This is a genomic window from Enterocloster sp. 210928-DFI.2.20 (genome assembly GCF_020554465.1).
Classification (GTDB): Bacteria; Bacillota; Clostridia; order Lachnospirales; family Lachnospiraceae; genus Enterocloster; species Enterocloster bolteae.
In genome coordinates this window covers 1-57671 of the sequence record NZ_JAJCHK010000038.1, presented here as the reverse complement: position 1 = coordinate 57671, position 57671 = coordinate 1, and the positions used below count along the sequence as shown (strand labels likewise).

Here is a 57671-nt window from a genome sequence, read left to right as displayed (position 1 = left end):
CCGGAAGCAAGGTTTAACTGCTGGATGCTTTGCTGGATCAACAGCTTATAGGTCTTCTCCTTTGGAAAGACGGCAACCAATTCCTTTGAGGCATTGAACAGTTTTTCGGGCTTGTCCTGTTGGAAGATGTAGTGGTGCTTCTTGCAGAAAGCCTTGTAGCGCTCCGTAAAGGTTTTTAAGCCAATCTTGCGGACACAGTCCACATGCCAGAAAGAATAAGCATAATCAACCCATTTTTCGCTTCCGTCCTCACGTGTCGGGCTGTCAAAGAGTTTGTTAACACCGGGATAAGTATTATCCAACAGGGCAATCAGGTTTGCTTTTGCGGCAACCTTCTGCTTCATAAAAAAGCTGAATTGAGAGTTTAAAGTTTTTAACTGAGTACGTGTATCGTCCATATCTGAATATTGGCGCAGTTCTGCCCAGTTGTCAAGAGTATAGCGTGCAATCTTGCGGGCATCTGCCGGGTCAGATTTGACCTTGCGCAGGGAGTTGTTGCCGAAGTTTTTGATTAGGTGAGGATTCACAACGGAAACGAATAATCCGGCTTCGTACAGAACCTTAAGCATGGGCTCATGGTATCTGCCCGTACATTCCATAACGATTTTGGATGGGCCCTCTAATGAACCAAGGTAATCTGCAAGTTCATTGAGGTTCTGGGATGTATGGGAAACATCGAAAGGTTTGCGGATTACAGTGCCGCCGGGTTGCAGAACTGCGATGGTGCTCTTGCCTTTTGAGACATCAATCCCTACTGCGTTGTACATTCTACGTACCTCCAAAAGTGAATTTGCATGGATTCCAGCATTCCTCATTGCCGATTCAATCTCCTGGGGTATCAAACGAACGTGGTGTGGTAGTTCAACCTGCATAAATCGAACGGCTGCAATGACAGGCTGGCTGACTGGCTTTCTAACGGACGCTAATGGTCCAAGGAGAACTCTGTCAGACCGATGCCTAATCATTATACAGCTTAAACAATGAGAGGATTAAGTCCCAACTGGCTGTTGGGTACTGAAACCATACACTTATATATTAGGAGGAGAGTATCTATGTTTGGGGTATACAAAAAACTGCTATATTATGTACCAAAGCAGCGACCTTTGGCCTATTTTGCAATCGGCCTGACGGTGGTATCCACATTGCTCAATGTAGGCGCTTATTACTACCTCTATGAGTTTTTGAAACGATTGGTGGTAGACGAAGATATGGGGCATGCTCAATATAATGCGTTCCTGATTGCAGGGCTGTTGATTGGCGGTTCGCTCTTGTATTTTGCGGCCGTGCTTTTGACGCATATGTTGGGCTTCCGGCTGGAGACCAACTTGCGCAAGCGTGGGATTGACGGCCTGACCAATGCCAGCTTCCGCTACTTTGATCTGAACTCATCGGGAAAGACACGTAAACTCATTGATGACAACGCCGCCCAAACGCATTCTATTGTAGCCCATTTGATTCCTGACAATGCCGGAGCAATTCTGACACCGTTTTTGGCGCTTGTGGTGGGCTTTTTGATCAGTCTGCGGGTAGGCATCGTTCTATTGGTTCTGTTCCTACTGAGTGGCGTACTCCTTGTCCTGATGACCGGGGAAAAGAAGTTTATGGAAATCTACCAAAAGGCGCTGGAGACAATGAGCAGCGAGACCGTGGAGTACATACGCGGGATACAGGTACTCAAGATTTTTGGCATAGACGCTACATCTTTCAAGACGCTGCATCGGGCAATCACGGATTATGCACGGCATGCCTTGAACTATTCCATGAGCTGCCGAAGGCCATATGTGTTATTCCAGCTGATTCTATTCGGCTTTATTGCCATACTCGTTTCAGTGGCAGCCTTAACGCTGAATCGAATTCAAGACCCGGCTGTGTTGGCGGTGGAGCTCATTATGACGTTATTCCTGGGCGGAGTCCTGTTTACCGCCTTTATGAAAGTGATGTATGTAGGTATGTATGCATTCATGGGAACTTCGGCGGTTGAGAAACTGGAGCAGGTGTTTTCAGATATGCAAAAGGATCGGCTTATATTTGGAAACAAGAGCACATTCAAAAACTATGACATTGAATTTGAACGGGTATGCTTTGGGTATACAGACCAGATGGTGCTGGAGGATGTTAGCTTCACTCTGAAAGAAGGAAGGAGTTATGCTCTGGTGGGATCTTCTGGAGGAGGAAAGTCCACGATTGCCAAATTGATTTCTGGTTTTTACAAAGTGGATGGAGGAGCGGTCAAGATTGGGGGAGAGTCCATCGAAGCCTATACAGAGGACGCCTTAATCCGCAATATCGCCTTTGTGTTCCAGAATGTCCGTTTGTTTCGCATCAGTATTTACGAGAATGTCCGTCTGGCGAACCCAGACGCTCAAAGAACGGAGGTCATGGAAGCGCTGTATCAGGCAGGTTGTGACAGCATTCTGGATAAGTTCAAAGATCGGGAAAATACGGTGATTGGCTCCAAAGGCGTATACCTGTCGGGCGGTGAGAAGCAGCGGATTGCAATCGCACGGGCAATGCTAAAGAATGCGAAGATCGTGATCCTTGACGAGGCCAGCGCGGCAATCGATCCGGAGAATGAGCATGAGCTGCAAAAGGCGTTTGCTCACTTAATGAAGGGAAAGACTGTCATGATGATTGCACATCGGCTGTCCAGCATTCGAAATGTGGATGAAATTCTGGTTTTGGAGGACGGGAAAATAGTAGAGCGAGGAACGGACGCGGCGTTGATGGCGACCGATACCAAGTACAGAGAATATCAAACGCTCTATGAACAGGCAAATGAATGGAGGGTTGTAAGATGAGAGAACTGTTTAAAAAGCATTTTGCCCTGACCGACAAGGGGGCCAAAGATTTGCAAAAGGCCAGCGCGGCCTCCTTCTTTGCCTATGTGATTAACTTTTTCCCCGCAATGCTGCTGCTTCTCCTGGTGGATGAGTTGCTGTTGAACAATGTCAAGGAAACAGGGCTGTATTTGTGGGGATCTATCCTGGTTCTGGCTGTGATGTGGATTCTGCTCCGAATTGAATATGATGCACTGTATAACACCACTTACCAGGAGAGCGCGAATCTTCGCACGGAGATTGCAGATATTCTGACCAAGTTGCCCTTATCTTACTTTTCCAGGCATGACCTTTCGGATCTGGCGCAAACCATCATGGCGGATGTGGCAGCTATTGAGCATGCTATGAGTCACGCTATGGCAAAGGCAGTGGGATTCCTGTTCTTTTTTCCGTTGCTTTCGGTTCTGCTGCTCCTTGGCAATGTTAAATTGGGGCTTGCTATCATTCTGCCGATTCTGCTTGGATTCGGGCTTCTTTTATTGTCGAAAAACCTTCAGATTCGGGAGTCATTCAAACATTATCAAAAGCTCCGGGACAACTCTGAGAGTTTTCAGGAGGCCATTGAAAATCAGCAGGAAATCAAGAGCTTTGGCTTGACTCAGAAGATCCGGCAGACTCTTTATCAAAAGATGGAAGAAAGTGAGAAAATCCATCTTCGTGCAGAGATTTCAGCGGGTATTCCTATGTTGTGCTCGAATGTCATTCTGCAATTTGCCTTTGTTCTTGTAATCCTCATAGGCGTCCAAATGCTGCATACAGGAGAGATCAATATCCTGTACTTTCTGGGATATGTACTGGCCTCCATTAAGGTGAGGGAGAGCGTAGAAGCGGTCAGCATGAATGTGGCAGAGCTGTATTATCTGGATTCCATGTGCAAACGTATCCGGGAGATTCGGGAGACAAAGATACAGCAGGGCAAGGATCAGACAATCTCAAGTTATGATATTGAATTTGATCAGGTGTCTTTTTCTTACGATAAGGATACAGAAGTGCTCAAGAATATCAGTTTCGCCGCGAAGCAAAACGAAGTGACTGCCTTAGTGGGGGTGTCTGGCTGCGGGAAAACCAGTATCCTGCGTCTGATGTCAAGACTTTATGATTATGACAGCGGAAGCATCCGGATCGGCGGGCTGGATATCAAAGAAATCTCTACAAAATCCTTGTTTGAAAAGATAGCCATCGTCTTCCAGGATGTAACGTTGTTTAATGCATCTGTTCTGGAAAATATCCGCATTGGGAAAAAGACGGCCACAGACGAGGAGGTCATTCAGGCGGCACGATTGGCCAACTGCGAAGAATTTATTCGGAGGCTTCCGGAAGGGTACAAAACGATGATTGGAGAAAACGGAGCAACACTCTCCGGAGGAGAACGCCAACGGCTATCCATCGCCAGAGCCTTTTTGAAAGATTCACCTATTATCATTCTGGATGAAATTGCAGCCTCTTTGGATGTGGAAAACGAAAAAAAGATCCAGGACAGCTTGAACCGCCTCATTCTGGATAAGACCGTTGTCATTATTTCCCACCGTCTCAAATCCGTTGAAAATGCAGATAAAATCGTGGTGATCGACTGCGGCAGAGTGGAGGCGTCCGGTACTCATCTTGAACTGCTCAAAACTTCTCCAACCTATAACAATTTGGTGGAGAAAGCAAAACTGACGGAAGAATTCCAATATTAGCGTAAAGGGGACGGGGTGACTGTTTTTGAACACGATGCTTATTAGTATTTAGTTCGTTGTGGATACCATCTGCATAGTGAATGGTTTTCTAAACAGGGTGCTGTCCGTTAAAATTCTCATGTTCCTCAGTACTCCGGTTTACATGCGGATGGTTAGCAGGGAAAATAAAAGATTTGTCCTTCTGACCTATAATACTATCCTTGGTCCCTGCTTCTTTATGTTTGGCAACTGGTTTATTGCCCCGTATTGTATGTTTATCGGGTTACTCAGTGAAACATTTTATGGAAACAGAGACATTGTCATAATACCAAGAAATTTGATGCAACCTTTGTAGGAGGAGCGAGTAGAGAAGATGCGGTTGCTATTAAAGAATATGGGGCTGTACGAATATCACATTGTACATCTGGCTATTTTGTCTGACGCATTGAAAGTGGCTAGTAGCAGTGAAAAACTGTGCTCATACATGCTCCGAGGGTTATGGAAGAGCGCTGTAAATATTGTTTTTCATTCTGAGAGGGAAGAAAACATATCAAACAAAGAGTTAAAACCAATACAGAAAGAGGTGTTTCCATGGATATTGTGTTATGGCGTATGAGAATCAAAGATGGCAAGGAAGAAAGAGCCCAGGAGTGGATTGCTTTTCTTCAAGAACATCAGGAGGAAGGAAATAAAACACTAAAAAATGAAAAAGAGCATTTGGAGATTTATTTTTTTAATCAAGAAAATGGGGCCGCATATGCCTATATGTTTGTATTGGCCGATGACTTGGACTATGCCGCCAAGATTGCAGAAAACAGCGGCAATCCATTGGATGCAAAACACATGGAATACATGAGCGTTTGTGTCGATTTGGAGGATTGTACACAATTGAGTCCTGTCTTGGCTTTGGGAGATTTTTCTGTGTTTCATTCGAAAAAATGATAAAAACAACGGATCATCCTTTTTTGCGATGGTCCGTTGTTTGATTATGTGCAAAAGCTACTACGGTGATTGATGCGAAAATATCATTTAGAAGAGTTTATACCGTTGCCAGATATCCTCAGAAAAATAAATACACTTTACTCTTTGGAACATTGTAAAAGACCTTTCAATTGCAGTTGAAGTCTGGAGATAGCATACCCATAATAATTCAAAAAACAGTCAACAAGTTTAGCGCTCAACTTGTTTGACTCATTTTGGAGTATAGGTTATGACAACTACTCATAACAAACGTGTTCTTATGCAGGAACAGATAAAACTTATTAATGAATGTCGCACTGACTGGTGTCATAAAAAAGGCATTGCGCTAAGTACTTTTTACAATTGGGTTAGCAAATGCTGTAAAGAATCCACTGATATTCTGGAACCTAATTATGGTCATCATGAGACTCCTCTGCCTAAACAGGATGTAGCCTTGATATAGTTTCGGATGCAGTTCTGGAATCGGCTGCAGCATTTCAGTAGCAGACTCCATTGAACTTTGACAATTCACATATGATCGAGGTTATTGTAAATGGTATTATAATCTGGCTCACGAATAATACAGATCCCATTCTCCTTACACATACAATCAAGTTACTGAGGATGCTGCCGTGTTAGGAGATATCTACGGTCTGGAAAGATCTACATTGTCTGTGTCTGCATCGACATGATGAAGTCCATTGATGGTTTCTGCGTTATTGTGCAAGAGCACAGAAACTTGGATACAAAAAAGAGAATTGTGCTGTTCTTGGCAACCTAATATAATGTTTGGAAAATCGCATTTTTGTGAGGACCTTCTCGTAGTACGGTATTTTCTGCTACCACGTCTTCGTACCTTTGGGCTATGAAACAATCGGTAAATAAAAAAGCAATTGCCAACATGATTGATGGAAATATCCATATATCAGACATAAGAGACTTGAGAGCACAGAGAATGAGCGCTGTGTTTGTCAATGACAGAGCTAACATAGTAAATAAATAAACTTCAAAGAATCATACAATTGTTGCCAACCACATATAAGCAAAACTACTCGCCAGTATAAGTAAGGAGTTTTTATTGCTGCTCTGGTTTGTATATTTTGCGTTGCTGAAATCAATAAAAGTAAGCAATTTTTATATAATCTGACAACATGATAATTTCCCTTATAGAGATGCCACGTTCTTAAATGTTGCTATCCCGAGTTTTTTGGACGGTTCCAGGATTGTTTTGTAGAATTCATTCGTGCGCCGATATATTAGATATTTGGTCAAAAACGAAATTAGGTATTGACATTTTTGGATGGAAGTGGTAAAGTCAAAAAAGTTAGTATAGACTAACTTATGGGGGTTATATTTCGTATTCCAAGTGAGAGACTTTTTTAACAGAATGGTTAGCTTAAACTAACCATTTGATTGACAGAAGGAGGACTATAGATGAAAACAAGAGTATTATCTCTGTTATTGGCGTGTGTACTGGGATTATCTCTGTGTGCCTGCTCCGGTGGAGGACAGATGGAAACTTCGATAGCAGAGGATTTGTTCACTCAGACAATTGATAAAGAGGATAGATCCGTGCAAGAGAGTGATAAAATTGTGATCACTGATCAGCTGGGACGCACCATTGAATTTGATGAACCACCCCAGAGGCTGGCTACAACAATCATGCCATTCCCTTATATCTTCTACGCTGTAATGGGGAATAATGATTACATGGTCGGTTGTAATCCTTCTTCCGTGATTGCCTACGAAGATAGTACGCTGCGGCATATGTATCCTACTATGGCTAAGGTTGACACAAGTTGGGTGGACACAAGCTTCGTAGTCAATATAGAGGAGTTACTGAAGCTGGAACCCGATGTGGTTTTTCAGTGGAACTATATGACCGAAGAGATCGAAAAGATGGAAAACGCAGGTCTGAAGGTCATTGCACTCCAATATGGCACTATGGACGATTTGGAAACTTGGATTCGCATTATTTCCTCTCTGTATCAGCAGGAAGAACGCGGAGAAGAGTTGATCGATTATTTCTATGCTCAGGTGGCGGAGGTAAGTGATAGAGTTGCCACTCTGAACACTTCTGAATTCAGAAGCATCCTACAGCTTTCCGACAATCTGAAGGTTGCTGGTCAGGGATTCGGCTACTACTTATGGGACAACAGCGGTGCCATCAATCCTGCGGCAGACCTGTCTGGCGAAGAGCTGAATGTTGATATGGAGCAGATCTATTTGTGGAACCCTGAGATCATATATATCGGTAACTTCACCGATCTGCAGCCCTCCGACTTGTTGGAAAACAAGCTGGAAGGTCAGGACTGGTCCCTTGTTCGGGCTGTCAAGGAAGGCGAGGTCTATAAAATTCCTATCGGTGGATACCGCTGGGATCCCCCTGGAGTTGAAACCCCTCTGACGATCAAATGGATGGCCAAAATCCAGCATCCTGAGCTTTTTGCCGATATGGATATGGAGACCGAACTGCGTGACTTTTATCAGGAGATGTACGGATTCACGCTGACAGATGAGATGGTGGTTGAGATTTTGGGTGATACTCAGAATTAAATAAAACTTACTTAAACTTTATGCGGGGAAGTGTGAATTTATGAGAAAGATTGCGTTTTACGGAAAAGGCGGTATTGGGAAGTCCACCCTAACCTCATCCATTGCCGCGGCGATTGCAGGAATGGACAAACGGGTCATGCAGATAGGCTGCGATCCCAAAGCGGACTCCACTTTAAATTTGAGAGCAGGTCAGGAACTTACCTCGGTAATGGACGTGCTGCAGGCATACGGCGGACTTTGCCCCAGTCTTGATGCGATTTCTGTCAAGGGGTATCGGGGGATCGTCTGCGTGGAAGCCGGTGGCCCCACGCCTGGAAGTGGTTGTGCTGGTCGCGGCATTATCAAGACCTTTGATACTCTGGACGATTTTAATGCATTTCAGGTTTATGCCCCGGAATATGTGTTCTTCGATGTGCTTGGCGATGTGGTATGCGGTGGGTTTGCAGTTCCCATTCGACAGGGATATGCTGATGAGGTGGTGATTGTGACCTCTGGCGAGAAAATGGCGCTATATGCTGCCGCCAATATCAAGAAGGCCTTGGACAACTTCCAGGAACGCGGTTATGCTAAGCTCCGCGGAATTGTTCTTAACTGTCGAAATGTCCCCGATGAGGTTGCCATCGTTGAGGATTTTGTGCAGCGGATTGGAACAGAGATTATTGGTGTTGTCCCGAGAGATTCAGACATTCAGAGAGCCGAGGAGCAAAACATGACCGTGGTCCAGATGGATTCTGAACTTCCTGTTTCTCAAACCATCATCGACATCGCCAAACGCATTATGGTACCTGTAGAGGAACAGAAGGAAGGTGCTGTATGAAAAAAGAACTATATCACCTGACAATCGCGAATCTTGACCCTGCCGCGCCGGAATTGGGCACTAAAGGCAAAGTGGTCAGTGGACCCTGCCTTCATTACAGCGCACCCAGTGCGGGAGGATGGGGAATTGTCCGAACCGCGATGCTGGTACCGGAAAGTGTATTGTTGTTCGTGGCACCGCATGGTTGTGGCCGACATGGCTCCGTTTCCAGCGTACAGCTGGGATTGCGCAGCCGCATTCGTTACATGGATATTACCGAGGAAGATTTGGTCTTGGGTAGCCATATGGACCGCATTCCTGCTGTTGTAGAAGACATTCTGAGTTGTCTACCGAAGCGTCCTCCTGCATTCTTTATCTGTGCCTCCTGTATCGATGATTTATTGGCCTCTGATTACAAAAATCTGTGTTTCCGTCTAACTGAACGGTATGGGTTGCCCTTTGTGGATTGCCACATGAATCCCATCACAGCCAATAGCAGTATGCCACCAGCTCTGAATATACAGCGCAGTCTTTATGATTTTCTCTGTAAGGAGAAGAATACGCGTGTTCCGAAAGACACGCTCAATGTGGTTGGACACTTTTCACCTATTAATCCGAACAGTGAGTTTTTCTCCCTGATGAATGAGGCGGGGTTCGAAAAGGTGCTTCAGCTCAGCGCTTGCCAGACCTTTGAGCAGTTTATGGAAATGCGACACAGCAGTCACAATTTGCTCATCAAGCCCTTTGGTCGGGTCGCCTGCCAGGAGATGGAGCGTCATCTGGGTATTCCCTGGCATAAAGAGTTCATCCGCTACCATCCGGAAGGGATCCGCCGTGGCTATGAAGGGCTGGAGACCTTCCTGGAACGAAAAGTTTCCTGGCAGTCCTGCTACGAGAGTTGCATGGATAGTATCTCTCAGTGGCGGAGGCGTTTGAAAGGCTTGCGGGTAGGCGTTGGAATTGGAGTTAACGGCTCTCCCTTTGAAATCGCCATGGCACTGGCTCTATGTGGAGTGGAGATCAGCTTCCTGCTCAGTGATGCTATTATGGAATATGAATGGGAATCGATCGCTCAGTTGAAGCAGAGTTTTCCCGATGTGCCAGTATATACCAGCTATCATCCGAGTATGTCTATGGCGGAAGCTGTCCCGGAAGAAGCCGATGTTACAATTGGTTTTTCCGCCTCCTATGTGTGCCCGTCTTCAAAATTGTTTACATTGGACGCTGATGACCAACACTACGGTTTTGAGGCGTTTACTGCCCTCCTCCAGGGCGTGAAGGATGCTTTGAACAGTGATATTTCTGCCCGGGCTTTGCTCTACACCAAGGGACTTGTGGTGTAAAGCCATTTGTTTTCATAAACAATTGTTAGGAGGTTCTCTATGCGAGGTTTTTATTCGATTTTACCCACGCTGTCTCCGGATTTTTCTGGCGTATGTAGCACTCTGTTTGAATTGGGTGGTATTTTAGCTATCCATGATGCGGGTGGATGCACAGGCACTTACACTGGTTATGATGAACCTCGATGGTTTGACCAGCGCAGCCGGGTGTTTACATCTAATTTAGATGACGCCGAGGCAGTATTCGGAGATGATAGCATCTTTTTAAATAAACTTCTTTCTGCAGATGAATGGTTGGACAGCAAGTTTTTTGCACTGCTAGGTAGTCCTTCTCCTGCCGTGCTAGGAACGGATTATCGTGCTCTTGCCAAATTGGTTGAAAACAGAACAGGCAAGAAAGCAATGAGTTTTCCTACCAAAGGGACGGATTTTTACGATCGCGGCGTTTCAATGGCGCTTTTGAGGTTGGCTAAAACCTTTTTGCCTGAACACCGGACAGACGTGCTTCCTCGCTCGGTAAATCTCATTGGAGCCACTCCTTTGGACTTGACCCATCAGCGGAATGTGGATGTCCTTCGCAAGGTTTTGGAAGATGCAGGATTCACTGTTTGCTCTGTATGGGCTATGGGTAGCACTTTGGAGGAGATTAGCGGCAGTGTAAGCGCGGCCTGCAACATTGCTCTTACGGTTTCAGCCTTGCCCGTCTGCCGATACTTGGAGAGCAAGTATGCAATGTCCTGGCTGGCGGGAAGTTTCTCTGGCCGGAAACCCTTGCAACGGTTCCTGATTCAGTTAGAAAATCTCCTATCCGAGGTTCCTGTTCAGGAAGCAGAGGAGAAGACTGTTGAAAAATATGAAGGGCTTTGTGCATTGGTCATCGGTGAACAGCTTATGGCAAACAGTGTGCGGGAATCCCTAGAACTGGATAGAGAATTTACTTCCGTGGACGTTTGCACCCTGTTTGACGCAGACCAGCAGCTGATGCGTTCTGGAGATCAGGCTCATATCAGCGAAGCGCAGCTTGAAGAAAGAATTCGTTCTGGGCGCTATGATTTGGTTATCGGTGATGGCTTTTTCCGAGAATTGGATTGGGTCGACAGCCCCACCGGTTATGTGGAACTTCCTCATGTCGCAGTCTCCAGTCGCCTTGGATGGACCAGTCAGGTCTGCCCCTTTGGTGATAAGTTCCTGGAACTGCTGGATGCCGCTTTACAGGAGGGCGTGTGATGAGAAGTGCGCAACTGAGTCGAGCGAAACAATGTGCTATGGTATTGCTGTTGGCGATGGCATTGACCGGCGTGTTTCTGATTTTGTTATGTGTGGGGCGCTATTCGGTGCCTCCTTTGGAAGCCTTCCGAATTATGGGAGTAGCCCTCTTTCGGGATGGACAGGCATTGGAGGCGTTGAAGGCGGAGAATCCTTTTGGGGTTAGTGTTATTCTGGGCTCACGCCTTCCACGTCTGTTGATGGGGATGATTGTTGGCGCGGGGCTTTCTGTGGCGGGAGCTACATATCAGGCTATTTTCGGGAATCCGCTGGTTAGCCCGGACATTCTGGGGGTCTCCTCCGGCGCGGGTTTTGGAGCTTCTTTAGGTATTCTCCTGTCTACCAGCACCCTCATTATTCAGGGCTCCGCTTTAACGTTTGGACTGCTGGCTGTACTTATGGTTTTTCTGGTTTCAAAAGTAAATGGTCGGACGGAGTTGTTTACTCTGGTACTCTCGGGTGTTATTATTCAGGCATTGTTTGACGCACTGGTTTCCCTTATTAAATATGTTTCGGATCCCCAGGAAAAATTGCCAGCCATTACAGTTTGGTTGATGGGAAGTCTGGCCAGTTCTTCTTATAAAGATATCATCGTTTCGTGCGTGATCATCCTGCCCTGCATTGCAGTCCTTCTGACGCTGCGCTGGAAAATGAATCTTCTGTCTTTGGATGAAGAAGAGGCTCGTTCGTTGGGGGTCAACGTTCATCGTCTGCGCTCTGTTGTTATCGTGCTTTCCACACTGATGACCGGTGTGACGGTTTCTCTGTGCGGTGTGATCGGATGGATCGGTTTGGTTATTCCTCATGTTGGACGGATGCTTGTTGGCAATGACCATCGTGCATTATTGCCAGCCAGCGCGCTTCTTGGTGCACTCTACCTGCTATTGATTGACACTATTGCCCGTACTGCCACCGCGGCGGAGATCCCGCTTTCCATTCTAACCGCGATCATTGGAGCGCCTTTTTTTGCGTGGATGCTACGAAAGACTTCAGGAGGTTCCACATGATTTTAGAGGTAAAAAACGGTTGCTTTTCTTACAACAGCCGGTCTATATTGTCCGATATCTCCTTCGAGCTGGAAGAGCATAAGGTCATGACGGTTCTGGGCCCAAACGGAGTTGGAAAAACCACGTTGCTCAAATGCATTATGGACTTTCTCCATTGGAAGCAAGGGGAAACCTTTATTGCGGGCCAACCCCTGCGGACTTATAAAGAAAAGGAACTTTGGCAAGTGCTCAGCTATGTACCGCAGGCGAAGCGGAGCGTGTTTTCTTACCGTGTGCTCGACATGGTGGTAATGGGCCTGAACGCGAGCCAAAACTTTTTTAAGGTTCCTGATCAATCGCAGTACGATCAGGCAGAGGAGCTTCTGAACTTGCTAGGGTGTCAGAAACTTATTGACCGATACTGCAATCAGCTCTCGGGAGGAGAGCTTCAGATGGTGATGATCGCCAGAGCGCTAATTTCCAGACCTCAGCTTTTGGTGTTAGATGAGCCGGAATCGAATCTGGACATGAAAAACCAACTTCGCATTCTGGATGCCATTGAGCGTGCTTCGCGTGAAATGAACACCGCTTGCCTGATCAACACGCATTTTCCAAATCATGCCCTTAATATATCGGATCAGACTCTAATGCTGGGACTGGGACAGAAAAAACTGTTTGGTGCGACAAAGGATTTGCTTAACGAGGAAAATATTGAGCGATTCTTTTCTGTACGTTCCAAAATTGTTTCTTTTCAAGCAGATGGCCAGGAACACCAGACCATTTTTCCTTACCGTATTGCTTCTCACAGCAGAGGAGGTGGAATAACATGATTCCGTTTAGCTATGATTTTATGCAACCAATGTATCCGCTCCTGATACAGCAATTTCTGGACGATTACAATCTGTCTGCCGGTGTGGCTTTAGATATTGGAACAGGACCTGGAAATCTGGCGGTTGAGCTGGCAAAAGTAACAGCAATGGACCTGATTTTGGTGGACATTGACGGCGAAGCGCTTCGGACCGCACAGAGCCGCCTGTTTGAATTGGGGGTGGATAACCGAATTTCTACCCTGTGCGCTGATGTGGAAAAACTGCCTTTACGGGATAATCTGGCGGATTTTATCATGTGTCGTGGTTCTATCGGCTTTTGGCCGGTTCCCGTTCAGGGAATAACTGAAATTTATCGGGTACTGAAGCCTGGTGGATGTGCCATTGTGGGCGTGGGTGCCGGACGGTATATGCCGGAAACCATGCGCCGCAGGATCTATGAGTCCATGTCTGCTTCAGATAGAACAACTTCCCCCCGCCAATATACTCTTGAAGATTACGATGCCTTTGCCCGTCAGGCCATGCTGTCGGATTACCGCGTCATTATCGAGGATGATATATCCAAAGGATGTTGGTTGGAAGTAAAAAAATAGAAAACTCCATCGTTTCAGGAGCACTGCCCGACACCGATGGAGTTTTTTGTTTTTTTTACGAGATAGGAGAGGTTGTATCAAATATCCGCGCTTATGTTCGTCAGGATAAGTGGGAACGCGCGATGGATAAATTTGTGATGACCAGTGCTGAAGATTGGCAACAAGATAAGAATACTACAGGATGCATATCTGTACCGTTAGTGTCTGCTATCAAGGTATCCAAAATTATAGAAAGCTCCGTTAGCTATGCTCACACTAAACAGTAATGTTTTGACTCCTCGTAAAATTGCTTGGAACGGTTGTTTTGTGATTCATTCCCGTAGCGCCGAAGCCACAATTAGCAAGTTCAGAAAAGAGGGAAGACAATGACCAAAGTGGTGCAGATGACTCCAGCTAATCCTGTTAATGACCACTTATATATCTGGCAATATTGATCATAATGGGGACGGGAGAGTTTGGCTGAGCACGATCAAATCTATTAACACAGCCTCACTGAACTATCCGTTTCCCATGATCACGTCAGTATGCTCCTTTAAAGGCAAACACTCCGATTTTTAAAATTGCACGAATAGTTTCCAATAAATCATATTCTGGGGAAGCTCTGATGTTCATTTTACTTCAAAACGTTATGGCATGAAAATTGATGGAGCTGCATATGTAACGGTGGCTTCGCAGATCGCGTATGCAATGGCTTCTCTTTGGTATTTTAAGCGAAAAAATAAGAATTAATGCAATTCGCATTGAAAAAACGCTTTTCTCGGGAATCATTTGGAGTAGGTTTTTCTACGATGCTGATGCAGGTGACGATACTGGTACAGCAAACTGTACTTTATAATCTTGCGGCGCAGCATGGCGGAGATACATGGCAGATTATACTCGGCGTGGCATACCGGGTAGTGCCTTTTGCATTTATTCCTTTATAGGACTTTCTCAGGTATATCAGCCAGCGTTCGGAACCAATTACAATACAAAACAGTGCGACAGGGTAAAGGATATTACGAAAGTATTTGCAATCACAGCAATTTTATTAGTGTTTATTTGCTAACTGACGATTATGTTAGTACCGAAGACAATTCTCTCTCTGTTTATTACAACGCCGTCCGTAGTGGAACTGGGAGTAAGAGATTTCCGTCTGTTTCTACTGTAATATATTTTGTTGGGAGTCTGAACTGTGATTCTGCCTCTGATGCAGTCTCTTGGCAGAGCTACGCGAGTGTTCTGGTTATTTTTCGCCAGATAGCCATCTACAACCTGCGGCCTATCATCATGCCTTATATTGCCGGATTTGGTGTATATAGCGTATTTGCCATTTCGCTTATTATTGATATGACAGTTTTTATTGTTGTGGATGGTATGATGCTAACTGAATTTAGAAGAATGGATGTTTTAAAATCTATTGGAAGATAAAAAAATTTATGGAATCATTTATACAACGTTACGAATTTTTATGGTCGAAACAAGTACATAAAAAGGAGGATTATTTTATGTGTGGAATAAAAGGTTTTAGATGATTTGGAGAGCAAGTGTAGTGCTGGTTTGGTCAATAGACAAGGAGTATTATCCCATAATAGTAGGGAAGGTTATACTGCTTTTCTTGATAATTACCAGGTTGCTCTACAAAAATTATTTTTATTTGTGAAGACATTGGTATGAGTAAAAAGGTTGATATATACATAATTTTGAGATTTTATACATTTATATATTGCGCAACAAAGATTATTATTAAATATAATGATTTATAAGTGCCTTGCTTAACAAAATACTATTTTAGAACTCCATAGCCAGAGAAAGTTTCTGGGCTGGAATGATTCTAAAATAAAAAATTATAATTACGTATTTGCATTTAGCTTTGGGAATGCAGGATAAAATAATCCGTATAATAACTACAGACTTTATCAAATTTTTAAAAGAGCAATTGTTAAATAAAAGACTATCCTCTACAGGGATAATGAAAGGTACACTACCCTCCAATAACCCATTAGATGGTGAGTAGGCATTAAGAAAAGACTTAAAAAGCTCCGTGATAAAACTAAATTTTTGTTATATGAGGTTGTGGGCCCCTTCACTTTTTCCTTTATAGGAGTGAAGGGGCTTGTTTAGTTCCTGTTGTTCCTTGAAAACTTTATATTCAACGATTTCACTACGTTAGCTGTCTAGCGCAAATACGGCAATTGGTATAGAAAAAAGACTTCTCTGTCAGCTTACAGGAGCTATGGTGTCCTGTTACTCTATTTATATGTGTAGATTGAGACAGAATAATTTAACTACGAAAAGTTATTCTGTTTGTTAAAAAGTAATATGAAAATATAGAATTCGTCATCTTATTATGAAGATTATATAGTAGTTTGCAGAGATGCATTATTTGTTAATATTTAGTCTGAGCGATCGTTATACCGTTATTCAAGTTTTATAAATAATAGATTAGAGTAAAAAACAGGTTTTTAAAATGTTAATGAATGTGATTTTGACATATAAAAGAATCGATAATAAATAGGAAATATAATTAGGTAGGTGGCTTATTTATATAGTAGTTAAAAAAGTTTAATTTGAGCACCTTACCTTATTTGTAATGGTTGGTCATTTTTCATACATTGGATTTAGTAGATAAAAAACATGAACAGGTTTTACTGACATGGTCATAAAGAACAGATCTCCTTGAGTACAGCTGATGTACGGGAAGTTTGATATGTTGGTTTTTCGCTGCTTCTGTTAGATGTAGAGATGTCTAATGTTTGAAAATTGAATGTATTTAAAACAGACAAAAGATAAGAAAAAAAGGCAGGAATCCAGGGCTGATAATTTACTCAATCAGCATTTTCTTTGCATTTTTGTTCAAAATACCAGGTGTCGTTCACCTCCGGATTTGTTCTTCATTTCATATTTTAAGAATTGGAGGACAAGCCCTATGGCGGAAGAAAGGATTTATACCATTATTGTACAGAGAGAACGTGTGGAAGTGAGCCGAGAAGTTTATTATGCCTATCATAAAGCACGTGAGGCGGAACGATATCAGAATCGTGTCATCCGGCAGATCGAGATGTCGCTGGAACGGTTTCAGGAGGAAGGCGTGAGTGCGGAATATCATGTGGTCCGTTCGGCTCCGGGAATTGAGGAGGAAATAATCCGAGCTGAGGATAACCGCAGGCTGTACCAGGCGCTGGATGAACTGAACGTGGAGGAACGGCTGTTAATTGATGCGTTGTTCTTTTCTGGGATTACGGAAGGCGAGCTGGCAGCCCGTCTCGGAGTTACCCAGCAGGCAGTGAGTAAGCGGAAGAAACGGCTTCTGAGAAAGCTCCGTGAAAAAATAGAATAAATTTTTTGTTTTCTGAGGTTGTGAGCCCCTTCACTTTTTCCTTTATAGGAGTGAAGGGGCTTATTCAGTCCCCGTTGTTCCTTGAAAATTTCATATCCAGCGATTACGATACGTTAGCTGTTCAGCGCGAAAGCGAAAGCGGCATAGAAAGATACGCCACGACCACCTGCAGGCTCTCTAGTGTCCTGCCAATCCAATCATATCTAAGGTGCAGAGCGGTTTTTTCTGTTCTGAAAATGGCCCGTGGCCGGGCCATCCCGCCATGACCTGGGCAGCCTATGATGATACTTCCGTCCAGTCACAGCCCCTCTTGACCGAGGGATCACGCAATGAGGACGGCAGCCGGAGATCCCGGCTGGGGCAGCAAAAGAAGCTGTGCCCATGACGGCCTTGCCAGGGCCGGTTGTAATCGACTGCCAGGCTCCGGGGAGGTGTGCCGAATAGGAGCATGATGTATCAAATAAAAATGAAATGAAGAACAAGTACGCTTTTATACTGTGTGGCGGCGGCTGTTTTTTTAACCGCCGCCATCAGATACAGTTTATCGAAACAGTGAGCTTTTGTCAGATTGGCTAAGAATACCATCCATTTTTATTGGATATTGTGATAGCTGTTTTAGGATAATTCAGATATGTTGTGGTATAGAAAGAATAAACCATCAGAGGAGGAAGCAAATCATGAGGGATGGTAACAAAAGGACCATGGCAATGTATATTCGATTTGGGAGAGCAGAATCGTCCAATCACAGCTCTTGCAAACGCGACAGCATCGACTGGAAACAGATGTGGGAGGATTATCGAAAGGAGCAGAAAAAATATCCCTTGAGTAAAGTCCGGCTTTAAAAGAGAACTGGAAAAACTACATAGAGTTTCATCCCCTTGCTAAATACGAGTGAGGGGATTTTTTTGTTTCCAGAAAATTAGGCAGGAGAGGGGAGAATCAAAGTGAATATTTTAAGAGGCGATTTATACTATGCAGACCTGACACCGGTAACCGGCAGCGAACAGGGCGGCGTAAGGCCGGTGCTGATGATCCAGAATGATATGGGGAACCGGTTCAGTCCAACTGTAATTGTAGCGGCCGTAACCAGCAGGCAGGACAAGCATCCGCTGCCGACCCATGTCCCAATCAGTCCCAACCATTGCGGCCTGAAAGAGCACTCCGTTGTACTTCTGGAGCAGATCCGGACCATCGACCATATCCGTCTGCGGGAGTACATAGGACGATTGACGGAAAAGGATATGAAGCAGGTGGATCATGCGCTGCGAATCAGTATCGGCCTTAGCATGACGGAGAATTACGAAGCGGCAAAAGGAGCCAAAACGAAAATATAGATTTAAAGTTCGATTGAACGTTGTAGTCCAGAATAGGAGGGAGAGGAACTTATGAACGAAAAGAAAAAAGCATGGATATATACCCGGATTGATGCGCCGGAGGACCAGTATGGGAGCTTGAAGCGGCAGGACCAGAAGCTAACCGAATATGCCTCACGCATGGGATGGGAGGTAATCGGACATTCCCAGGACACCGGTTCCTGCCGGGATATGAATCGGCCCGGACTCCAGGCATTGACCGATGCGGCATCACAGGGATGTGTGAATATTCTGGTGGTGAGCGGTCCCGACCGCTTGAGCCGCAATGCAAAGGATATCATTGCTTATGCAGAGTTTTTACAGAACTTTGATGTGGAGACTTATTCGCCGGAACAGGGGAAGATTGAAGTGCTTTGCACTTCTGTGTTAAAGGACTCGGCATTAGCGGTACCGGAAGACAGTCCGAATTTATCCATTCATTAGGAGGCAGGCTCATGGGACAGAAAAAAGAAACAAACGAAGTCCGGTATAGTGTAGCCCGGAAACTGTTGAATCTGATGCTGGAAAATGGCTTTATCACAGAGGAGGAATACAAAAAAATCGATGCTTTAAACCGGGAAACATTTTCTCCGGAATTGTCGAAAGTATATGGGTAAAAACACTAGATATATCTGAAAACTTATGGTATTATGTGGTGCTAACAGGAGAACAAAGAAAGGAAGGAGAGAAGCCTATGGCAAAGAAGGTTGTAAAGAAAATTACAAAAATTGAGCCTGTTAGCAACGGTTTCACCGCCAATGCGGTGGAAGTCAAACGTGTCTGCGCCTACTGCCGCGTCAGTACGAACTTGGCGGACCAGAAGAATTCCTTTGAAGCCCAGGTAGACTACTACACCCGGCTGATTGGGGAAAAGGAGGGATGGGTGCTGGCCGGTATCTATGCAGACGAAGGCCGGACCGGTACAAAGCTGTACCGGAGAGATGACTTCCAACAGATGATGGAGGACTGCCGGCAGGGAAAAATTGATTTGATCCTGACAAAGTCTGTGACCCGGTTTGCCAGAAACACGTTGGACAGCATCAAAGCCATCCGGGAACTGAAGGCCCTTGGAATAGGCGTTTATTTTGAGAAGGAGAGGCTCAACACCCTAATGGAAAAGAGCGAGCAGATGATAACCATCTTAAGTTCTATCGCCCAGGGAGAATCCGAGAGCATTTCCACCAATAATAAGTGGTCGGTAGTACGGAGGTTCCGAAAAGGTACATTCATTATAAGCAGCCCACCGTATGGTTATGAGAATAATGAGTACGGAGAGTTGGTTATAAAAAAAGAGGAGGCGGAGATCGTGCGTTGGATTTTTGATGAATACCTGGGAGGGAAAGGATCCTACACCATTGCCGCAGAACTGGAAACAGCAGGGATTCCCACGATCCGTGGAGCAAAGGAATGGCAGGACAGTGTGGTAAAGGGGATTCTTCGGAACTGTGCATATGAAGGGGATCTGCTGCTTCAGAAAACCTATACGACCGATGGAGTCCCATTCATTCGCAAAAACAACCGAGGAGAACTGCCCCAGTATCTGATAGCAGATGACCATGAGGCCATTATTACCAGAGAGGAGGCTGTGGCTATCCGCCAGATTTATGAGTATCGGAGGGAACGGCAGTGTGTGGAGGATACCAGTGTATATCAGAACCGGTATGCATTCAGCAGTCGGATTCTCTGTGGGGAGTGTGGAACAAAATTTCGCAGGCAGAAAATCTACATCGGAAAGCCATATGAAAAAATCCAGTGGTGTTGTTACCAGCATATTAAAGACAGTAAGAAATGCAGCCAGAAGGCAGTCCGTGAGGACGTCATCCAGGCTGCATTTCTTACGCTCTGGAACCGGCTTGCCAGCAACTATGAGGAAATCCTGATCCCCATGCTTGCGGCGCTGAAGGCAATCCAAGGTAACCCAGAGCAGGACCGGGAGATGCAGGAGATAGAACAGAATATCCAGGAACTAAAGCGGCAGGGCTACAGGCTGGGCAGGGTATTAACCGAAGGCAGCATAAGCTCTGCCATTTTTATCGAGAGACAAAACCAGATTGAGGCACAGCTGGAAGCGCACCGGAGGCGGCTGCGGCAGCTGCAGGGGCAGAAAGCCTTTGAATGGGAGATATCCCAGACCGAATATCTGATAAGCGTCTTCCGCAATCGTCCTGCCATTCTGGAGGCATATGACGAGGAGTTGTTCCTGCTGTTGGTAGACCATATCACGGTGCTGCCCGGACGCCGGCTGGTATTCTGGCTGAAGAACGGTCTGGAACTGGAAGAAAATGGACAGGAGGTGAGCGGAGTATGAGACAGCGCCATATGCCGCTGGGGTACCGGATGGCGGGAGGAAAAATAGTAATTGCTCCAGAACAGGCAGAGATTATAAAAGAAATCTTCCAGGAGTATTCAGAAGGAGCTTCCCTGTACCAACTTGCAAGGAAACTCACTGATCTGGGAGCGCTCAATGCAAACCATAAGCCGGTCTGGAACCATGGGACAGTTGGAAAAATCCTGGAGAACCGAAAGTATCTGGGAGACGAATTCTATCCCAAAATAATAGAATCGGAACTGTTCACCCAGGTACAGGAGCGCAGGAAAGAAAAGAGCAGAGAGTTGGGACGCGTCATGCAGCCTAACAGCTTCGGGAATCGCTCTATGTTCGCAGACAGTCTGGTCTGTGGAGTCTGCGGGCAGCCTTACCGCCGATACGTGGAGCACTGCGGACAGCCGGGAGAAAAAATCGTCTGGAAATGTAAGCACTACATAAATGAAAACAAGGTGTGTTGCCGGAATATATTCCTGGTAAACAGCCAGATCATCCAAGCATTTATGGATTTGATGAGAGGGGTGAAGGATGGGAGCTTTCAAACAGAGCCGGAAACCATCGTGCAAGGCCTGCCCTATAGCCGTGAGGCTGCAGAACTGACCAGAAAGCTGCAGGAATTGGAGGAAAAGCCGGAGTATCCATCCGAGGAGATGGTACGGCTGATTTATGAGCGGGCCAGATTACAATACCGAGTGTCCAGAATCCAGGACCAGAATTACCAGACTGAAAAACTGAAAATAGCCCTGGAAGAAAACCCACTCCAAAAAGAATTTAATGGTGAACTTTTTAAGGCAGCAATACATCGGATTACGGTTCACAAGGACAGTCGGTTCGAATTTGAATTAATGAATGGTGTAAAAATCGAGCTTCCTATCAGGGAAGCAGCGGAAGGGAGGAAACCGGATGAGACGAACCAGAACAGCAACCGTTGTAAAGAAAAACATCTCTGTAATTCCAGCAAATCCGGAATACAGCCGGGATACAAGGGCCCAATATAAGCGGCTGCGGGTAGCCGCCTACTGCCGGGTTAGTACCTTGCAGGAACAGCAGGAGACCAGCTATGAAGCACAGGTGAATTATTATACAGAAAAGATCAATAGCAACCCGGAATGGGTGTTTGCAGGAATCTATGCAGATGACGGGAAGAGCGCCACCATGACCCGTAAGCGGAATGACTTTCAAGCAATGATTGATAACTGCATGACGGGGAAAATTGATATGGTGATCACAAAATCCATCAGCCGCTTTGCCAGGAATACGGTAGATTCCCTTACCCATATCCGAAAATTAAAGGCAAAGAATATCGCCGTGTATTTTGAGAAGGAGAATATCAATACCCTGGGTGATGGCGGGGAAATGCTGATTACCATCCTAAGCAGCCAGGCCCAGGAAGAAAGTCGGAATTTGAGTGAAAATGTACACTGGGGATATGTGCGGCAGTTTGAAAACGGAGTGGTGTATGTAAATCACAATAAATTTCTGGGATACACCAAGGATGAAGAAGGAAATCTGATCATTGTGCCGGATGAGGCGAAGCTGGTCCGCAGGATCTTCCGACTATACCTGGAAGGAAACAGCATTAACAAAATTGCAGAGACGCTTACCAAGGAAGGAATCCGGACTGTGACGGGAAACACCGTGTGGCATGCCACAGTGATTTCCAAGATGCTGATGAATGAGAAATACATGGGAGATGCGCTGCTGCAAAAAACCTATACCGTGGATTTCCTGGAGAAAAAAAGAGCGGTCAATAAAGGAATTGTGCCACAGTATTACATCGAAGGAAATCATGAAGCGATTATCCCACGGGAACTGTTCTATCAGGTACAGGAGGAGAGGGCCCGCAGGGCCAATGTCTACCGTCCGGCCAACAAGAAGGGAGCTACCATCCGGGGAAGATATAGCTCCAAGTATGTGTTAGCCGACATCATGTACTGTAAAGAATGTGGACAGCCTTACCGCAGGCAGGTCTGGGTGAACGGAGGGACAAAAAAGCCGGTGTGGCGCTGTTACAGCCGCTTGAAGAGTGGAACCAAAAAGTGCAAACATTCCCCAAGCCTGGAAGAAAAAGCGCTCCATGAGGCGATTATGGAGGCCGTCAACTCCGTAGTAAAGGATGAAGGGGAGTTCATCGATGCCTTCCGAGATAATGTCATCCGGATCCTGGGCAGTTACTCTGACAACGTGGAGCCAACCGAATATGATGAGAAAATCGATTCGCTGCAGAAACAGATGCTGGCCCTAATCGAGGACAGTGCTAAAACGGAAAGCGCCGATGAGGAGTTTGATCGGGCGTACCGTGAGATTGCAGACCAGATCCGGGTCTTCAAGAAAAAGAGGACGGAGTTACTCCGGGAAAAGCAGCTGGCCGAAGCCTACGACCAGAGAGTGGAAGGCATGGGCCAATACATCCGGAAGACCAACTACCTAAAGCGTCAGTTTGACGATGAACTGGTCAGACGGCTGATTAAGGGTATCAAGGTAATCAGCGAAGATAAGATTGAAATTCAGTTCCACTCAGGGATTGTAATGACACAAAGAATTGACGATTATGACTAAGGCCGGCGGCAGAATCAACGGGTTCCTGCCTGCCGGGCTCCTGACAGTGGTAAGAATAAAGTCCCCAGACATCGTGTGATATTTCTATCACAGCTGGGGGTTTTATTGTTGGCATTATAGAGCGGTATAGGAACGATAGAATCGGAGGAACAGCAGAATGGTATCAGAAGAGTTGAAAAAGATGTTTGAAGGGCGGATCGCAATGCAGGATATGCACTATGTGGGGAAAGCCTGCTATGGTAGACTGGATGAGAATCTTAGAGGGAAGATTGAGCTGGGACAGGGATTCCTGGACAGTGGATATACCCGTCTTACCGTCTCTGTGCTGGAGCGGACCAATGGACTGGTGGATCAGATGAAGTTTTTAATCAGTGATGTGACCGGTCTGAAACAAGAAAACGATGGAGAGCGGATGGCAGGACCGGAACTGAGCTCGTATAAGGACTCTGCCTGGTGGAATTGTGAGATGGAAGAGGCAGACTATCAGAAGATAGCGGAGGCGGTCAATGGATATCTGTCCCTGTTTCAGTCGGAAGAACTGGCGCAGGGACAGCAGGAAGGAGAATCCCAGGGAATGGGAGTACAGACGGGAAAGCTGCCGGGGAATATCCTAACTTAAATCATCGGAACCATATCTAACATAGAAGGAATGAGGAAGGGAGTGGGGCTTAAATGGAAGTGTTTGTGAAGCGTGAAAACTGGGATGGCGGAATCTGGATGAAGCTGCCGGCCTTGGAGGAACAGGCAGAGCAGATCCAGAAGGAACTGGCTGGGTACCATCCTTCCAGGATGATTCCATTCATAGGAGATGTGCAAGTGCCAGTGGTTGGTCTGGCTCCTCTGTTAATTGGAGAATTTGTGTTTCAGGATTCAAACCTGGGGCAGTTAAATTACCTTGCCACAAAGATTGGTTCCTGGTCCGAGCAGGAGCGGGCTGTCTTCGAGGCCGTGCTGCAGAATGAAAAGCCGGATTCCTTGTTGCGGATCGTGGAGACAATGGATCATTTAGACCAGTACGAATGTCATCCAGAGATAAAATCTCTTGAACATTATGGGCATTATCTGTTTGAACAGGAGGGAAGAACGCTGCCGGTTGAACTAACTGGTTATTTTGATTATGAGGCGTATGGCCGTATTCATATGAAAGCCAGTGAACGGCTGACAGATGAGGGGCTCATCACAAGAATCAAAGAGCCAAAACCGGGAGTGGGAAAGAAGCAGAATCCGGAAGTGGTGCAGCCTGGGACAGCGGTATTTCGGGTGTATTTGGCATTTGATAAGAGGTGTCCGGAAAAGATTTGTTTTTATTTCCCGATGACGGAGAAACAGCTGGAAGCCCTGGAAGATAAGTGCAGAACATATGACGTTGATGAGGTGGGAGACTATCTCAGCAATATCTGGGAGTTGGATCAGTTTCTGCCACCGAGGCTCACATTTAGGGAGTTGAACCAGGTTGCAATGGAGATACAGAACCTGGCGGATAAAACCACTGTGTCGAGAAAAAAACTTCTGGCTTCCCTGGAGGCAGAGGTTCCCAGGGAGGTAGATACAGCGTGTCAGATTATCCGTAATTATAAGGATTACGAATTTCTCCCGGTTCAGGAGTTGTCAGCGGAGGGCTATGCAAAGTATCTGCTGAATTTGCATCAGATTTACATCGAGAAGGAGCTGGAACCCTATGTCCGTCTCCAAGAATTTGGTTTGCAGAAAATGAAGGAGAATGGGCCGGTGGAGACAACATTTGGCACGCTCATCTGTAAGGGACATCCGATACAGGAACTGAGTCCGTCTGTTCATGAATTCCGCCTGTACAATTCATTGGCTGTAACCGCCTATTGGAGTGGAAGTGAATCCTTTGTACCGGAGCTTTTAAGCGGGGAGGAACTTCTCTCGTATGAAAATATGATCCGGGGAAAAATCCAGGCCAGCTTAAAAAGCTGCCCTGAGAAGGGACTGGCGGAATATCTGTTTTCTGAACTGCTTAAAAAACGGGTTGCATCCATGACGCCAGATGTAGAAGCATATGCCGGCAGCCTTTGGGGTGTGCTTACAGTACGAACTTACGGAGAATTAAATGACCGGGAGTTGGCGGCTGTAATGGAAGAGTGGAAGGTGATGGCGGATAGTGGCTGGGGTGAAGAACTGTTTTACCGGCCTATTCGAACGGAGAAGGGTGAGATTTATATTGGATTCTGGGATACAGACAATAATGACAACCTGTTCATAAAAACGGAGGAGGAGTTTCGAAGGGACTGCCTGGGTGGAAGTCAGATTGGGCAGGAGCTGCAGCTTTAAACGTAAGTCTTTGAATCAAGTTTTCAATGCAAGCCCAGAACAGCGGCTAAACACGAAAAGAACAAACGTTCTAAAAACATATTGCGATCTCATGTCTGCTCCTGTATAATAGCAGTAGAAAGAGGAGGCGTCAGATCAGATGATTCGGTTATTTGAGTTTCGGGATTTGGATAGGATTATGGAGATTTGGCTGGAGGGAAACTTAAAGGCTCATCCATTTATAAAAGAGGAATATTGGAGGCAGAATTATGAGATAGTCCGCTCTGTTTTGCCAAATGCAGAGGTGTATGTGTTTGAGGAAGACGGGGAGGTTCAGGGCTTCATTGGCATGGACGCAGAATATATTGCTGGATTATTTGTAGCGGAGGGACACCGAGGACAGGGGATTGGCCATCAGCTGATTTCAGAGGTAAAGCGGAAAAAGCGCCTGTCATTGCATGTATATGAGAAAAATACAGGCGCTGTGGCATTCTACTGGACGGAAGGGTTCCGTGTTGAAAACAGCATGATAGAGAAAGAAAATGGGGAGCAGGAGTATCTGATGGTGTTTCATGAGGACAGCGAATAAAATGGAGGAACATATTATGGAAAATGGGCCCCTTGGTATGGATATAAGGAAGTTAGTCCTGAGTGTCTAAGTTGCAATATTTTGTAGAGATACTAAATTAATGAAGGAAAAATATATTGAGAAAGTGAATTCAACAAATCGGAATTTTGTAAAAATTATTGACAGTATGTCATCTTGCGATTTAACTTACTATACGGGCATAAGGAAACGTATGATTTGATGATAGGGGAAGAATTAAAAAGTTGATTCACTTAGTGTTGATGTGGGGAGGTCATTAAATGCAGAGCGCAATCCATGAAGGATATGAATATCAGGATTATTTTACTGTTTCAATAATCCTACAACTGATGCTTCGCCAGACAGATGCTGAAATAATTATTGATCGTAAGGATTTCAGTGGAGATAAATTTGACGATCTAAAGGTGAAGACGCCTAATGGTACCACTGAATTTCAGATTAAGTATTCTGATGATGAAAGCTCCCACAAACTTACTAAAGATGACTTTGCAAATGGTAATGGACATGATATTGCGTTATGCGATCTTTTCGCTTCTTGGAAAACAAGAAAAGAATCTGAAAATGATACTCAGATAAAGTTATGCCTTGCGTGGAGCAGGCCTACTGATGAAGATCCGATTACAGAGTTTCTGAAGCCTATTCAAGAACAGCCCCTGCCTTTTTTGATTGCTGCATATTCGTTTGATGGAGAAGTGTTTTGGCCAGTAGAAAATTTACCTCCAAAAACGTGGAGAAAGTTTAATTTGGCAATTAAGGCAGGACTTATTGCTAGAGAAGACTTTTTGTCTTTTTGTGATGAACTTACGATTATTCTAGAAATGCCTAAGGCAAGTCTTGATTTAAAGAATCCTGGTGGCATAGAAAATGTAATTATTCGGCAAGTTGAGAAATTGGGCGTAGGAATATATCCAAATGATGGTCTCAACGCTGAAGATGTTATTTATAAGCTTGCTACGGAAGTGAAGCACTCCAGAGCGATGGGGAATAGACTTTATACCAATACATTAATGGGACGCCTTGGATTTATAATGGATTATGGGAAATTTGATCAAAGATTTCCAGTGGATTCAGCACATAAGGTTATACTTGACGATGAAATTGAAAGGCTACACGGAACAATTCGTGATTCAAAACGTGTTATTATTACCGGCAATCCTGGATCAGGAAAGTCTTGGCTTGTCGATGAATATATAGATAAACTTGAGAATGATGACAGTAAAGTTATTCATTATAATTGCTTCCAGTCATTGCAGGACACAAATAGTCTTGAGAGAATACGTGTAACTTCCTTATATGGCAATCTGGTTTCACAGATTGTGGAACAATGCCCAGAATTAGTTGAGCATAAGAATACAACGTTTGGTGCTAATAAAGCAGAGCTTGAAAATCTGCTTCGACTCATTGGAGAAGAATTCTATTTAGTAGTGGATGGCCTTGATCACATCTCCAGAGAATATGCTCTACATAAAGATCTTATTTCATGTTCAGAAACTGAAATCATTTCGGAAGTGTTGGAAATTCATTTTCCTGATAACTGCTATGTCATAATAGCATCGCAGCCAATAGACGCACTGGATAAATTCAAAGCCAATAGCTACTGTGTATTTGAAATTGAGCCATGGGGGATTAAGCAAGCAAAATCCTTAATGGCGACTTTTCAGATTACTGATGATACTATCAAAGATGACGATGGTTTATTAATAAGTGAATATCTACTTAAGAAATCTGAGGGAAATGCGTTGTACCTCAGTTATATCTTGCGTCAGTTACGAAACTCAAATATAAATAAAGAATTAATTGACGGAATACCCGATTACGATATTAGTCTATCTGAGTATTATTCCTATTTATATAAAAAGGTTTATAACAATCGCACAGTTAATGCACTTTGTGGGGCAGACTTCTATCTTAGTCTAGATGATTTAATGGAAATTACTGGAGATGGAGAATTTGTAGAACGCGATATATCGGTGCTTCACCCACTATTGATTGAAAATATTCTAAGCGGCGGCTTTTCAATTTATCATGAAAGTTTTCGCCGATTTGTGTTGTCCTCATTAAAGGAGAAAAAGGTTGATTTAGAGAGAAATGTTTATGGTATCCTTGCTGATTGGTTACAGGAGAAACCATTCTTTGAATTTGATAAGTCGTTTTATTATCTTACGGAATTACTGTATAAGATCAAGAGGGATGTTGAAAATACTGCTTTGATTGAGAAAGAATTTGTTCTTAAATCAGTCTCAGAGGGGTATTCTCGAAAACGTATAAGAATGAATCTGAATTGCATTATTCGAAGCGCAGGTAGAAGCAAAAATTTAGTTGCGTTGGTAACAGCTGGTGAATTGTTGGCAATGCTCGATGATATGAACGAATTCGAAAGTACTGGTGAAGAATACTTCCAAGCAATATGTGATATAAAAGGTGCTTCTAAACTAAATCAATTAATGCAGATTAATGGAGAACCAACCTTTGATAAGAATACAGGTCGACTGGCATGTTATATTTCTTCGAAAGCTGGCATTATACCTTGGTGGGAACTGTATTTAGATACAGATGCTAAACAGTACAAGATTGAGGATTTTAAATACTATTTTAGATATCATCTTGATGAACAGGGAGTTAGCATCATTCCTAAGCTCATGAAGATGATAGAAAAAGAAAATGTTTCAATAAGAAATCAATGTATTGAGATTGCGTATGATGAGCTACAGGATTATATAGAATTTGATGAAATTGCTTCAATTGCGGAAGAGCAACAACTGATTCATTGGAAAAGTTATCTTTCATATATTGAAACTGGATATTATCCGAAAAATGATGTTTCTTTTGAGGCTGCAATTGGGAATTGGGAAAAAATCAAAAAACTGAAGATGCCAGGAGAAGAAGATATCAGGATTTTCAAGGAATTATTCTCACAAGTATACCATCTCGCTGAGCAAGGGGACAGAAAAGCTATAGAGGCAGTCTTAGCTGATTGTAAAAATATTAACTGGTTCTATAATTGGATAATTTATTCTATCAAGATGGCAGAATTGTGCATACACACAGCACAAATGGATTCTAAATCCATCTGTGAATCAGCGATTACTAATTTAGAATTATTGCTACAGGATACGGAAGTTTTCAAGGGAGAACCACGTACTTGTGATTTATATTTTCTCCAGAATGAGTTAACAAGGTCATATGAACGGGCGGTAGAACTGATTAACAAAAATGGGACAGTAGAGGATCTGGAGAAAGCTTTAGGTATTCTCGAGCGACTTGATGATGAAACTGGAACAAGTTTTGATCATAGCATGGGAGGGCCATTAACTGATGCTGAATTTTTGAGATTAATATCTCGTTTTCTGACTATTGATAATTATGAAATTGTAAAACCTTATTTATTAAGGACTCAGGAGAAAATAGAAAAAAATGAGGTATATGACTGCATAGCTGCGGCAAAGCTTCGCTTTGTTAGTCTTATTTCAAAGTATAATCAGGCTGAGGCTTTAGAGTATTTTGATTTGTGTACACGTTATCTTGTTGCATATGGATATCACAAGGATATTATTCTGGAGCAGATTATGGATTCTTATAAAATATTTTTTAAATCTGTTGCAGAAAATCCAGAAGAGGAACGTGACACAATAACGAAAATGACAATAGCTCTTTGGAATCATACAGATGGAAGAGAAACAAAGCACTTTCTAAACCACTGGTTTGATGAATTGCTTGAGACAGATTCGAGGTATGCTCTTGCATTTCTGGCCGGGTTACAGATCAAGTATGGAAAAAGCTGGGTTGTGGAGTGTATGTTACGTTCTGCTATAGAGAAGTATTGCAATGACTCTAGTTATTTGGATATTGTAATTGGACTGATAGAGTCGCTTCCGAATGATACAAGCCCAAGAATAATTGATGCGGCCACATCTGTATTCAGAATACTAGAGCAGATGTGCACAGGAACAGACGATGATGAAAGATTACGGATCAAGCGCCGTATGAATGAACTTGTTATCAATGTTGTTTCAAGATTCAATATACTTGATATGCCTTGGCCAGACAGTGATTCTTGGAAAGATGGAAGTATAAAAGAATTCTTGTTAACAGTCAAGTCAGCGGGATTTGATGTTTCACAGTATATAGAATATTTCCGCATAAAGAAAGCTGACGATATAGACAACAAAGACGGTAAGAAAACAGTTGATGTTTTTGAAGACAATCAAATACATTTTGAAGCCTCAACCCCAGAGGACGCAAAGAAATGGTTTGAAACACATGATTTAACTGAGCGAGATATACAAGATATCTGCGAATTTCTTAAGAATTATCAGAATGATAAAGATACTTTACTTGAGATACTGAGATTCATAATTACTAGAGCTGGTGGATGGAGGTACAGTCAGAAACATAAGGATACTATTCTACAAATCATTGGGCAGTTGGAATTGGATGATAAAGAAATGTCAGAAGTTCATATGTTGATATACCTTAACTCATATGAATGGGGAAGCTCTTTAATTGATAAGGATGAATTTCTTAATAGTATACGAATGAAATCTGATGTGGCCTGTGACACGTTTTATCGTGAATTACCTGAAGTTATTATTTTACATTCGGGCAGAATTACAAAAGGCATTTTGAATGCACTTTTTGCGGTTGGATTTGACAAGGATAGTATTATCACGATTTGGAGAAGTGCATTTGATATTATGAAGCTTCGTTTTCCGAACCTTGATCAGTATCCTATAGACAATGTTTTGGAAGAAATGGATGAACTGTTAGAACTGCGTAACTGCTTATTAATGCGGTTCATTGATGAAGGGAAGGAATCGTTTTTGGCAACGTATGCTTATTTGGCGAATGCTGCTGAAGAAGAGAATTATTCAGAATTCACGGAATCGATAGTTTTTTGTCTGGAGCATTATGAACAGTATAATCTCGTGACACAAATAGCAATCGCAGATTTAGTAAGATGTTATGGTTATCGTCTGAAGGATTTGAATATAGATCGAATGCTCAATGCAATTAATGCTGTTTATCCAACCGGAAATTTACTTTTGGATGTCATATTTTCGGAATTTACAATATATAAGAGCTTTCTTTTAAAGTGCTCTGATAAACATGCACCCGATTATATGGAACAGGAAGATATTGAGTTTTATTTAGCGGAACAACTATATAATCTTGGGAAAGAAAAGACTCGAGAAAGAGCTGATGAATACGCTAAGAATTCAATATATCGAGATCCAATTATGCAGGTGGTAAATACCTGTGGTATTAACTATGTAGAACTTTATGATAAACTACATGCATCAAGGAGGCTGAATGATAAAATACAAGATTTTGTTGGGGGCTCAAGTAAGATTCCTGAAACAAATACCGTGTACAAATCATATGTAATTCAATATGCGCTCCATTCAATCATTGAAAAAGCCTTTGGGGACAGAAACCCCGAGTTGATTCCACAGAACTTGCTCCGGTTGATGCCTGACTATCAGGGAATGTATAGATTATTTAAATGTCGTGAAGTGCAACCTAAAAATCATCTGTATGATAAGAATAATTCGTGTGAGCCTTTTTTCAAAAATAATGAGGACCAATACATTCTAATAGGCTGCTCTGAAACAAGGAAACGCATCGATTATCAACAGGTATCTTTGGTATTTGCATATCAAGGAATAGTAGGAGAGAATGACGAAGAAGGTCAGATTCCATTCCAACAATATTTAGCCACAGCGGTTGAAAAGGGAGAAAGCTTTATGATTTCAAATAATTCGGAATCACTGATTGATTTTATTAGAACGCTAGATCGAGAATTAGAAGATGAAGACTATCTGTGGCCCGGAATGACAGTTTCTAAACTACTTAACGTTCATATTGAATTTGATTTTTTACATGGGAGATATATTGCAGTCAATCAGGAAAATGATATTGTCTTTATTATGAAAAAATGGTCATCGAGTTATAAAGGTGACAGCGAGTATTCTGGAAACGCGATTCCATTATATAGTGGTACTGAGTTGTATATAAAGAAAGAGTATATTGGAACGTTGGAGCAACGATTTGGAACACTGATGATGAAAACCTGTGTGCAATCATACACGCATACTTATTGATTTACTTAAATAATGGACAACTTATGGTAGGCGGATTTATGGACATAAAAATTGCAAATGGTACATAATAAAAATGACCAGCAGGATTGAACCTAACTGGTCATTTTTGTTAATTACAAGCTAGAAGGCTGTTATGATAGGGCGTTGGTTAGTAAACGTTATTTATCGTAATAGCCTTTATTTTATTTGTTCGAAAAAATCGATTAAGAAAAAATGGCTAAGGTGGTTGATAAATATGCAGTCTTGATTCAAGAGCTAGAAACCTTACAGGGACTGCGGATTAAATTGTAAAAAGGGACAGAGGAGGTTAAATGGTGAATTTTTTGCGAATGGAGTTAAAAAAGGTGCTAGGTATGACCCGATACAGCGAAGATGCAACATATATCGGAAGTTGCGGTTATGTGAGAGTAAATGAGGAAGTTCGTATGCGTCTGGAGTTTTCCAGATCTTCTACTACAACATATGACGGAATCGTTATGACAATGCTTAACCGAAAGGAGGGAACGATTGATACCAATGCGTTGAAATTCCGGGATATTTGGGGCAGGAAGGCGGTCAGCAATCCCAATTTCAAGGAAGGGATTATCCCGCACATTTGGGAAAACAAGGAGAAGGAGTGGTATGTCTATAAGCCGAACCAGAAGGATTACCAGATATTGGCGGATGAGATTAGTCAATATGTTGGACTGTTTCAGGAGGCAGAAATAACTCAGGGACAGCAAATGAATATGTAAATCCGGGAATATGGTAAGGCTTTGCTGTGAAGGAGGTGATGGTGTTCATTGTGTGAATAGAAAAGAGCAGATTGTTATGACAGAGAGAGACTGATGAAAATCAGTGTCTTTTTTCTCTTGCAAGAGAGCAAAAAAGAAGGAGGCAGAGTTCCGGCCGGGAAAAGATATCTGACTCTTTTTTGAATGGATTTAGAACAGAAAGCGATTGAAAGAGTGAGGATGGCGTCAGAGATGTCCCTGCGACTATACGGACGCCCTTTAGTTGTAACGGACAGTGGAGGGAAAGACAGCGCGGTCTGTAGGGAAATTGTAAGACGTGCCGGGATACCATTTGAGATTCATCACAACCTGACGACAGCAGATGCACCTCAGACCATTTACTATGTGAGAGATATTTTTCACAGGTTGGAACTGGAGGGGATTACCTGCTGTGTGAATTATCCGATATACAAAGGCCAGAGAGTTACCATGTGGTCTCTGATCCCTATGAAAAAATTCCCACCGACAAGGCTGCAAAGATATTGCTGCCAAATTTGTAAAGAGAACTCCTGCCGGGAGCGGTTCATTACCACCGGTGTACGTTGGGCGGAGAGTGTGAAGCGGAAAAATAAACGAGGCGTTTTTGAAAATTTTGTCTCAGATCCCAGTAAGAAGATTATCCTGAATAATGACAATGATGAGCAGCGCATGCTGTTTGAGAGTTGCACATTAAAAGGGAAAAGAATCTGCAATCCGATTGTAGACTGGCGGGACTCAGATGTGTGGGAATATATACGCAGCGAGCGCCTGGAGCTTAATCCGCTTTATGATATGGGATTCTACCGAGTCGGCTGTTTGGGATGCCCCATGGCAGGGAAGAACCGTTGGACAGAGTTTCGTCTATTCCCGACCTACCAACGGGCATATATACGATCATTTGGAAAGATGCTGGATGTAATCCATGCTGGCGGCGGCAAAACGAAGTGGAAGACAGCGGAGGATGTTTTTTCGTGGTGGATGGAGGAAGAGACTATAGAGGGGCAGATAAGTTTGTTTGATCGAATTGAATGGTTGGGAGAAAAGGATATTTTGTAGAATCTAAGCGATATCAAGGGGGATCTAAGCATTGGGGTAGAGATTGGCGGAAAGGAATTCTCTACTTCAATGTTTACATAGATTAGAAAACCTAGTCAGAATTCTTGGATATAGGTTACTCCGGAAACATAAAAGAACAAATGTTCTCTAAATCTATTGCGATATACACAATACTAAGGTATAATAGAAATATGATGTAAATGTATAGATTTATAGAATAATAGATGGTAAAATGAAAATTACAATAGAGAGAGATGGGTGAGAGAAATGCCTATAGCGATGGATATATGCCCTCGACAAAAGACATGGGAAGAGTATAAATATGAAATCGAAGCGCTGAAAAAGTCAAATAACTGCAATTCGGAGAAAGAAGAAATTGCATTTGCCCGCTCATTTAGCTTTTCTGTCATGAAATTTCTGTGGCGAAATGTAAATTATAAAAAAAGGTGGGAGTGTAGGCAAATAAAGATTGTTTCTAAAAGGTTGGATATTTATGCAATAAGACTGGCGAAAGATATTGCAGATTACTTTATTACATTAAATATAATGGAATATGCGTATTTAATGGGCGCTATGTATACAATGCTTTTACCTGACAGCTATCGTTCAGATAATGGAGTTTACTATACACCACCGTCTATATCAGAACGTCTTCTTGATTTATTAGCAGCAGAGGGGGCAGATTGGGCAGAAGATAAAGTCTTAGATCCGGCTTGCGGAGGAGGAGCATTCTTAGTTACAGTTGCCAATCGTATGTTAGGGGATTATAGGATAAAGGAATTATCTGCAATCGAAAAAATCGAACATATAGAAAAGCATCTATCAGGTATAGAAATAGATATATTTGCAGCATGGATTACTCAGACTTTGGTTGACATACTGTTGTATTCGGAAACGATAGTGGCGGGAAGAAGGCTAAAGTCCATCGTTAAAGTTCAGGATACAATTCAATGTATTGAAACAGAGACAAGGCGTTTTGATGTAATAGTTGGAAACCCGCCATATGGTAAAATAAAGCTGGATGAGGAAACTAGAAAACTATATTCAAGATCATTATACGGACATGCAAATTTATATGGGCTATTTATTGATGCATCATTAAGGATATTGCAGTCAGGAGGTTTGGTCGGATTTGTAACGCCAACTTCGTTTTTAGGAGGGAAATATTTTTCAAATCTGAGAAAGTTATTAGTTGAGGAGAATCCTCCTTTAGCAATTGATTTTATTTCAATGCGGTCCGGTGTATTTGATCAGGTCCTTCAAGAAACGTGCCTGGTTGTTTTTGGACCTAATAGAACGCGGTGTGTAACTGCGAATAAAATTAATGTGGAAAACAATGTATATAGTGTTGAGCGAATTGGAAGTTTTCAAATTGAGGAAGGAATAAAACCATGGGTAATTGCCCGTGAACCGGCAGAGGCTAATATCGTTAAAAAAGTTAGAGGAACGAATACCACATTACAAGACTATGGATATAAAGTTTCAACAGGGCAACTGGTATGGAATCGGTTAAAAACACAGATTTATGAAGAACCAGAGTGTGGGGTAAGACCTATTATTTGGGCAGAGGCAATTTCGGTAGATGGACAGTTTAAGTTTAATTATCAATATAGACGTAAAATGAAATATATAAAAATCTCAGAAAGGCAAGAATTCTTAGTATGTAGACAAGCAGCAGTACTGGTTCAGAGGACTACTGCAAAGGAACAGAACCGAAGATTGCAGACGTGTATATTGCCACAGGAATTTATTGATAAATGGGACGGAGTTGTGGTTGAAAATCATGTAAATATTGTACATTCGATATCGGACGTCCCCAAAGTATCCCAAAAGGCATTAACGCTGATTTTAAATTCACAGACAGTAGATCGAATATTCAGATGTCTGTCTGGAAGTGTAGCAGTATCGGCTACAGAACTGCAGGCAATACCTCTACCACCAGTTGATAATTTGAAGGAATTGGAAGAAATAGCGGCAGCTGTACATAAGGCGAATACTGATAAAGAAATGCAGGAGAAGATAGAGAATATCATTTTAAAAGCATACGGGCTGGAGGATTAAAAGACATGGTTTCTGAGTGGTTATCTGGAGAATTGCCGGAGATTGAAGAGATACAGGAAAGATTAAAAGCTATTTTTCCAAGAGAAATAGACGTAAATGGTTATATAATCCGTGAAATGGGTGCAAAAACAGTATTCACAATGCTATATAGTTTTTGTGTTGATGAAGAGGAGTGGATCAGGCCAGCAACTATTACTTGTATGACGGATGAACAAGCCGTTATGCAAACGCCGGAAAAAAGAAAAGAATGGCTCGCTTTAAGCCAAAGCAAAGATGCTCCTAGAGATATACCAGGAAGGTGGTATAAACCTAATACAAGAGAACCTATAAGGGATGAGACAATAAGAGAAATGGTACGGTTGAACGCAGTTATAGAAAGAGCAGGATTAGCAACAACCTCCCCATTACCCAGGTATTCTTTGCAAGCTCAGTTTGCAGATCTTTTTAATCCTAAATTACAGGGTGAGGAATTAGATTTAGCCATTCAAAAATGGCAGGAAGACTTTTTGTCAGCAACTTCGCTGGCAAGAGTCGCGTTGTCTAAACGATTAGTTTCGGCATCATCAGATGGAGTATTAGTGAACCTTCCGAATGGTGAAACTAGAAAAATGGCTTCAGGCCCAAGTAGTGAACTTGCAAAGGCAGTTGTTGAGCAGTTTGCTAAAAAATTCATGAAAGATCCGGCAGTTATCTTAATGAGTGAGTCGGCTAAAAAGTTATTACTAAAAGATGATGATTTGTGTCAAGCAATTGGTTTTGATGTAGATGTATCTACTGTGCTCCCAGATTTGATTTTAGCGGAATTAGGAGAAAAGCAGCCGATTATAGTGTTTATCGAATGTGTTGCAAGTGATGGCCCTATTAATGATCGTAGGAAGTTGGAATTGTTAGAGTTGGCGGCGAAAGCGGGATATAAAGAAAAGGACTGTGTTTGTGTGACTGTATTTAGAGACCGCTCTAACTCCGTAAGCCGTAAGTTGGTTCCATCTATTTCTTGGGGAACCTTTATTTGGTATGCTAGTGAGCCGGATAATATTATTTACTTGCGAGAGGGAAATGAAGAAAGAGCAGTTTCTATTGGTGGATTTTTAGAACTGTAAGAAAAAAAGATGCTGGTTGAGATCAATTACTAATAGTGAGTTATAAAGGGCGGTTTGTGTAAGTGTTAAGCATACCGCTCTTGCTGTACGAAAATTAATAATATAAGGTTATATTGTTAAATGGTTTTCAAGGGGGAGTGTAAAAATGGCTAAATATACAGATGATGATATACGCAAAGCATCAAAAATTACATGTAAGATGGCTGGAGAATATTTAGGCATATCTTCGATGGCGGTTAGTATTGGTATGAGAAACAATCTTTTACCAATAGGGTTTGCGATTCATAATGAAGAGAGGGATCGATCATATTCAGAAAGCTGGAGCTACCATATTATTGGGGAACGTTTGATAGCATATAAATACGGAAAAATTACAGAGGTTCAGGTTCAAGGTATAGAGAAGAATCTACAAACTATTATTGAACAATTTCAGGAAATGAAGAATGATCTGGTTTTTATATTAAGCGAAGACGCAAAATAGGAGACATTGATTTGTTTGAATATGCGTTTTCGCTTTTTGCCTATAGTACAAAAGAAGGGGAGGTAGATAGTGATGGAGAATACGATAAAGATTAATAGACAGAAATTGTATGATGAAATATGGGAAATATCTGCCTCCGGTGTAGCAAAGCAATATGGATTAAATTATGCTAAACTGCTACAAAGCTGTAAAGATTATGAAATCCCGATCCCACCATCGGGGTATTGGACAAAAATAGCTTGTGGAAAAGAGGTAAGTAAGGCACCCTTGCCACAATCTGATATAGATGAGATAGAAGTGCTAAAGCAAGGGGTATCACGGAAAGAAAAACGTCAACCGGAACCTACAGAGAAAATTGTTAAAGAATCAGATGAAAAATCAGAAAACAATAAAAATGATAAGGTTAAGGCTATTGAAGAAATAAAAGAATATGAATTGGAAGTATTGCCAGATGTATTGAATTTTTTAGATGATGAGGAACGGACAAAGGTTATAGAAATAGCTAAAGCATTAACAGTACAAAGCAATTCGCGTCCACATCCTAAATTGGTTGCTTATCGTAAGAAAATATCTGATTGGAAAAAACAGGAGGCAGACAGAAGAGGGAGATATCATTCTAGTCGAGATGATATACCCTTATTTGTAAATGATGTTTCGGAAAGTTCGATGGGAAGAATTTATGATTTTATGAATGCCCTTTTTCAAGCAGTCGAACAGCTTGGGGGAGTTATCTATGAAGATTTAACTGTTAAAATTCGAGAGGATAAGGTGCGGTTTAAAATAGTGGAATCCATGGATAAAGTTCCTCATCAAATGACGAAACAAGAGGCTAGAGATTTGCTAATCTATAAAGATGCGCAAAAGCAGCACCGCTGGGCGTCTGAGCCTAGAATACCAAAAACTGATAATGTATATAATGGGAAAATTCGGATTGTTTTTTCAGATGGTAAATATTTTAAAGACAGTACAAAGACGAGACTAGAGAGCCAAATAGGGGAAGTTTTGATTTATATGTATCAATTGTCGGAAGAGTTACGTTTGGAGCGTGTAAAGCGGGAAGAAGAACATAAATTATGGGTAGAGAAACAAAGGCTAGCTGAGGAACGTAAGCAGAGACTTGAAGATGAAAAAAGAAATACTAGGGTTCTTCTAAATCGGGCAAACGATTATGAGATGGCCTGCAAGATTAGAACATACATAAGTGCTGTCACACAGTCTCAGCCGCTTACAGAAGAAATGATTAAATGGATTAAATGGGCTTCGGATAAAGCTGATTGGTTTGATCCTATCGTTAGTCGTGAGGACGAATTCTTTGGGAAAAGAGAACATGATAAAGCGGATGATGATAAGAATATATTTACTAGAAATCGTTATGGGTATTAGTGAGACTGATATTTATAGTAGTAAGTATAAAAATTAATAAAATGGGGGTATGATAATGTATTTATCTTTACTGAAAATCAGCAATTTTAGATGTTTTGATGACAGTGAACATATTATCAGTTTTAATCCGGGTTTAACCATACTGGTTGGTGAAAATGATTCAGGTAAATCAGCGATAATGGATGCAATCAGAATTGTTTTAGGCACAACTGATCTGGGGTGGATTCGCATAGAGACAGATGATTTTTATAAGGAAGATATTTCTTTGGAAATAAGTATTATGTGTAAATTTTCAAATTTGTCATCTGAAGAACAGGCTTCATTCTTGGAGTGCTTGACATATGAAGATCAAGAAAAATCAAAGGTGCCTTGTCTTTATTTACATTGGAGGTGTAAATATTTGACATCATTTAAACCGCCACGTCCTATTTCATCAATATCTACGGGAAAAGACGGAAATGGCCCTGTACCGTCAGCAGAGGCACGGGAACTGCTTCGCGTTACTTATCTACGGGCGTTGAGAGATGCGTATAGTGATATGCAGTCGGGAAAACATTCACGATTATCTCAAATTGTTCATAATATTTCAGGATTAAATAATGGTGAAAACGAATTTCAAGAAGGCATGGATTTGCACAAATTATCGTTAATTGGTATCACCAATTTATCGAATAGTTTATTGGAAGCCCATTCAGCCATTAAAGCCGTAAATGAAAATTTGACAGAAATTCTAAGTAGTCAAATGTTACTTAAAAAGGATACTATTAAAACTAGATTTGAAGTGGCTGGGACTAATAGCAATGATCTACAAAAAATGATAACTCTTCTCGAAAAACTCGACTTAGCCGTAGATAAAAATGCAAGTGCTATGCAGGGGAAGGTTGGATTAGGCACAAGTAATATCATGAGTATGGCATGTGAATTGCTTTTACATAGAGAAGCCGAAGCCGCAAAAAAATCCTCTTTTTTGCTTGTTGAAGAACCGGAGGCACATGTACACGCGCAAAGACAATTGAAACTGATTCAATCACTAGAAAATGAGGCGGAAAGCAAAAATCAACAGATTATTATGACAACACATTCTCCATTATTAGCTTCGGTTGTTAAACTGGGGAATATAATATTAGTAAAAAATGGACAAGTGTTTCCGATGGCAGAAGGGCATACCAAGCTAAAAAAAGATGATTATAAATTCTTGGAGAAATATTTGGATGCAACTAAAGCAAATTTGTTTTTTGCAAGAAGTGTAATTATTGTTGAAGGTCCAGGAGAAGCATTATTACTTCCTACAATCGCAAAATTACTGGGGCGCAATTTTACAGATTTTGGAACATCATTGGTTGATGTAAGAAGTACAGGACTGCGTCGCTATGCAGGTATTTTCCAACGTGTTGATGGTGATACTCTACTGGATATTAAAGTTGCTTGTGTTACTGATAGAGACATAATGCCAGACTGTGCTCCGCATATTTGTATAAATGACGAATATACATTAGATCCAACGTCATGGCCCAAGAAGAAATATAGAAATTGGAGAGCGGAAGCTGATTTTACGCCAGAAGAAGCAGCTTCTCATATCAAAGATATCAAACAAAAAGCTGATGGACAACAGGTTTTAACATTCGTTGCTGATCATTGGACGTTAGAATATGATTTGGCTTTTGCAGGTTTGCAGTATACTAACATGAAAGGGGCATTGATAAAAGCAATTGTAAAAGTAAGTTATGTTGAAAAAAATTGGGTTGACAAGATAAAATCTATAACAGCAGATATTGATAAGTTACCTACTCTTGAAGAGAAGTCATCTTATTTTTATAATTTCTTTGCTGGAAAAATCGCATCCAAAGCGGACTTTGCTCAACAGTTTGCGTTTGAATTGGAAGAAACATTTACTGGAAAATTGGAAGAGTTGAATGAGGCATTGCCATCATATTTGGTAGAGGCCATAAAATATGTCACAGAGGAATAGAGATGGGGATTGATAGACTAAAACAAATAGAAATTACAGACGAGGATGTTACATGGGTTGAATCTATAATGGGCTTCCGTTTTGATGGTAACAGATCTGATATTATCAAAAATTTGGAATCAATAGATATTCAAGCATTCCCGGGAAGTGGAAAAACAACTATACTGATTGCTAAATTGGCGATATTGGCAAAGAAGTGGTCATATACTAATGCGGGAATATGTGTTTTGTCCCATACAAATGTTGCCCGTGAAGAAATTGAGGAGCGATTAGGTAATACGGATATAGGGAAAAAGCTTTTGATGTATCCACACTTTATTGGTACCCTTCATTCCTTTTTTGATACCTTTGTTGCTTTACCTTGGCTCCGTTCTAATGGCATTTCCATGAATTTAATAGATTCAAATATTGTTAAAGAACAGCGATGGAGCAAAGTTCCCTATAAAGCAAAATTGTATTTAGAACATTTGCATGTTAATGAACAAATTTGTAGTCATAGCGGTGAAATAGGTCAGATTAATTTACCTTCAACAAACAAATATTATCAAACTATATTAGACATAATACAAGAGTCTCAACAAAATGGGAATTTTACATTTGATGAGATGTTGCTATATTCCAAACAGGCGTTGGAAGAGTGCGATTCTTTATCTATTGGCCTACAACAGCGGTTCCCAATTGTTTTTATTGATGAAGCACAAGATACCAATTCATTTCAATGGGAATTGCTTCATAAAGCGTTTCCAGAGTTGGATGGTATAACAATTCAACAAGGATTTGGCGACCGTAATCAAGCAATTTATAATTATGTTAATGAAGTTGTCGATAAGCCGGAATTTCCAAGGATAGCACCGTTAATACTTAACGAAAGCCAAAGATTTGATAATAGGATAGCTCGTTTAGCCAATACGGTAGCTGTTTCGTCTGAGCAAATGATAGGTACACAAAATGAATTTACTGAAAGAGAAAGTTGCCATACTATTTATTTGTTTTCTAAAGATAAGGCTCCACAAGTAATTGAGGAATTTGGACAGCTTGTTTTAAATACATTCTCTGACGCGGAATTATTAAAAAATAGAAAGGCTGGCTGTCACGTTGTAGGTATGGTTCATGTTAAGAAAGATGATACCTCTGAAAAACAGTTTCCCAAAGGTATATATGATTATTGGCCATGTTATGAGGCAAATAAAATGAGCAAGAATACAAACCCGAATCGACTAATAGAGTATATTAGAATGGGACGTTACGAGTTTGAAAAGAATGGAGAATTATGTGGTTTTATAGACTGGAGTGCAAGAGGTATTCGGAGACTGATTAATATAACAAAGGGTCAAAATTTTATAATAGCAAACAATAATCCCTTTTCTGCAATCGCTAAACAACTTCCGGAGGAAAAACAATTGGCAATAAGAAAAGACTTTTTTCGGTTGTTTGCTGCGGATATCTCAACTGAGGAAAATTGGGGAAATATACAGTGTATTATAGAAGATATTTTGGACCAGTTTGATTTGAAGATAAATAGTAAAGCAAAAAGCTTTGTTTTATGGACAGCAGCCACTGATTTAAAATATGATGATCAGGAGAAAACGTTAAAAGTATTACCTAACCATTACATTTACAGGGAAAAGAATAGTGAGCGGTGTGTTGATTTGGAATTTGGCAGTATTCATTCAGTAAAAGGAAGGACACATTTGGCAACTTTAGTTTTGGAAACTTTTTCAAAAGCGCACAATATGAAAAAGATATTAAAATATCTGTGTGATAAGCCACCAAAATCAATAGGGGCCAACCAAAGTCGGTTGAAATGTCAGTATGTAGCCATGACACGTGCAAAAGCACTATTATGCCTTGCTATTCCGATAGAGTTCGTAGATGATAAAGCGCAGGAATTACTGGAGGCTGTAGGCTGGACAATTAAAATAATTAGCTAACACACTGTTAATAATAAAGCTCTTGAGGTAACGTTTCTTAAGGGCATTATTATTGGCAGTGCTCATCACCAATAAAATTTTTCTCTTTCTGGAGATGCGTGAATATATCTAAGTCCTAAAATATGGTACAATCGGATAAGTAAGTCGTGAAGCAGATTTAAAAATTTAACAATATAGTTTATGAATTGTTTGGGCAGGAAGTATTATGCTTCCGCCAAGGCTAAACTATACTTTTCGAGTATCCGAATCACAGCTTCTAAGAATTGTGAGACCTTCTGCCTTTTAGAGAAAAGAGACCCGTAATTATATTAGAAACTCTACTATTATATTTATGAGAGTTGCCACAAGAAGTATGAAACTCTTTTCACTATAAAAAAGGGAAATATATGTACTGCTTGGCTGACTGGGTTATGGTGATTTGGGGCATATATCCAAATGATGCGATAGAAGCAACTGGTTTTAAGGACGATTTGGGAACGAATAAAAAACAAAGCAAAATATTTGAGCTCTTAGAATTGATTGATGGGAAGAGCGTTTGATTTTATAAATAAATTAGAATGATATGCAGAGGATAAGGGAGTATGAAAGCAATAAATATATATACATATTCAAGAATACAAGAAGATATGGCTACTGAATTCGAAAATATTCTGTCACAAAGGACAAAAAAACTAAATGTAAAATCACAAGAATTTGAGGCAATAAAAACCCTTGTTAATTTGTTACTAGATATAGGTGCTGAAGTAAGGGATTTTGAAAATTTTTTTGCTTCATTTATAATAGAGCAGATTGGAAAAGAATTTGATTTGATAAAACTTGATAAGGATAATCTTGTTTTAAATATTGAATTAAAAAGTGAAGATGTAGGTGTAGAGGCTATTCAAAATCAATTAGAAAAGAATAAATATTACCTGAAACATTTAGCACCAAATGTGCAATTGTATACTTTTGTTGAATCCACAAAAGAATTATATAAATATACCCAAAGTGGAATTCGTCTCGTTGAGATGGATGACTTAAAAGATACTATGCAGTTATTTCAAACGAGTCTTGGGGAGAATATCGAATCTTTGTTTCAAGCGAATAATTACCTGATTTCTCCGTTGAATACACCTCAAAAATTTATGTCTGGTGATTATTTTTTGACGAATCAACAACATGATATAAAGAAAAAAATAGTAAATTTGATTTTGCTTAATGATAGAGAACACATTTTAGGGATAACAGGAAAAGCGGGAACAGGCAAGACACTTTTGTTATATGATACGATTAAAGAAATAGCAGAAAGAGGCTCAACCTGTTGCCTGATTCATAGCGGTATTTTATGTAATGGACACAAAGTCCTAAATATGCAATGGAAGAATGTGGATGTTTTTTCGGCAAAAGAACTGAATGGTGATGGAGCGAAAATCTTAAAAAAATATCAATATATATTTGTAGATGAATCTCAAAGGATCTATACATCAACATTTGAAAAAATAATAGAGGAAGTGAGTTCTGAATCTAAAACTGTAATTTTTGCTTATGATTATGTACAGTCGTTATCAAAAACGGAGGAAAATAGAAACATTCCATCTATGCTGCAAAAAGTTGATGGATTTATGGAATATATGTTATCAGATAAAATTAGAACAAGTAAAGAAATAGCTTCTTTTACAGGAACACTGATAAATTTGAATAACCGGGCAAGAGGATATATGGATTATTCAGATATTGATGTACTGTTTGCGAATAGTACAGAAGAGGCAATGAAGCTGATTTACTTGTATGATGAGAAGGGATATGTATTTATTTCATATACGCAATCACTGTACTATAAGAATTCGATTGACTTATATCCTAGCACTTATGATACACATCATGTTATAGGACAAGAATATGATAAAGTCATGATTATGATGGATGAAAACTTTAGATATGACAAAGAGAGAAGGATACAAGGAAAAGAGCATCCAAATCCAGATTTGCTATTTTATAAGTTATTGTATCAGGCGATTTCTCGTGCAAGAGAAAAACTGTGTATATTGGTGGTAGGAAACTACAAACTATTTTCCGATATTTTGAATATAAAGTATGATATGTTATCTAGGTATCAATATAAAGAAAATCGTACAAATATAACCTTATCAGTTAAAAAATTGAATCGACTTACTAAAAAGATTAAAGATGAACTTCCAGAGGTACAGGCATACGATGCTCTTACGATTTCTGAAGCAGTGGATATGATAAATGATGAATTAATGGGAGCTGAATTAAAGAAAAAGGTTGTACGAAATGGTATAAAATTATTGAAAATAATACAGAAAAAATTGGAATTTGAAGAGATTTATGAATTCATATCTAATTATTGTGAGTATCTAGAAGAAATTACAATTCCATAGGATTGAATTTCTGGTTTGTAGAAATAAGCAAAGTTACGATTTAGATAATGTGATTTTGTATTTAAATTATAGGTTGAAAGAAATTCTGAAACATTATAACTTACAGGCAATCATTGCGGATGGTTTTAAAAAGAATAATGACCGCGCCGTAAGGATTTCGCAAATGGGCAGGGCAGATTGTTAATGCGTATACGATTCAGGACTGGACGATGGACAAAGAGCGCTCCAAAAGGGTATATGTTCACCGACGAATATTTTGAATGTTAATTGGAGAATGTTCGTGAGATATATCTGTCTGAGCACAAGTTATATCAGAAGGTTACGGATATCTATGCCACAGCGTTTGATTACAACAGGATACTAAGACTACCTGGCAGTTTTTTTGAATGGTATAGAATACATATTCCGATATCGGAATATGTATAAAATGCAATGGGCGATACATCGTCATACAGCAGCAGAATTGATTGTAGAGCGTGCAAAAACAGAAAAAGAACATATGGGCCTGACAACATGGGAATCAACGCCAGATGGGAAAATCGTCAAAGCAGATGTTATTGTTGCTAAAAACTATCTGAGCGAAAAAGAAATGAACTATTTAGAGAGGATCGTTTCATTGTATCATGACTATGCAGAGTTACAGGCGAAACGAAGAATACCGATGAGTATGGAGGACTGGGCCAAGCGTCTTGACGGTTTTCTAGAGTTTAATGAGAACGAATTGCTTATGGGACCGGGAAAAGTCAGTTCGGAATAAGCAAAGCTTCATGGAGAGACGGAGTTTGAAAAATATCGCATTGTTCAGGATCGCTTATTTATGTCGGACTATGATAAGTATTTGTTAGAATTAGAATATCAAGCAGAGCAAAGTGATGACTAAAGTTGATTATAGCATTTCCGCTTGGGGAGAATTACGCCCTCCCGCCATCATTATTATCCACTCAACAAATGTCGAGGTGGTAATAATGATGCGGAATTGTGGATTGGATAGAAAATAAAGGTTTAAACCACAAAATATAGTGGATTTGATGAAAAATGAGGCGAAAGGTGAGCAAAAAACGTTCGATTTTAGCGCCACTTATTGGTTTTTCCACAGATGGGAAGGGGAAATTCAGGGGATAGACGGTATTATAAACGTTTATCCTTTTCTGCATATAGATAGTTACGTTACATATTGGGAGGAGGCGGTAGTCTTTGACAGAGAGCGGAGGAGAAATTTTGGATGTGATTAACATAGATTGAGACGATAACTGGTTGATGGAGATAATCTGGAAGCCCTTTTTAGTGTCTTTTTTATATTTAAAGTCGTTGATTGTTTGTTGGTTTTCAGAAATAGCCTTACTTGAACAGGCGGTATCTTAACAGGAAGGTTTGTCGTTACACGGCGATGTGTTGAAAAGGGAATCAATAGGCCATCAGCATATTATGAGAGTGATTATTATGGGAACTAGACTTGGGGGGGGGGGGGCGGGCCTGGGCGATAAACGGCAACATGCGAAATAATAAAACAACAGCTTATGCTGACTTTTGGTGAAATATGTAACTTCAACAATAGTTAGCTCCATTAGACAGTTGAAGGATTATAATTTCAAAGGAAGTTATTTTTGCAGGATATGGCATAAGATTTAATGGTAAGGAAGTTTTAACTATGTATGCTGAAAAAATTTATAATAGATTAACGGTTGCAAGGTAGACAGGAGAAAGCGTAAAGATCTATAATAAAATATCCAGGGTGGCCAGTACGGCAGTTTTTATGATAATATTAAGTAGAAGGTTCAATTTTTACTGAGAGGGAAAACTATGAGAAGAAGAGCGCGTGATGTTGAATTTAGTGTAGATGCATATACGGCAAGATTAATAGGGCGTGAAAACGTTTCAAAACTGGAAGGAGCAGTTTTGGAAATTGTAAAAAATGCCTATGATGCAGATGCAAAGAATTTTTGTCTGTATTATTCAAAAGATCAAAACTGTATTTATATTATGGACAATGGATGTGGCATGACTGAAGATGTGATTAGAAGTCATTGGATGACGATTGGTAATTCTTCTAAAAAAAATGAATACATTACGCCTGGAAAAAGAATACAGACAGGAGCTAAAGGGATTGGTCGGTTTGCGTTGGATCGTCTTTCAGATAAGTGCAAAATGCTGACTATTTCTAACCAAGGGGGATTGGAGTGGATTGTCAATTGGAATGACTTTGAGTGGAATAAAAAAATTTCACAGGTTAAGGCGAAGATTTATGACATAGATATGGATTTATTGGAATATTCGAATGTTGATTATTGGAAAAATGATGAACTGGCTGCATATGTAAAATCGCTAAATTATAAAGGGAGAGGTACTGTATTCTGCCTGGAGGAACTTCACGATAAATGGGATGGCAGAACGATGATGCGTTTACGCAACCATTTGGAAAATTTACTTCCTCCTAATGTTGTGGACGATTTCGAAATATTGTTTTTTGATGATGAGACGTCTCTAATTGATGCAAGAGTAATCAGTGCAAATATTGATTCATTTGATTATAAAATTGATTTTGAAATCAAAGAAGACGATTTGAAAATACAAATTTTGCGCAATGAGTTTGACTTTCGGGGAGAGGAAGAAACAGTTTTTAAAGAAGCCGAATTTGATGAAACGGAACAGCACTATTTTTCGGGAAAAATCAAAGAAGAACTTTTTTCTATAAGAAAAATTTGTGGGAAGGAAAATTGCATTGGTGATTTTTCGGGTACGCTCTATTTCTATAAGATAACACAAACATCAAAGGATCAGGAACGCTTTTATACGAAAAGTATCATTGGGAGGGCAAACCTTGTAAAAAAATTTGGCGGAATAAAATTATATAGAGACAAGTTCCGTATACGTCCCTATGGAGAATATGGAGATAGCGATTTTGACTGGCTGGAATTATCCGCACGTAAAAACCGTTCTCCAGCAGGCTTGGGACATGCGACAGGGACTTGGCGGGTAAATGCAGAACAGATATTTGGCGATGTTGCGATATCTCGAAGAAATACAAACTTAGAAGATGATGCAAATCGAAATGGAATTCAGGAAGGGAATGGTCTTTTTCAATTAAAGCAAATTTTGTTACATGTAATAGGAGAATTTGAGCGGGACCGTCAGTCTATAGGGAGAAAGCTGGCAGATTATGCGAAAGAAAAAGATGAGCTGGCGAAGCAGATAGAAGCCATGCGAAAACTGGCAGAAGAACGAAAAAAATGGGAGGAGGAAAAAGCAGCAGAAGAAAAGACAGGACAGAACCGGGAGTGTGAGCAGAAAGAGACGCTGGCCATCAGTCCTACCGAGGTAACAGCAGTACTTGATGCAATGGAACAGAAGCAAGAGCAGGAGCTTCAAGAATTGAGGGATGAGATTAAGATGCTGCAGACACTTGCGACTACGGGAATAGTAACAAATATGTTTATGCATGAAATTCGTACATTGACAAATAATATAGGTCAGGAACTGGATTCTGCTTTTGAGGCAATCAAGTTCGATCATGATGTTGAGTATGCCCTGGGTAACATCATGCGCGCAATCATTTTGAAGAAAAATTTTAAGGCATGGTTCAGAATTACCATCGAATCAATAAAAAAAGATAAGCGCTTAAGGAAGAAACAGAATCTTGGAATCATGTTAACCGATTTTATGGATACATGGAACGATATTCTAGAAAAAAATGGAGTGAGTTTAAACTACTATTGTGATCCGGATATCGAATTATGGTGTTTTGAATTTGATATGGAAAATATCATCAGTAATTTGATATCTAACAGTATGGCATCTTTTGATCGAGAGACGGGAAAGATTCTTGAAAAAAAGGAGATTTCACTAGAAGTAATATCGTTAGAAAGAGGTTTCTTAATAGATTACAAGGATACTGGCTGGGGGCTAATTCCGAAATACAAAGATAGGCCCGAGACTATTTTGGAAGCCTTTGAGAGCAGTAGAAATTTGATTGGGGATGAAGAAGATGGAACTGGAATGGGAATGTGGATTGTAAATAAAACGGTTTTAGAGTATAATGGCACTATTGATTTGAGTGAAAATCGAAAGAGCGAAACAGGATTTTATATTAAAATTCAGATTGGGGGTAGAAGTATATAGCATGTATAGAATAGGGTATATTGATGACGAACCAACACAGTTCGAAAATTATGCTAGAAAAATAAAGCGCAGATGCAAAGATTTAGAACTTGTGCTGCTAAGTGGCTGTAAAACAAAATCTGAATTTTTAGAAAAAATATATGAGGAACAGATAGATGTACTTTTGATTGATTATCGAATGACAACAACGTTTGGATTTAATGGGACAACGCTGGTTAATTATATTAATGATCATGTTCGGGACTTAGAATGTTTTATTTTCACAGCAGTAGATAAAGAACATATAACAGATGGACTTGTAGCGGAGAGAAATAGATTTCCTAAAACAGTATTTGATACAGAGGCAGGAGATAGCAAGAAGGTTGAAGAATTTAATAATTTTATTAAGGCTTTAATAGAAAGTGCAGATGTATATCGGAATCGAAAAAAGCAGAAATTAGAACGGTATAAAGAATTATTAGAAAAAAAGAAAAATAAGTGTTTGGGCAGCGAGGAGGAAGAATTTTTGGACCTGTATAAGGTGTTATCTTCCTATGGTTTGGTAGAAGAACTGCCTGGAAAAATATTGAATTCTGAGTTTGATGAAACAATTGATGAATTATTAAAAATTGGAAATGAGATTGTAAAAAAACATCAGGATGAATAGGAGCAGATAATCTTGAGAGTACACGGTGAGAAAATACTGCGTCGAAGGAGCGGTATTAACATGTTAGAACATTATCAAGAGGCAAGAGGCATACTGGAAGAAGATTTCTACTTTTTATGCGGATACTGTGGAAAAAATGGGCAGGTAATGCACGAAAAATTTCATATTGATCACTTTGTTCCTAGAAGTATTGATAAGGAGCGGGAAAATGATTATTATAATTTAGTACTTGCCTGTCCCAAGTGTAATCTTTCGAAATCAAAAAAATGGCCAACTGAAGATAAAGATTATTCACACAACGGAAAAGAGGGGTTTGTCGATCCGGCATCGGAAGAATATGACCAACATATGGAGCGAAACGAAGAGGGCTTTATTGTAGGAATTACGCCTGTTGGGAAAAGTATGTGCCAAATGCTTCATTTAGACATAAGAAGAACAGATTTATTTTGGCAGATAAATAAAGTGAGAGAGATGTTAACGAAACTGGAAATATTATTTATAAATGATAAATTATCAGAATTGGAAAAGGATTTTTATATTAAAATGAATATGTTGCTGAATCAATACATAGATGAGTCTTTTATTAAGGGGGAATAGATGAAAGAAGAAAAGAAAACAGGTTCTTATTATACTCCACTTGAACTGATTCAATTTATGGTGGATTATCTGGAAAAAGAGAAGCAGGACTTCTCAAATGTCTTGGAACCTTCTGCTGGGGATGGAAGGTTCCTTTCTTTGTTACTACCAAAGGCAACACATATTAAGGCAATCGAACTTTTTAAAGAAAAAGTGGAGCAGATACAGCAAAGATATTCTGATAGTAAAGTCGAAGTAAAAGAACAGAATTTTTTGGATTATATTTTACAAACAAATGAAAAATATTCACTAATAATTGGAAATCCGCCATATATTAATTTGAAGATGATGGATAAGGAGGATATAAAAAAAGCAAAGGCGCTTTGTGTTCAAGAGGACTTGTCGAAAACTGCTATGCAGAATATGTGGTTAGCTTTTGTAGTGGGAGCTGTACGACTTTTAGAGGCTGATGGAAGTATATTTTTTGTTTTACCGATGGAGTTTTTACAAGTTCAGTATGCGGAAAAACTCAGAGGATATCTGGAGCAAAAATTTAATACGATCCATATAATTTCTTTTGAGCAGTCAATTTTTCCTGAAATAGAACAAGATGTATGCTTGGTTTACTTAACTAATAAGCAAAGGTGTCCGGCACATATTCTTTATGAAATTTATAGAGAAGCAAAAAGCAGCGAGCTAATTAGCACAAATATTATTAAAAAGAATAAACCTTTACGAAAATGGTCAAATGCTATTTTAGCAGATCACGAGATTTCTCTTCTAAAAGAGGCTCAAAAGAAATACAAAAAAATTGGTCAAATGGGTGACATTGCGCCAGGGATTGTTACGGGAGGAAACAAGTTTTTTATATTGAATCAGGAGCAGGTAAATAAATATGAGTGTATCCTATATACGTTGCCTATTGTTCAAAAATCTTCCTTTATTCTAGAGAGGATAATCGAAATTAATGAGGAAGCTGTGAATTACATCAGAGACAATGGAAAACCGTTTTATTTGTTAAATCTTGCGGAGCAAAAAGATATAGGAGCTCTTCCAGAACCTCTTCAAAAATATTTAGAACGGATTGGAGAAGAAAAAGTTCGGGATGTTGAATTGAAAAAAAGATTTAAATGTGCGAATCGTTCACCATGGTATGGCGTGCCAATTGTGAATAAGGGTGATATTGTGTTTTTTAAGAGATATCATATTTTACCTAAAATTTATGTTAATGTAGCGGATGTACATACTACAGATGCAGGATATCACATAAGATTAAAAGAACCTTTTAATGCAGAAAGCTTGGTTTTTTGCTTTTTTAATTCTATGACTTTAGCGCAGTGTGAATATAATGGCAGGTATTATGGTGGAGGTGTTAGTGAACTTGTGCCGAGCGAATTTAAGGAGCTAGCAATACCATATCGTGATATCCTTCCAGAGGATATTGCAATTTTAAAGGCATTATTTAAAAAGAAAGCCTCTGTAAACGAAATTATAAATTATGTAAATAGCAGAACAATCAATTTAGACTTTGCAGAAGAAACAGTTAATCAATACGAAAGCATTCGAGTGAAATTAATAAAGAGGAGGAAAGTGATTTAGATTAGGGATCGGATTATACATTGGATGAATATATTGCCGCGCATAATGCCACATTGATTATTATGCAACGAAAAGGAATTGTTCTACAAAATATTACGCGCAATTGATAATCTTCATTCAAAAGGACATCTTCATCGGGATATTAGTCCTAAAAATATTTTAATAAAGAAATATGACGATTCCATTATAGTTAAACTTTCATATTTTGGGCTTGTAAAAATTCCTGATAGTACGCTAGTAAGTATTGCAAAGAATTATTTGATGAAAGAGGAGCTTGAAGATTTAGCAAGAATCGTTAACGCATTTTTAAATCTGGCCGTGGGAAGAGCGAAACGACACATTCCAATGGCGATGCAGGATTGGGGAGAGCGTATCAGTATATTTTTGTTAGCAGATGATAAAGACATTTGAGAAAATGCCGGAAAAATTTCTATGGGGATTGTAAAAGAACACGCTAAACGGAATACGAAAAATATTGTATCGTACAGGAGCGTTTGTTTAATTCGGATTTTGGTATTTTAAACGTAAATAGTTAAAAAATAGCAGAAGGGACTTACCGCTAAGCGAGAAGTATGTCTTTTCGATATTATTTTTGAACACTCAACAAATGTAGAAACAATTGTCGAATTATCATTTCTGAGTTAAGAAGATGAAACTTGGCATCCTTTCGGACAGAGACGATAATGGATTCGAAAAGGCTTAATAATGCCTTTTGTGAATCTTTTACAGCGTCAGCGCATGTCTGGCAGAGTTTCTCTTTCAAAGAAAACTTGATTTTATGCTAAATGGAAGTATTTATCCTGTCAAAGTGATTCTGAGTTTCTTAAATTTAATAAAAAAATGTTTTTCAAATATGGAAACAGTTACTTTACTTCTTTATGAGAACTAGAGTATTATTATTAGCTAATGTACGAGGAGGAGTATGGAAAAAAGGTATCAAATTTTTATAAGTTCAACTTATGCAGATTTAGTAGAAGAACGAAAAGCCATTATGTAAGCAATAGTTGAATTAGATTGTTTTCCGGCAGGTATGGAAATGTTTCCTGCAGCTGATTCGGAGCAATTTGAATATATTAAAACTATTATAAATGAAAGTGATTACTATGTCTTGGTGGTGGCTGGTAGATATGGTTCTATAGCAGAAGATGGAGATAGCTATACAGAAAAAGAGTTTAATTACGCAGTCGAGCAAGGAATACCCATATTAGCTTTTGTGAAAAAGGATATTAGTACCATTCCACTGGGAAAAGTTGATACGGATAGTCTAAAAAGGAAAAAGTTAGAATTATTTAGAAGCAAGGTACTTGACGGACGTTTGGCTAAATTTTGGAACAATACAAGTGAGTTAAAGTATGAATTACATAGTAGTTTGTCACGAGCTTTCAAAATGAATCCAAGAATAGGTTGGGTGAGAGGGGATACGTTGATGACCAATGATTCCTATGAGAAATTGCATACATTGGAAACATAAAATATAAAATTGAAGAAAAAGATAGAGTTATTAGAGGCAAACACAAATGGTGAGGAGTCCTTGTTAATAAAATAAGATAGCAATATTAAACTTAAATGAAAAGTTAATAATCAATGATACAGTTGAACCGCGAACAGGAATGGGAGCAGCATGGATACAGTAATAACAAATTGGAAAAAGAATTTCTTCACAATCTGGACCGGACAGGCAATATCCCAGTTTTCAAGTTCTGTTCTTCAATTTGCGATTGTGTGGTATCTGACAGACCATACCGGTTCTGCCATGGTACTGACAGCGGCTATGATGATGGGGTTTCTCCCACAGGGGGTTTTAGGACCGTTTATCGGCGTCTTTATCGACCGGTATAACCGAAAAAGAATCATGATTATCTCAGACCTTCTTATCTCGGCAGCAAGTTTTGTAATGGTGATTGCAGGCTGGATGGGCAGGTTATCGACAGAACTGATTCTTGTGGTTTTGCTGGCACGCTCGGTCGGTTCCGCGTTCCACAATCCCTGCCTGCAGGCAGTTACCCCGCAGATTGTTCCGGAAGGCCAGTTGACTAGATGTGCGGGATATTCGCAGGCGTTGGAATCGGTATCACAAATCTTAAGCCCGGTTGTGGCGGCAGTGCTGTACAGTTCCTGGAGCCTGAGCGGAATTATCTCCCTGGACGTCATAGGGGCGCTGATTGCGGTAATTACGCTTGGAATCACGCAAATCCCGGAATTGCCGCAGGAGGGACGTGACAGAAAAGTACAGGTTTTACGGGAGGCGAAGGAAGGCTTTCAGATTCTCAGGGCAAAGAAAGGGATGCTGGGGCTGGTGCTGATTGGAAGTCTTTATACTTTGGCGTTGATGCCTACCAGCGCGCTGTTTCCATTGATGACAATGTCATATTTTAATGGAAACAGTACAAGTGCCAGTATTGTTGAGGTGGTGTTCTCTGTCGGGCTTTTGTTTGGATCGTTGATATTGTCAAAATGGGGAGGAACAAGAAACAGGATTTATACCATTGTTGGTTCCTTCCTGTTAATGAGTTTTAGTTTATTTGTATCAGGAATTTTGTCGCCGGATGGCTTTTATGTCTTTACCTTATGTTCCTGGCTCATGGGAGTCTCCGGACCATTTTACTGGGGGATGTATACGCCGCTGCTGCAAAGCAACTTTGAAGCAAAGTATCTGGGAAGGGTTCTGTCATTGTCCAGCAGTATCCGGCTGCTCAGCGGACCGCTGGGACTGGTTGTGTCCGGGATATATGCGGAACGGTATGGGGTTGAGAAATGGTTCCTGATTGCGGGAGTGCTGGTACTGGTTGCTTCTTTGTTATGTGTGGCAGTGCCTTCAGTGCGGATTTGTGATGAGGCCAGGATTTGGAAGAAGTTATGAGTCTGCCCAAATTGCTTCTTGTAAATGGTTGGGGGGTGGGGCTTTATGGATATACGGGTTTTGGAATATTATCTGATTGTTGCACGGGAAGAAAGTATTACAAAGGCAGCGGCAATTCTGCATGTTACGCAGCCGACGCTTTCCCGCCAGCTAATGCAGCTGGAGGAAGAACTGCAGGTGAAACTGTTTAACCGCACAAGCCACAGTGTTGTTTTGACGGAGGACGGTCTGCTCTTTAAGCGCAGAGCGCAGGAGATCGTTGCGCTTTCTGAAAAAACAAAGCGCGATTTTATCAGGGGGAACAGGGAACTGTCAGGAGAAATTGGGATTGGCTGCGGAGAGTTCAGAAGCATCCAGATAATTGCACAGATTATGAAGGAGTTCAAGAAAGAACATCCATTCGTAACGTTTCAGATATACAGCGGAAATTCGTCCAATATAAAAGAACGTATCGAATCAGGCATTTTGGATATTGGTGTCATTCTCGACTATGTGGATATACGCAAATATGAGTATGTCCGGATTCCGCTGAGTGAAGAGTGGGGTGTTTTGGTGAGAGAGGATTCACCTCTTGCAGCCATGGAATATGTTACGCCGGAAGATATCCGGGAGCTGCCGCTTATCATATCCGAGCGTTCCATGAGGGATAATGAGCTGGCCGATTGGATTGGAAAGAAATACGAGGATTTGAATATTGTATCTACCTATAACCTGATGTATAATGCCGCGATTATGGTTGCAAACGGGATGGGAGTGGCCGGCTGCATCAAACTCGACTGCAGGTATGAGGGAACGCGTTTTGTTCCCGCTCGGCCATCCGTTAAAAATAATTCTGTTTTCGCATGGAAGAAGGCGCTCTCACAATCTCAGGCGGTTTCCTCCTTTATAGAATTTTCCAGGATATACATAAAACGTATATCATCAAATACAACATAGGTATTTTACATATCAATAATGATGATTTACAATACAGGTGTACTGAATAAACAGTATATCTGTATCTTGCAATGGAGATGGCAGCCTGGCTTGGCGCGGATTTATTCGAGAACAGGCCACAGCAGCCGTATCTGCTGGGAAAAAATTTACAGGAGGAACCTGTCATGGAAAAACAGACAGCGGGCAGAGACGCCCTGGGAGGGTTTGCACCCAAATTTGCGGAGCTTAACGATGATGTACTATTTGGCCAGGTGTGGGCGGGAGAGGATAAACTGTCCTCCCGTGACCGCTGCATTGTCACTGTGTCGGCACTCATGGCGAAAGGGATTTTGGATTCTTCGCTGATGTATCATATTGCCAACGCCAAAAAGCATGGTGTAACGGCGGAGGAAATAGCGGAAATTTTAACCCATGGAGCATTTTATGCAGGCTGGCCCAATGCCTGGGCGGCGTTCAAAATGGCAAAGGAAGTATATGGAAAATAAAGGGAGAGAACAAAAGTGGAGTATGCGAAACTGGGCAAGTCCGGGATTGAAGTATCCAGGCTGTGCGTTGGCTGTATGAGTTTTGGCAGGCCGTCGGAGGATTTTCATGAATGGACGCTGAATCCCAATGAGACAGAGGAAATTGTCAAAAAAGCATTGGACCTGGGGATCAACTTCTTTGATACTGCCAACACCTATTCCCATGGAACGAGCGAGGAATATTTGGGCAGGGCTTGGTACCGACTATGTGGATTTATATATCATTCACCGCTTTGATTATACCACACCAATTGAAGAAACCATGGAAGCGTTGCACGGACTTGTAAAAGCAGGAAAGGTCCGCGCGCTGGGGGCTTCGGCTATGTACGGCTATCAGTTTATGAAAATGCAGTATGCCGCAGAACGGAACGGGTGGACAAAATTTGTCTCCATGCAGAACCATTATAATCTGCTTTACCGGGAGGACGAGCGGGAGCTGATTCCCATTTGCAATGAGATGGGGATTGCCAGAACACCCTACAGCCCTCTGGCGGCCGGCCATTTGTCCCGGCCTGTCTGGAATTCAGAAAGCAGACGGAGTGCGACCGATAAAATGGCGGCGCAGAAATACAATGCAACTGAAGAGGTGGATATGAAAATCGTGGACTGTGTTGCGGCGCTGGCGGCTGAAAAGAACTGTACCATGACCCAGATTGCCCTCGCATGGCAGTTTGCCAAGGGCGTGACCGCGCCGATTATCGGCGGAACAAAGGCAAAGTATTTTGAGGATGCCACGGGAGCGTTTGAGGTGAGATTGACGAAAGAAGATATTACCCGCTTAGAAGCGCATTATATTCCACACAAGGTGGTGGGCGCATTATAGGGGATAGATATTACATTAGAAAACAGGAATTGCCATGTGATTATGTTCACAGACAATTCCTGTTTTTATGGGCTCTTTGTCAATAGTTGGGGTGGGATTTGTTAAAATCCCGCCCCAATTCTA

Annotated in this window: 43 protein-coding genes and 2 pseudogenes (1 of these 45 running past the window's edge); 44 read left to right on the top strand and 1 reads right to left on the bottom strand. The window is 40.9% G+C overall.

All coding sequences use genetic code 11. From position 1 onward, the window contains the following. A pseudogene (locus LI015_RS24010) lies at positions 1-767 on the bottom strand (IS110 family transposase); its annotated part reaches 55 nt to the left of the window's first position; the annotation flags it as partial. A gap of 285 nt (positions 768-1052) precedes the next feature. On the opposite strand from LI015_RS24010, the gene LI015_RS24005 reads away from it, so the two are divergent. The 44 genes and pseudogenes from LI015_RS24005 to LI015_RS23795 all read left to right on the top strand — a co-directional run bounded on the left by LI015_RS24005 (position 1053) and on the right by LI015_RS23795 (position 57548). After that, entirely contained in the window at positions 1053-2798 is a 1746-nt protein-coding gene (locus tag LI015_RS24005; RefSeq protein ID WP_002565665.1) for an ABC transporter ATP-binding protein, read from the top strand. Further along, complete coding sequence (locus LI015_RS24000) at positions 2795-4516, top strand: ABC transporter ATP-binding protein (protein WP_002565664.1); 1722 nt, start codon at positions 2795-2797, stop codon at positions 4514-4516. The genes LI015_RS24005 and LI015_RS24000 overlap by 4 nt, the downstream gene beginning before the upstream one ends. Before the next feature lie 58 nt (positions 4517-4574). Continuing rightward, positions 4575-4850, top strand: coding sequence for an MptD family putative ECF transporter S component (locus LI015_RS28890; RefSeq protein ID WP_319638742.1), 276 nt, complete (start codon positions 4575-4577; stop codon positions 4848-4850). 236 nt (positions 4851-5086) lie between these two features. Then, on the top strand, positions 5087-5437 hold the full coding sequence (locus tag LI015_RS23990) for a DUF6176 family protein (protein ID WP_002565662.1): 351 nt from the start codon (positions 5087-5089) through the stop codon (positions 5435-5437). 1452 nt (positions 5438-6889) lie between these two features. Further along, entirely contained in the window at positions 6890-8011 is a 1122-nt protein-coding gene (locus LI015_RS23985) for an ABC transporter substrate-binding protein (protein ID WP_002565661.1), read from the top strand. A 40-nt stretch (positions 8012-8051) separates the two neighbouring features. Continuing rightward, complete coding sequence (locus LI015_RS23980) at positions 8052-8828, top strand: nucleotide-binding protein (RefSeq protein ID WP_002565660.1); 777 nt, start codon at positions 8052-8054, stop codon at positions 8826-8828. Then, complete coding sequence (locus tag LI015_RS23975; RefSeq protein WP_227126508.1) at positions 8825-10150, top strand: nitrogenase component 1; 1326 nt, start codon at positions 8825-8827, stop codon at positions 10148-10150. Before LI015_RS23980 ends, LI015_RS23975 begins: the two co-directional genes overlap by 4 nt. A gap of 39 nt (positions 10151-10189) precedes the next feature. Continuing rightward, the gene (locus LI015_RS23970; protein WP_002565658.1) at positions 10190-11374 is read left to right on the top strand and encodes a nitrogenase component 1; all 1185 of its coding nucleotides are present in this window, start codon (positions 10190-10192) and stop codon (positions 11372-11374) included. Beyond that, the gene (locus LI015_RS23965) at positions 11374-12420 is read left to right on the top strand and encodes a FecCD family ABC transporter permease (protein ID WP_002565657.1); all 1047 of its coding nucleotides are present in this window, start codon (positions 11374-11376) and stop codon (positions 12418-12420) included. The genes LI015_RS23970 and LI015_RS23965 overlap by 1 nt, the downstream gene beginning before the upstream one ends. Continuing rightward, positions 12417-13229: an ABC transporter ATP-binding protein gene (locus LI015_RS23960; protein ID WP_002571339.1), complete on the top strand. Its 813-nt coding sequence runs from the start codon at positions 12417-12419 to the stop codon at positions 13227-13229. The genes LI015_RS23965 and LI015_RS23960 overlap by 4 nt, the downstream gene beginning before the upstream one ends. Next, positions 13226-13819: a class I SAM-dependent methyltransferase gene (locus LI015_RS23955; RefSeq protein WP_002571338.1), complete on the top strand. Its 594-nt coding sequence runs from the start codon at positions 13226-13228 to the stop codon at positions 13817-13819. Before LI015_RS23960 ends, LI015_RS23955 begins: the two co-directional genes overlap by 4 nt. After that, positions 13795-14085, top strand: a complete 291-nt coding sequence (locus LI015_RS23950; protein ID WP_002571337.1) for a hypothetical protein — start codon at positions 13795-13797, stop codon at positions 14083-14085. The genes LI015_RS23955 and LI015_RS23950 overlap by 25 nt, the downstream gene beginning before the upstream one ends. Before the next feature lie 2639 nt (positions 14086-16724). Further along, entirely contained in the window at positions 16725-17135 is a 411-nt protein-coding gene (locus LI015_RS23945) for a sigma-70 family RNA polymerase sigma factor (protein WP_002571334.1), read from the top strand. 944 nt (positions 17136-18079) lie between these two features. Next, the gene (locus LI015_RS23940; RefSeq protein ID WP_002571332.1) at positions 18080-18469 is read left to right on the top strand and encodes a type II toxin-antitoxin system PemK/MazF family toxin; all 390 of its coding nucleotides are present in this window, start codon (positions 18080-18082) and stop codon (positions 18467-18469) included. A 51-nt stretch (positions 18470-18520) separates the two neighbouring features. Beyond that, complete coding sequence (locus LI015_RS23935; RefSeq protein ID WP_002571331.1) at positions 18521-18931, top strand: recombinase family protein; 411 nt, start codon at positions 18521-18523, stop codon at positions 18929-18931. 11 nt (positions 18932-18942) lie between these two features. Next, complete coding sequence (locus LI015_RS23930; protein ID WP_002571330.1) at positions 18943-19104, top strand: SHOCT domain-containing protein; 162 nt, start codon at positions 18943-18945, stop codon at positions 19102-19104. Between the two features lie 77 nt (positions 19105-19181). Beyond that, positions 19182-20795: a recombinase family protein gene (locus tag LI015_RS23925; RefSeq protein WP_045091643.1), complete on the top strand. Its 1614-nt coding sequence runs from the start codon at positions 19182-19184 to the stop codon at positions 20793-20795. Continuing rightward, on the top strand, positions 20792-21811 hold the full coding sequence (locus LI015_RS23920; RefSeq protein WP_227126507.1) for a recombinase family protein: 1020 nt from the start codon (positions 20792-20794) through the stop codon (positions 21809-21811). The genes LI015_RS23925 and LI015_RS23920 overlap by 4 nt, the downstream gene beginning before the upstream one ends. Further along, positions 21717-23372: a recombinase family protein gene (locus LI015_RS23915; RefSeq protein ID WP_227126506.1), complete on the top strand. Its 1656-nt coding sequence runs from the start codon at positions 21717-21719 to the stop codon at positions 23370-23372. Before LI015_RS23920 ends, LI015_RS23915 begins: the two co-directional genes overlap by 95 nt. 157 nt (positions 23373-23529) lie before the next feature. After that, entirely contained in the window at positions 23530-23991 is a 462-nt protein-coding gene (locus LI015_RS23910; protein ID WP_227126505.1) for a hypothetical protein, read from the top strand. A 53-nt stretch (positions 23992-24044) separates the two neighbouring features. Then, entirely contained in the window at positions 24045-25667 is a 1623-nt protein-coding gene (locus LI015_RS23905; protein WP_227126504.1) for an antirestriction protein ArdA, read from the top strand. Between the two features lie 139 nt (positions 25668-25806). Continuing rightward, on the top strand, positions 25807-26235 hold the full coding sequence (locus tag LI015_RS23900; RefSeq protein ID WP_054354036.1) for an N-acetyltransferase: 429 nt from the start codon (positions 25807-25809) through the stop codon (positions 26233-26235). A 278-nt stretch (positions 26236-26513) separates the two neighbouring features. Then, positions 26514-32354: an ATP-binding protein gene (locus LI015_RS23895; RefSeq protein WP_227126503.1), complete on the top strand. Its 5841-nt coding sequence runs from the start codon at positions 26514-26516 to the stop codon at positions 32352-32354. A 311-nt stretch (positions 32355-32665) separates the two neighbouring features. Next, a complete protein-coding gene (locus tag LI015_RS23890) occupies positions 32666-33088 on the top strand; it encodes a hypothetical protein (RefSeq protein ID WP_054354037.1) in 423 nt (140 codons plus the stop codon). 219 nt (positions 33089-33307) lie between these two features. Beyond that, a complete protein-coding gene (locus LI015_RS23885; protein ID WP_227126511.1) occupies positions 33308-34162 on the top strand; it encodes a phosphoadenosine phosphosulfate reductase family protein in 855 nt (284 codons plus the stop codon). Positions 34163-34429: 267 nt separating this feature from the next. After that, positions 34430-36223, top strand: coding sequence for an HsdM family class I SAM-dependent methyltransferase (locus LI015_RS23880; RefSeq protein ID WP_195638936.1), 1794 nt, complete (start codon positions 34430-34432; stop codon positions 36221-36223). Positions 36224-36228: 5 nt separating this feature from the next. After that, positions 36229-37323: a BsuBI/PstI family type II restriction endonuclease gene (locus LI015_RS23875; protein ID WP_054354040.1), complete on the top strand. Its 1095-nt coding sequence runs from the start codon at positions 36229-36231 to the stop codon at positions 37321-37323. A 145-nt stretch (positions 37324-37468) separates the two neighbouring features. Next, positions 37469-37804, top strand: a complete 336-nt coding sequence (locus tag LI015_RS23870; RefSeq protein WP_195633425.1) for a hypothetical protein — start codon at positions 37469-37471, stop codon at positions 37802-37804. Positions 37805-37876: 72 nt separating this feature from the next. Beyond that, complete coding sequence (locus tag LI015_RS23865) at positions 37877-39187, top strand: hypothetical protein (RefSeq protein WP_195638935.1); 1311 nt, start codon at positions 37877-37879, stop codon at positions 39185-39187. A 55-nt stretch (positions 39188-39242) separates the two neighbouring features. Continuing rightward, entirely contained in the window at positions 39243-41156 is a 1914-nt protein-coding gene (locus LI015_RS23860; RefSeq protein ID WP_195638934.1) for an ATP-dependent nuclease, read from the top strand. A gap of 2 nt (positions 41157-41158) precedes the next feature. Next, entirely contained in the window at positions 41159-43087 is a 1929-nt protein-coding gene (locus LI015_RS23855; RefSeq protein ID WP_195638933.1) for a UvrD-helicase domain-containing protein, read from the top strand. A gap of 581 nt (positions 43088-43668) precedes the next feature. Then, positions 43669-45468: a DNA/RNA helicase domain-containing protein gene (locus LI015_RS23850; protein WP_227126502.1), complete on the top strand. Its 1800-nt coding sequence runs from the start codon at positions 43669-43671 to the stop codon at positions 45466-45468. Between the two features lie 267 nt (positions 45469-45735). Further along, positions 45736-45894, top strand: coding sequence for a RhuM family protein (rhuM, locus tag LI015_RS29080; protein ID WP_349147001.1), 159 nt, complete (start codon positions 45736-45738; stop codon positions 45892-45894). Between the two features lies 1 nt (position 45895). After that, positions 45896-46225 (top strand): RhuM family protein, encoded by a 330-nt coding sequence (gene rhuM / locus LI015_RS29075; protein WP_330628683.1) that lies wholly within the window; start codon positions 45896-45898, stop codon positions 46223-46225. A gap of 1043 nt (positions 46226-47268) precedes the next feature. Then, the gene (locus LI015_RS23840; protein ID WP_227126501.1) at positions 47269-49584 is read left to right on the top strand and encodes a sensor histidine kinase; all 2316 of its coding nucleotides are present in this window, start codon (positions 47269-47271) and stop codon (positions 49582-49584) included. A gap of 1 nt (position 49585) precedes the next feature. Further along, positions 49586-50230: a response regulator gene (locus tag LI015_RS23835; protein WP_117626282.1), complete on the top strand. Its 645-nt coding sequence runs from the start codon at positions 49586-49588 to the stop codon at positions 50228-50230. A gap of 60 nt (positions 50231-50290) precedes the next feature. Next, a complete protein-coding gene (locus LI015_RS23830; protein WP_227126500.1) occupies positions 50291-50827 on the top strand; it encodes an HNH endonuclease in 537 nt (178 codons plus the stop codon). Further along, entirely contained in the window at positions 50828-52405 is a 1578-nt protein-coding gene (locus LI015_RS23825; RefSeq protein ID WP_117626284.1) for an Eco57I restriction-modification methylase domain-containing protein, read from the top strand. It begins immediately after the preceding gene. Positions 52406-52483: 78 nt separating this feature from the next. Then, positions 52484-52816: a RhuM family protein gene (gene rhuM, locus LI015_RS23820; RefSeq protein ID WP_227126499.1), complete on the top strand. Its 333-nt coding sequence runs from the start codon at positions 52484-52486 to the stop codon at positions 52814-52816. 589 nt (positions 52817-53405) lie between these two features. After that, positions 53406-53876, top strand: a complete 471-nt coding sequence (locus LI015_RS23815; protein WP_227126510.1) for a DUF4062 domain-containing protein — start codon at positions 53406-53408, stop codon at positions 53874-53876. 150 nt (positions 53877-54026) lie between these two features. Beyond that, on the top strand, positions 54027-55265 hold the full coding sequence (locus LI015_RS23810) for an MFS transporter (RefSeq protein WP_227126498.1): 1239 nt from the start codon (positions 54027-54029) through the stop codon (positions 55263-55265). Between the two features lie 45 nt (positions 55266-55310). Next, the gene (locus tag LI015_RS23805) at positions 55311-56201 is read left to right on the top strand and encodes a LysR family transcriptional regulator (protein ID WP_002566015.1); all 891 of its coding nucleotides are present in this window, start codon (positions 55311-55313) and stop codon (positions 56199-56201) included. 164 nt (positions 56202-56365) lie between these two features. Next, positions 56366-56686 (top strand): carboxymuconolactone decarboxylase family protein, encoded by a 321-nt coding sequence (locus LI015_RS23800; protein ID WP_227126497.1) that lies wholly within the window; start codon positions 56366-56368, stop codon positions 56684-56686. Between the two features lie 15 nt (positions 56687-56701). Continuing rightward, positions 56702-57548 (top strand): annotated as a pseudogene (locus tag LI015_RS23795) (aldo/keto reductase). The last annotated feature ends 123 nt before the right edge of the window (positions 57549-57671 follow it).

What these genes read in the sequence shown, in the direction of transcription:
- LI015_RS23880 (WP_195638936.1), top strand. Translation starts at nt 34,430, where the DNA reads ATGCCTATAGCGATGGATATATGCCCTCGACAAAAGACATGGGAAGAG.
- LI015_RS23965 (WP_002565657.1), top strand. Translation starts at nt 11,374, where the DNA reads ATGAGAAGTGCGCAACTGAGTCGAGCGAAACAATGTGCTATGGTATTG.
- LI015_RS23810 (WP_227126498.1), top strand. Translation starts at nt 54,027, where the DNA reads ATGGATACAGTAATAACAAATTGGAAAAAGAATTTCTTCACAATCTGG.
- LI015_RS23890 (WP_054354037.1), top strand. Translation starts at nt 32,666, where the DNA reads ATGGTGAATTTTTTGCGAATGGAGTTAAAAAAGGTGCTAGGTATGACC.
- LI015_RS23830 (WP_227126500.1), top strand. Translation starts at nt 50,291, where the DNA reads ATGTTAGAACATTATCAAGAGGCAAGAGGCATACTGGAAGAAGATTTC.
- LI015_RS23860 (WP_195638934.1), top strand. Translation starts at nt 39,243, where the DNA reads ATGTATTTATCTTTACTGAAAATCAGCAATTTTAGATGTTTTGATGAC.
- LI015_RS24005 (WP_002565665.1), top strand. Translation starts at nt 1,053, where the DNA reads ATGTTTGGGGTATACAAAAAACTGCTATATTATGTACCAAAGCAGCGA.
- rhuM (WP_330628683.1), top strand. Translation starts at nt 45,896, where the DNA reads ATGCAATGGGCGATACATCGTCATACAGCAGCAGAATTGATTGTAGAG.
- LI015_RS23905 (WP_227126504.1), top strand. Translation starts at nt 24,045, where the DNA reads ATGGAAGTGTTTGTGAAGCGTGAAAACTGGGATGGCGGAATCTGGATG.
- LI015_RS23935 (WP_002571331.1), top strand. Translation starts at nt 18,521, where the DNA reads ATGAACGAAAAGAAAAAAGCATGGATATATACCCGGATTGATGCGCCG.
- LI015_RS23955 (WP_002571338.1), top strand. Translation starts at nt 13,226, where the DNA reads ATGATTCCGTTTAGCTATGATTTTATGCAACCAATGTATCCGCTCCTG.
- LI015_RS23970 (WP_002565658.1), top strand. Translation starts at nt 10,190, where the DNA reads ATGCGAGGTTTTTATTCGATTTTACCCACGCTGTCTCCGGATTTTTCT.
- LI015_RS23910 (WP_227126505.1), top strand. Translation starts at nt 23,530, where the DNA reads ATGGTATCAGAAGAGTTGAAAAAGATGTTTGAAGGGCGGATCGCAATG.
- LI015_RS23870 (WP_195633425.1), top strand. Translation starts at nt 37,469, where the DNA reads ATGGCTAAATATACAGATGATGATATACGCAAAGCATCAAAAATTACA.
- LI015_RS23835 (WP_117626282.1), top strand. Translation starts at nt 49,586, where the DNA reads ATGTATAGAATAGGGTATATTGATGACGAACCAACACAGTTCGAAAAT.
- LI015_RS23825 (WP_117626284.1), top strand. Translation starts at nt 50,828, where the DNA reads ATGAAAGAAGAAAAGAAAACAGGTTCTTATTATACTCCACTTGAACTG.
- LI015_RS23930 (WP_002571330.1), top strand. Translation starts at nt 18,943, where the DNA reads ATGGGACAGAAAAAAGAAACAAACGAAGTCCGGTATAGTGTAGCCCGG.
- LI015_RS23865 (WP_195638935.1), top strand. Translation starts at nt 37,877, where the DNA reads ATGGAGAATACGATAAAGATTAATAGACAGAAATTGTATGATGAAATA.
- LI015_RS23915 (WP_227126506.1), top strand. Translation starts at nt 21,717, where the DNA reads ATGAGACGAACCAGAACAGCAACCGTTGTAAAGAAAAACATCTCTGTA.
- LI015_RS23840 (WP_227126501.1), top strand. Translation starts at nt 47,269, where the DNA reads ATGAGAAGAAGAGCGCGTGATGTTGAATTTAGTGTAGATGCATATACG.
- LI015_RS23900 (WP_054354036.1), top strand. Translation starts at nt 25,807, where the DNA reads ATGATTCGGTTATTTGAGTTTCGGGATTTGGATAGGATTATGGAGATT.
- LI015_RS23990 (WP_002565662.1), top strand. Translation starts at nt 5,087, where the DNA reads ATGGATATTGTGTTATGGCGTATGAGAATCAAAGATGGCAAGGAAGAA.
- LI015_RS23885 (WP_227126511.1), top strand. Translation starts at nt 33,308, where the DNA reads ATGGCGTCAGAGATGTCCCTGCGACTATACGGACGCCCTTTAGTTGTA.
- LI015_RS23855 (WP_195638933.1), top strand. Translation starts at nt 41,159, where the DNA reads ATGGGGATTGATAGACTAAAACAAATAGAAATTACAGACGAGGATGTT.
- LI015_RS23875 (WP_054354040.1), top strand. Translation starts at nt 36,229, where the DNA reads ATGGTTTCTGAGTGGTTATCTGGAGAATTGCCGGAGATTGAAGAGATA.
- LI015_RS23945 (WP_002571334.1), top strand. Translation starts at nt 16,725, where the DNA reads ATGGCGGAAGAAAGGATTTATACCATTATTGTACAGAGAGAACGTGTG.
- LI015_RS23850 (WP_227126502.1), top strand. Translation starts at nt 43,669, where the DNA reads ATGAAAGCAATAAATATATATACATATTCAAGAATACAAGAAGATATG.
- LI015_RS23960 (WP_002571339.1), top strand. Translation starts at nt 12,417, where the DNA reads ATGATTTTAGAGGTAAAAAACGGTTGCTTTTCTTACAACAGCCGGTCT.
- LI015_RS24000 (WP_002565664.1), top strand. Translation starts at nt 2,795, where the DNA reads ATGAGAGAACTGTTTAAAAAGCATTTTGCCCTGACCGACAAGGGGGCC.
- LI015_RS23805 (WP_002566015.1), top strand. Translation starts at nt 55,311, where the DNA reads ATGGATATACGGGTTTTGGAATATTATCTGATTGTTGCACGGGAAGAA.
- LI015_RS23920 (WP_227126507.1), top strand. Translation starts at nt 20,792, where the DNA reads ATGAGACAGCGCCATATGCCGCTGGGGTACCGGATGGCGGGAGGAAAA.
- LI015_RS23800 (WP_227126497.1), top strand. Translation starts at nt 56,366, where the DNA reads ATGGAAAAACAGACAGCGGGCAGAGACGCCCTGGGAGGGTTTGCACCC.
- LI015_RS23985 (WP_002565661.1), top strand. Translation starts at nt 6,890, where the DNA reads ATGAAAACAAGAGTATTATCTCTGTTATTGGCGTGTGTACTGGGATTA.
- LI015_RS23980 (WP_002565660.1), top strand. Translation starts at nt 8,052, where the DNA reads ATGAGAAAGATTGCGTTTTACGGAAAAGGCGGTATTGGGAAGTCCACC.
- LI015_RS23925 (WP_045091643.1), top strand. Translation starts at nt 19,182, where the DNA reads ATGGCAAAGAAGGTTGTAAAGAAAATTACAAAAATTGAGCCTGTTAGC.
- LI015_RS23975 (WP_227126508.1), top strand. Translation starts at nt 8,825, where the DNA reads ATGAAAAAAGAACTATATCACCTGACAATCGCGAATCTTGACCCTGCC.
- LI015_RS23895 (WP_227126503.1), top strand. Translation starts at nt 26,514, where the DNA reads ATGCAGAGCGCAATCCATGAAGGATATGAATATCAGGATTATTTTACT.
- LI015_RS23950 (WP_002571337.1), top strand. Translation starts at nt 13,795, where the DNA reads ATGTTGGTTGGAAGTAAAAAAATAGAAAACTCCATCGTTTCAGGAGCA.